At 70.1% G+C, this 57,671-nt stretch carries 50 protein-coding genes (2 of these 50 cut by a window edge); 12 read left to right on the forward strand and 38 right to left on the reverse strand.

From position 1 onward, the window contains the following. From mltG (H4W81_RS18175) to H4W81_RS18215, 9 genes are all read right to left on the reverse strand, one after another. Positions 1-958, reverse strand: partial view of an endolytic transglycosylase MltG gene (gene mltG, locus H4W81_RS18175; RefSeq protein ID WP_192775910.1) — the 5' portion only. 197 nt of this gene lie to the left of the window's left edge; the window shows 958 of its 1,155 coding nt (coding positions 1-958); the start codon lies at positions 956-958; its stop codon lies beyond the left edge, outside the window. Between the two features lie 214 nt (positions 959-1,172). After that, a complete protein-coding gene (gene mltG, locus H4W81_RS18180; RefSeq protein WP_318781797.1) occupies positions 1,173-2,477 on the reverse strand; it encodes an endolytic transglycosylase MltG in 1,305 nt (434 codons plus the stop codon). Positions 2,478-3,265: 788 nt separating this feature from the next. After that, on the reverse strand, positions 3,266-3,748 hold the full coding sequence (gene ruvX / locus H4W81_RS18185; RefSeq protein ID WP_192775912.1) for a Holliday junction resolvase RuvX: 483 nt from the start codon (positions 3,746-3,748) through the stop codon (positions 3,266-3,268). 1 nt (position 3,749) lies between these two features. Continuing rightward, complete coding sequence (gene alaS / locus H4W81_RS18190) at positions 3,750-6,422, reverse strand: alanine--tRNA ligase (RefSeq protein ID WP_192775913.1); 2,673 nt, start codon at positions 6,420-6,422, stop codon at positions 3,750-3,752. A gap of 20 nt (positions 6,423-6,442) precedes the next feature. Then, positions 6,443-6,673: a hypothetical protein gene (locus tag H4W81_RS18195; protein WP_192775914.1), complete on the reverse strand. Its 231-nt coding sequence runs from the start codon at positions 6,671-6,673 to the stop codon at positions 6,443-6,445. Then, positions 6,670-7,044, reverse strand: coding sequence for a DUF948 domain-containing protein (locus H4W81_RS18200; protein WP_192775915.1), 375 nt, complete (start codon positions 7,042-7,044; stop codon positions 6,670-6,672). Before H4W81_RS18200 ends, H4W81_RS18195 begins: the two co-directional genes overlap by 4 nt. A gap of 72 nt (positions 7,045-7,116) precedes the next feature. Continuing rightward, on the reverse strand, positions 7,117-7,485 hold the full coding sequence (locus H4W81_RS18205; protein ID WP_318781798.1) for a VOC family protein: 369 nt from the start codon (positions 7,483-7,485) through the stop codon (positions 7,117-7,119). Between the two features lie 11 nt (positions 7,486-7,496). Further along, positions 7,497-8,741 carry a replication-associated recombination protein A gene (locus H4W81_RS18210; protein WP_225959836.1) on the reverse strand — a complete coding sequence of 415 codons (1,245 nt, stop codon included), beginning with the start codon at positions 8,739-8,741 and terminating at the stop codon, positions 7,497-7,499. Between the two features lie 69 nt (positions 8,742-8,810). Further along, positions 8,811-9,266: a DUF2231 domain-containing protein gene (locus H4W81_RS18215; RefSeq protein ID WP_192775918.1), complete on the reverse strand. Its 456-nt coding sequence runs from the start codon at positions 9,264-9,266 to the stop codon at positions 8,811-8,813. A 190-nt stretch (positions 9,267-9,456) separates the two neighbouring features. Here H4W81_RS18215 and H4W81_RS18220 point away from each other — a divergent pair, with 190 nt between their 5' ends. Both H4W81_RS18220 and H4W81_RS18225 read left to right on the forward strand, forming a co-directional pair. After that, complete coding sequence (locus H4W81_RS18220; protein WP_192775919.1) at positions 9,457-10,356, forward strand: peptidylprolyl isomerase; 900 nt, start codon at positions 9,457-9,459, stop codon at positions 10,354-10,356. Between the two features lie 54 nt (positions 10,357-10,410). Beyond that, positions 10,411-11,604 (forward strand): cytochrome P450 family protein, encoded by a 1,194-nt coding sequence (locus tag H4W81_RS18225; protein WP_318781799.1) that lies wholly within the window; start codon positions 10,411-10,413, stop codon positions 11,602-11,604. Positions 11,605-12,049: 445 nt separating this feature from the next. Here H4W81_RS18225 and aspS read toward each other — a convergent pair whose 3' ends face one another. The 3 genes from aspS to H4W81_RS18240 are packed head-to-tail and all read right to left on the reverse strand — an operon-like array spanning position 12,050 to position 15,737. Continuing rightward, entirely contained in the window at positions 12,050-13,801 is a 1,752-nt protein-coding gene (gene aspS / locus H4W81_RS18230) for an aspartate--tRNA ligase (RefSeq protein ID WP_192775921.1), read from the reverse strand. After that, a complete protein-coding gene (hisS, locus tag H4W81_RS18235) occupies positions 13,798-15,057 on the reverse strand; it encodes a histidine--tRNA ligase (RefSeq protein WP_225958682.1) in 1,260 nt (419 codons plus the stop codon). Before hisS ends, aspS begins: the two co-directional genes overlap by 4 nt. Then, positions 15,057-15,737, reverse strand: coding sequence for an MBL fold metallo-hydrolase (locus H4W81_RS18240; RefSeq protein ID WP_192775922.1), 681 nt, complete (start codon positions 15,735-15,737; stop codon positions 15,057-15,059). Before H4W81_RS18240 ends, hisS begins: the two co-directional genes overlap by 1 nt. Positions 15,738-15,876: 139 nt before the next feature. Between H4W81_RS18240 and H4W81_RS18245 the strand changes: the two genes are divergently transcribed. Together H4W81_RS18245 and H4W81_RS18250 are read left to right on the forward strand one after the other, a co-directional pair. Continuing rightward, positions 15,877-16,731 carry a peptidylprolyl isomerase gene (locus H4W81_RS18245; RefSeq protein ID WP_318781800.1) on the forward strand — a complete coding sequence of 285 codons (855 nt, stop codon included), beginning with the start codon at positions 15,877-15,879 and terminating at the stop codon, positions 16,729-16,731. 38 nt (positions 16,732-16,769) lie between these two features. After that, positions 16,770-18,020, forward strand: coding sequence for a DUF349 domain-containing protein (locus tag H4W81_RS18250; protein WP_192775923.1), 1,251 nt, complete (start codon positions 16,770-16,772; stop codon positions 18,018-18,020). Positions 18,021-18,320: 300 nt separating this feature from the next. On the opposite strand, the gene H4W81_RS18255 is transcribed toward H4W81_RS18250, so the two are convergent. The 21 genes from H4W81_RS18255 to pgsA form a co-directional block, all read right to left on the reverse strand. Further along, positions 18,321-20,621 (reverse strand): RelA/SpoT family protein, encoded by a 2,301-nt coding sequence (locus tag H4W81_RS18255; RefSeq protein ID WP_397128549.1) that lies wholly within the window; start codon positions 20,619-20,621, stop codon positions 18,321-18,323. 76 nt (positions 20,622-20,697) lie between these two features. Then, the gene (locus tag H4W81_RS18260; protein WP_192775925.1) at positions 20,698-21,219 is read right to left on the reverse strand and encodes an adenine phosphoribosyltransferase; all 522 of its coding nucleotides are present in this window, start codon (positions 21,217-21,219) and stop codon (positions 20,698-20,700) included. 574 nt (positions 21,220-21,793) lie between these two features. Further along, the gene (gene secF / locus H4W81_RS18265; RefSeq protein ID WP_192775926.1) at positions 21,794-22,798 is read right to left on the reverse strand and encodes a protein translocase subunit SecF; all 1,005 of its coding nucleotides are present in this window, start codon (positions 22,796-22,798) and stop codon (positions 21,794-21,796) included. Position 22,799: 1 nt separating this feature from the next. Then, entirely contained in the window at positions 22,800-24,638 is a 1,839-nt protein-coding gene (gene secD / locus H4W81_RS18270; protein WP_318781801.1) for a protein translocase subunit SecD, read from the reverse strand. Positions 24,639-24,680: 42 nt separating this feature from the next. Further along, positions 24,681-25,046, reverse strand: coding sequence for a preprotein translocase subunit YajC (gene yajC / locus H4W81_RS18275; RefSeq protein WP_318781802.1), 366 nt, complete (start codon positions 25,044-25,046; stop codon positions 24,681-24,683). A gap of 281 nt (positions 25,047-25,327) precedes the next feature. Then, entirely contained in the window at positions 25,328-26,392 is a 1,065-nt protein-coding gene (gene ruvB, locus H4W81_RS18280) for a Holliday junction branch migration DNA helicase RuvB (RefSeq protein WP_192775927.1), read from the reverse strand. Then, complete coding sequence (gene ruvA / locus H4W81_RS18285; RefSeq protein ID WP_192775928.1) at positions 26,389-27,009, reverse strand: Holliday junction branch migration protein RuvA; 621 nt, start codon at positions 27,007-27,009, stop codon at positions 26,389-26,391. The genes ruvB and ruvA overlap by 4 nt, the downstream gene beginning before the upstream one ends. Next, positions 27,006-27,533: a crossover junction endodeoxyribonuclease RuvC gene (gene ruvC, locus H4W81_RS18290; protein WP_192775929.1), complete on the reverse strand. Its 528-nt coding sequence runs from the start codon at positions 27,531-27,533 to the stop codon at positions 27,006-27,008. The genes ruvA and ruvC overlap by 4 nt, the downstream gene beginning before the upstream one ends. 81 nt (positions 27,534-27,614) lie before the next feature. Continuing rightward, positions 27,615-30,275: an NPCBM/NEW2 domain-containing protein gene (locus H4W81_RS18295; RefSeq protein ID WP_192775930.1), complete on the reverse strand. Its 2,661-nt coding sequence runs from the start codon at positions 30,273-30,275 to the stop codon at positions 27,615-27,617. A 9-nt stretch (positions 30,276-30,284) separates the two neighbouring features. Then, positions 30,285-32,897 (reverse strand): NPCBM/NEW2 domain-containing protein, encoded by a 2,613-nt coding sequence (locus tag H4W81_RS18300; protein ID WP_192775931.1) that lies wholly within the window; start codon positions 32,895-32,897, stop codon positions 30,285-30,287. Between the two features lie 215 nt (positions 32,898-33,112). Then, positions 33,113-34,258, reverse strand: coding sequence for a GNAT family N-acetyltransferase (locus H4W81_RS18305; protein WP_192775932.1), 1,146 nt, complete (start codon positions 34,256-34,258; stop codon positions 33,113-33,115). Between the two features lie 117 nt (positions 34,259-34,375). Then, positions 34,376-35,128 (reverse strand): YebC/PmpR family DNA-binding transcriptional regulator, encoded by a 753-nt coding sequence (locus H4W81_RS18310; RefSeq protein ID WP_192775933.1) that lies wholly within the window; start codon positions 35,126-35,128, stop codon positions 34,376-34,378. Positions 35,129-35,131: 3 nt separating this feature from the next. Then, positions 35,132-35,656: a pyridoxal 5'-phosphate synthase glutaminase subunit PdxT gene (gene pdxT / locus H4W81_RS18315; protein WP_225959844.1), complete on the reverse strand. Its 525-nt coding sequence runs from the start codon at positions 35,654-35,656 to the stop codon at positions 35,132-35,134. Between the two features lie 118 nt (positions 35,657-35,774). Then, positions 35,775-36,527, reverse strand: coding sequence for an endonuclease/exonuclease/phosphatase family protein (locus H4W81_RS18320; protein ID WP_192775935.1), 753 nt, complete (start codon positions 36,525-36,527; stop codon positions 35,775-35,777). A gap of 256 nt (positions 36,528-36,783) precedes the next feature. After that, positions 36,784-38,481, reverse strand: a complete 1,698-nt coding sequence (locus H4W81_RS18325; protein WP_192775936.1) for an alkaline phosphatase D family protein — start codon at positions 38,479-38,481, stop codon at positions 36,784-36,786. A 349-nt stretch (positions 38,482-38,830) separates the two neighbouring features. Next, entirely contained in the window at positions 38,831-39,766 is a 936-nt protein-coding gene (gene pdxS, locus H4W81_RS18330; RefSeq protein ID WP_192775937.1) for a pyridoxal 5'-phosphate synthase lyase subunit PdxS, read from the reverse strand. A gap of 66 nt (positions 39,767-39,832) precedes the next feature. Next, positions 39,833-40,840: a DUF3048 domain-containing protein gene (locus H4W81_RS18335; protein ID WP_318781804.1), complete on the reverse strand. Its 1,008-nt coding sequence runs from the start codon at positions 40,838-40,840 to the stop codon at positions 39,833-39,835. A 63-nt stretch (positions 40,841-40,903) separates the two neighbouring features. Continuing rightward, positions 40,904-41,446, reverse strand: coding sequence for a hypothetical protein (locus H4W81_RS18340; protein ID WP_192775938.1), 543 nt, complete (start codon positions 41,444-41,446; stop codon positions 40,904-40,906). Next, the gene (locus H4W81_RS18345; protein ID WP_192775939.1) at positions 41,443-42,549 is read right to left on the reverse strand and encodes a glycosyltransferase family 4 protein; all 1,107 of its coding nucleotides are present in this window, start codon (positions 42,547-42,549) and stop codon (positions 41,443-41,445) included. The genes H4W81_RS18340 and H4W81_RS18345 overlap by 4 nt, the downstream gene beginning before the upstream one ends. Next, complete coding sequence (locus H4W81_RS18350; RefSeq protein ID WP_192775940.1) at positions 42,546-43,442, reverse strand: phosphatidylinositol mannoside acyltransferase; 897 nt, start codon at positions 43,440-43,442, stop codon at positions 42,546-42,548. The genes H4W81_RS18345 and H4W81_RS18350 overlap by 4 nt, the downstream gene beginning before the upstream one ends. After that, positions 43,439-44,062, reverse strand: a complete 624-nt coding sequence (gene pgsA / locus H4W81_RS18355) for a phosphatidylinositol phosphate synthase (RefSeq protein ID WP_225958683.1) — start codon at positions 44,060-44,062, stop codon at positions 43,439-43,441. Before pgsA ends, H4W81_RS18350 begins: the two co-directional genes overlap by 4 nt. Before the next feature lie 167 nt (positions 44,063-44,229). Between pgsA and H4W81_RS18360 the strand changes: the two genes are divergently transcribed. From H4W81_RS18360 to H4W81_RS18380, 6 genes are all read left to right on the forward strand, one after another. After that, positions 44,230-46,368 carry an elongation factor G-like protein EF-G2 gene (locus H4W81_RS18360; protein ID WP_318781805.1) on the forward strand — a complete coding sequence of 713 codons (2,139 nt, stop codon included), beginning with the start codon at positions 44,230-44,232 and terminating at the stop codon, positions 46,366-46,368. Positions 46,369-46,479: 111 nt separating this feature from the next. Next, a complete protein-coding gene (locus tag H4W81_RS18365; protein WP_192775942.1) occupies positions 46,480-48,039 on the forward strand; it encodes a glycoside hydrolase family 10-like protein in 1,560 nt (519 codons plus the stop codon). A 52-nt stretch (positions 48,040-48,091) separates the two neighbouring features. Continuing rightward, the gene (locus tag H4W81_RS18370; RefSeq protein ID WP_192775943.1) at positions 48,092-48,388 is read left to right on the forward strand and encodes a hypothetical protein; all 297 of its coding nucleotides are present in this window, start codon (positions 48,092-48,094) and stop codon (positions 48,386-48,388) included. Positions 48,389-48,398: 10 nt separating this feature from the next. Continuing rightward, entirely contained in the window at positions 48,399-48,704 is a 306-nt protein-coding gene (locus H4W81_RS47330) for a hypothetical protein (protein ID WP_225960921.1), read from the forward strand. After that, positions 48,629-48,856, forward strand: a complete 228-nt coding sequence (locus tag H4W81_RS47335) for a GNAT family N-acetyltransferase (RefSeq protein ID WP_264083172.1) — start codon at positions 48,629-48,631, stop codon at positions 48,854-48,856. Before H4W81_RS47330 ends, H4W81_RS47335 begins: the two co-directional genes overlap by 76 nt. Before the next feature lie 57 nt (positions 48,857-48,913). After that, on the forward strand, positions 48,914-50,962 hold the full coding sequence (locus tag H4W81_RS18380) for a hypothetical protein (RefSeq protein ID WP_318781806.1): 2,049 nt from the start codon (positions 48,914-48,916) through the stop codon (positions 50,960-50,962). 79 nt (positions 50,963-51,041) lie between these two features. Here H4W81_RS18380 and H4W81_RS18385 read toward each other — a convergent pair whose 3' ends face one another. Beyond that, positions 51,042-51,593 carry an HIT family protein gene (locus H4W81_RS18385; protein ID WP_192775945.1) on the reverse strand — a complete coding sequence of 184 codons (552 nt, stop codon included), beginning with the start codon at positions 51,591-51,593 and terminating at the stop codon, positions 51,042-51,044. A 426-nt stretch (positions 51,594-52,019) separates the two neighbouring features. On the opposite strand from H4W81_RS18385, the gene H4W81_RS49370 reads away from it, so the two are divergent. Both H4W81_RS49370 and H4W81_RS18395 read left to right on the forward strand, forming a co-directional pair. After that, on the forward strand, positions 52,020-52,409 hold the full coding sequence (locus tag H4W81_RS49370; protein ID WP_192775946.1) for an Asp23/Gls24 family envelope stress response protein: 390 nt from the start codon (positions 52,020-52,022) through the stop codon (positions 52,407-52,409). A 98-nt stretch (positions 52,410-52,507) separates the two neighbouring features. Continuing rightward, positions 52,508-53,230, forward strand: a complete 723-nt coding sequence (locus H4W81_RS18395; protein ID WP_192775947.1) for a PIG-L deacetylase family protein — start codon at positions 52,508-52,510, stop codon at positions 53,228-53,230. A 398-nt stretch (positions 53,231-53,628) separates the two neighbouring features. On the opposite strand, the gene thrS is transcribed toward H4W81_RS18395, so the two are convergent. The 4 genes in view from thrS to H4W81_RS18415 are tightly spaced (at most 42 nt apart) and all read right to left on the reverse strand, a layout consistent with a single transcriptional unit that may run on beyond the window. Next, entirely contained in the window at positions 53,629-55,599 is a 1,971-nt protein-coding gene (gene thrS, locus H4W81_RS18400; protein WP_397128537.1) for a threonine--tRNA ligase, read from the reverse strand. 42 nt (positions 55,600-55,641) lie between these two features. Then, the gene (locus H4W81_RS18405) at positions 55,642-56,247 is read right to left on the reverse strand and encodes a glycoside hydrolase family 25 protein (protein WP_192775948.1); all 606 of its coding nucleotides are present in this window, start codon (positions 56,245-56,247) and stop codon (positions 55,642-55,644) included. A gap of 11 nt (positions 56,248-56,258) precedes the next feature. Beyond that, complete coding sequence (locus H4W81_RS18410; RefSeq protein ID WP_192775949.1) at positions 56,259-57,419, reverse strand: glycosyltransferase family 4 protein; 1,161 nt, start codon at positions 57,417-57,419, stop codon at positions 56,259-56,261. After that, positions 57,416-57,671: the final stretch of a sulfotransferase family protein gene (locus H4W81_RS18415; RefSeq protein WP_192775950.1), read on the reverse strand. The gene runs 575 nt beyond the window's last position; 256 of the gene's 831 nt are visible here — the last part of the coding sequence; the start codon falls outside the window, past its right edge; it ends in the stop codon at positions 57,416-57,418. Before H4W81_RS18415 ends, H4W81_RS18410 begins: the two co-directional genes overlap by 4 nt.

A 57,671-nucleotide genomic window follows, 5' to 3' on the forward strand; every position in this document is an offset into this window, starting at 1 on the left:
TGTTGTACTTCGACTTACTCGCCAGGTCGGCGTGGGTGGCCGAGATGCCGTACTTTCTGAGCCCGTACATGACCGTGCTGTCCATCCGCAGGTGCATCGGCGGCTTGAGGGCGAGCCTGTTGTAGATCACTTCCGCGATCTTCGGCATGTCCTCGTACGTGCCCGCCTCGGCCTGCACGATGCTCGCGATCGTCATGATCTCCGCGGGCGTGTGCCCGAGCTGCTTGGCCGCCTCTTCCAGGTTCGTCTTGCCCGCCGCCTGGGTGTAGCGGTCGACCATCTGCGTGAGGATCTGGGTCGGCGAGGCGTTCGGCTCGAACTGGTAGGTGGCGGGGAAGGCGTAGCCCTCGAGCCCTCTGGCGTAGGGGGGAAGGCCGATGGCCTCCTTGTCCTTGGCCGCTTCGGCGAACTCCTTCGCCGGCTTCTTGGTCTGCTTGGCGAGGATCTCGAAGACCTCGCTGAGCCTGATGCCCTCCTTGATGAGCACCGTGTTCTGCAGCTTCTCGCCCGAGACGAGCACCTCGACGGCCGTCGCGGCCGGCATGCCCTTTTTGAGGGTGTACTGGCCGGGCTGCAGCGCCGAACTCTTGCCCGCGCTGGCGATCGCGTTGGTGAAGGCGCGCTCGCTGGCCACGACGCCCTGGGCCTGCAGGGTCTTGGCGACGTCGGAGGCGTTCTGGCCGTCCTTGACCTCGATCACCACCTCGCCGGTGCCCGGGCCCTTGAAGTCGTCGGGCACCAGCGCGTCGCTGAGCCAGAGGTACCCGTAGTAGCCGCCGCCGCCGATGATGCCGACCAGGACGATCATGGCGAGCAGGGGGGCGAGGAATCTGCCTCGGTTGCGGCGCCTGCGCCGGCGGCGACCGCGGCCGGTCTTGGCGGAATCACGAGAGCGGCCCCGGGTTCGACCTTCGTCGTCCTCGGCGCCGAGCAGGAAGTCCATGTCGAGATCGTTCATAGGTGCGCTGGCCAATCTCCCGGTAGGAACGGCCTGGCGTCAAGGGGTTGTGCCAAACCGGTGGGGGTTACCGAGCCGAACGGGGGTGTCCGCCAGCCTTGGGGCGATGACCAGCGGAGATCACTGTGCGTAGCCATGCTAGGGGATACGGGGAGCGCGAGCGCCCCGACCCTGGGCCGGGGCCTCGGTGGGACGGGGGGTGTCCCGATGAGCATCAATGCGTCCCGAGGTAATCGTTCAACTCTTCCCGGTATCTCACGAACTCACTCTCTTTGTCGGTGAATTTCGTGATTCTATGCTCCGGGTCCGTCGTCACAAACCAGTACCAGTCACCTTCCGCGGGGTACAGCGCCGCCATCAGCGCCTTCTCTCCCGGATTGGCGATCGGTCCTGGAGGCAGTCCCTTGTGCCGATAGGTGTTGTACGGCGAGCGGACCTTGGTGTCCTCCACCGACACCTTCAGCGTCCTCCTGCCCAGTGCGTACGTGACGGTGGCGTCGAGCTGGAGCGGGGTTCCGCCCTTGAGCCTGTTGTAGATCACCCTAGCGATCTTCGGGTAGTCGCTGTCCCTTCCGCCCTCCGCCTGCACGAGGCTCGCCACCGTGACGGCCTCCAGCGGCGTGAGGTGGACCTCGGCGGCGCGCGTTTCGAGCTCGATCGCCTGCGCCGCCTGCTTGTACCTGCTCACCATGCGCCTGAGCAGGTCGGCCGCCGTGGTGCCCGGCTCGACCTCGTAGGTCGCCGGGTAGAGGAAGCCCTCAGCGCCGCGCGCGTAGCCGGGCAGTCCCAGGGTGGTGTCCTTGACCGCCTGGAAGTCCTTGAGCGGGATACCGGCCTGCTTGGCCAGGTGCGGGAGCGCCTCGGTCTGCCGCATCCCCTCGGGCAGCGTGACCCGCCTGACGATGCGCGAGCGCGGGGACAGGAGCAGGTCGAGCGCGGCTGACGCGGCCATCCCCTTGCGCAGGCGGTAGTGCCCGGGGTGCAGGCTGCCGGCTTTGGAACGTTCCTCCGTGACGTTCACGAACGACCTGGCGCTCGCGACGACACCCGCGTCGGCCAGCACCTCGCCGACGTCTCCGGCGCTGGCGCCCGGCACGATACGCACCGTCACCGCGCCCGTTCCCGCTCCTTCGAAGTCGTCGGGGCTGATGTACGGCTTGAGCACCACGAACGCGGCGACTCCGAGGGCCAGCACGGAGGCGGCGGCGCCGGCGGCCAGCAGCCCGGCCCTGCGCAGCGACCTGCTCCTGCTGTGGGCCTGGTCATCGTCCGAGGAGGACTTGCCGGGGGCACCGGCCTCCGTATCGGCGTCCTCCGCCGCCTGCTCCTCCTCGTCCGACGGACGATCGAAGGGGATCACGTCGGCCGCCTCGTCCTCGCCCCCCGCCTCGTCCTCGCCCCCCGCCTCGTCCTCACCTTCGGACCCGGCCGCGCTCTCGCCGTCAGCCTCCGGCGCGCCTTCAGACCCTGGCGGCCCTTCGTCGCCGGTCTCCGCCGCGCTGTAGCCTTCCGGCCGCACCGCTCTCCCGTCACGGGTCTCCGCGGCGCCGGCGTCCGCTGATGCCGATTCCCCTTCGCCGTCGGGCTCCGGAGGGGGCGGCATGTCGTTCTCGGGATCAGCCGCTCGCTCGGGCGACGCCTCTGTCTCACGACCAGACGCTGTCTCACGACCAGACGCTGCCTTACGACCAGACGCGCCCTCAGGCGACCTCTCTCGCCCGGGCGCGAGAGGGGGCTCGGGTGAGGGGTCGTCCTCGGCGCGGCCAGCCGAGTTCCTGGGGGCTGCGTCCGAAGGTCTCTCGGGTTCGCCCGTCGCCAGGAGCCTGTCATCGGGCGTGAAGGGCGCCGTGTCCTCCAGGGAGCCGCCCTCCACCGCCCCCGAGCCGCCACCCGCTGGAACAGAACCCCGGCCCGAGGAAGCGGAACCGCCTCCCGATGGAACAGCATCACCGCGCGAAGAAGCCGAGCCATCGTCCGAGGAAGCCGAGCCACTACCCGACGAAACAGAACCATCACCCGACGAAGCCGAGCCACCACCGGACGAAACGGAACCACCGCGTGAAGAGACCCAGCCGTCGTCCGAGGAAGCCGGATCCTCACCCGATGGCCCCGTGCCGTCGCTCGATGGAGCGGCGTCGTCGCTCGGTGGGAGCGAGGCGCCGTCCGGGGAGCCGCCGTCCCGCTCCAAGGGGCCGGTGCCGGGTCTGCGGGCCACGGCGTCCGGCGGAGCGGCGCCATCCGGCGTGGCGGCGGCTTCCGGCGTGGAGGTATCGTCCCGCCGAGGCGGGTTGTTGTCGTGGGGCCCGCTCACGGGGCGGACCCGTCGTCCGCCGCAGGGGGCGGATCGACGGGTCTGCCTGGCGGTCTGTTGGTGCCGCGTTCGGAGTCGAGCGCGTCCTGCAGCAGCACGACGGCCGCCGCCTGGTCCACGACCGACCGCTGCTTCTTGGCCTTCACCCCGCTGGCCCGCAGCCCCTGCTGCGCCGCCACCGTGGTCAGCCGCTCGTCGAACAACCGCACGGGCACCCCGCCCAGCCGTACGGCCAGAGCGGAGGCGAAGGAGCGGGCCAGCTCGGCCGCCTGCCCCTCGCGTCCGGACAGGGAGGTGGGCAGCCCGACGATCACCTCGATCGCCTCGTGCTCGGCCACCAGCTGGGCGATGCGGTCGAGGTCGCCTGCCCCGCGCCTGACGGTCTCCACCGGCGTGGCCAGCATCCCCGAGGGGTCGCTGCGGGCCACGCCGATGCGGACAGAACCGACGTCGACGGCGAGTCGTGCGCCGAACCTCATGTCAGGCGAGCTGCCCCGCGATGGTCTCAGCGACCATGCGCAACGCCTCGTCGATCGCCTCAGGACGGGTGCCTCCGCCCTGCGCGACGTCGTCCTTGCCGCCACCGCCACCCCCAAGAGCCTTGGCGGCGACGCCGACCAGTCTCCCGGCCTTGAGCCCACGCTCGCGTCCCGCCTCGTTGACCGCGGCAACCACCACAGGCCGGTCGGAGGGGACGCCGGCGAGCACGACGACCGCCGGACGGTCGCCAGGGAACCTACCGCGCACGTCAAGCGCGAGCTTACGCAGATCGTCCGGGCCGGTTCCATCAGGCGCGCGGTGCGTGACGACGGAGACTCCGTGCAGGTCATGGGCCTGCGAGGCCAGCTCTCCGGCGATCTGGAGCACCTGCGCCGAACGCAGCTTCTCCAGGTCCTTCTCGGCGGTGCGCAGCCTGGTGACGATGCCCTCGATGCGCTCGGGCAGCTCCTCGCGGCGCACCTTGAGCTGCTCGGTCACCTGGGCGACCAGGAGCGACTCGCGGGCCAGGAAGCGGAAGGCGTCGATGCCGACCAGCGCCTCGACGCGGCGCACGCCCGCGCCGACCGACTGCTCGCCGAGCACCTTGACCAGGCCGAGCTGGCCGGAGGAGTGGACGTGGGTGCCGCCGCACAGCTCGCGGGAGTAGTCGCCGATCTCCACGACGCGGACCTCGTCGCCGTACTTCTCGCCGAACATGGCCAGCGCGCCCATCGCCCTGGCCTCGGCCTGGGAGGTGTAGAAGGCGTTGACCTTGAGGTCGTTGATGAGGACCGCGTTGACCTCGTCCTCGACGTCGCGCAGGACGCTGGGCGACACGGCGCCCGCCGCGGTGAAGTCGAAGCGGAAGCGGCCGGGCGAGTTCTCCGAACCGGCCTGCGCCGCCGACTCGCCGAGGGCGTTCTTGAAGCCGCGGTGCACGAGGTGGGTGGCGCTGTGGCTGCGCGAGATCGCCTTGCGGCGCTCGACGTCGACCTCGGCCTGGACCTCGTCGCCCACGCGGAGCTCGCCGGCGCGGACCTTGCCCCTGTGCACGACCAGGCCCTTGATCGGCGACTGGACGTCGAGGACGTCGACCTCCGCGCCCGAGGTGCGCAGCACGCCCTGGTCGGCGAGCTGACCGCCGCCCTCGGCGTAGAAGGGGGTACGGCCCAGCACGACCTCGACCGTCGAGCCCGCGCCCGCCACCGGCACCGAGGCGCCGTCGACGATGATGCCGACCACGCTGGACTCGGCGCTGGTCTCGTCGTAGCCGAGGAACTCGACCTTGCCCGCGTTCTCGAGCAGCTGGCCGAAGACGGAGATGTCGGCGTTGCCGGTCTTCTTGGCGGCCGCGTCGGCCTTGGCCCGCTGGCGCTGCTCCTTCATCAACCGGCGGAAGCCCTCTTCGTCGACCTTGAGCCCCTGCTCGGAGGCCATCTCGAGGGTGAGGTCGATCGGGAAGCCGTAGGTGTCGTGCAGCTGGAAGGCCTGCTCGCCCGAGAGCGTGGTGCCCGACTTGCGCTTGGTCTCCTCGACCGCGACGTCGAAGATCGCAGTGCCGGTGCGGAGCGTGCCGAGGAAGGAGGCCTCCTCGGCGTCGATGACCGCGTGGATCTGCGGCGCGTCGACCTTGAGCTCGGGGTAGGTGTCGCCCATCGCGTTGATGGTGACCTCGGTGAGCTCGTGCATGTAGCGCTCGTCGCCCGAGCCGAGCAGGCGCAGGTTGCGGATGGAGCGGCGCAGGATGCGGCGCAGGACGTAGCCGCGACCCTCGTTGCTGGGCATGACGCCGTCGGCGACCAGCATGGTGCCGGTGCGCACGTGGTCGGCGATGACCCGCAGGCTGACGTCGGCGCGCGGGTCGCGGCCGTAGCGGGTCTTGGTGAGCTCGGCGGCGCTGTCGAGGATCTTGTACGTGGTGTCGATCTCGTAGAGGTTGTCGACGCCCTGCAGGATCGTCGCCATGCGCTCGAGGCCCATGCCGGTGTCGATGTTCTTGGCCGGCAGCTCGCCCGCCACGTCGAAGTCGACCTTGCTGCGTACCGCGCTGAGCTGGTACTGCATGAAGACGTTGTTCCAGACCTCGAGGTAGCGGTCCTCGTCGGCGACCGGGCCGCCGTCCTTGCCGTACTCGGGGCCGCGGTCGTAGTAGATCTCCGAGCAGGGGCCGCCGGGACCCGGCACGCCCATGTGCCAGTAGTTGTCCTCGAGGCCGCGGCGCTGGATGCGCTCCATCGGCACGCCGACCTTGTTGTGCCAGATGTCGATCGCCTCGTCGTCGTCGAGGTAGACCGTCACCCAGAGCTTCTCCTCGGGGAAGCCGAAGCCGCCGTCGGACTCGGACCGCGTCAGGAGCTCCCAGGCGAAGGGGATCGCCTGCTCCTTGAAGTAGTCGCCGAAGGAGAAGTTGCCGAGCATCTGGAAGAACGTGGCGTGGCGGGTGGTCTTGCCCACCTCTTCGATGTCAGGGGTGCGCACGCACTTCTGCACACTGGCCAGCCGGGCCGCCGGAGGCTTGCGCTGCCCCAGGAAGTACGGCTTGAAGGGCACCATGCCCGCGGGCACCAGGAGCAGCGTCGGATCCTCAGCGATCAGGCTGGCCGAGGGCACGACCTTGTGCCCACGCTCCTCGAAGAAGCGCAGGAAGCGGCGGGCGATCTCTGCCGACTCCATATCAGCGGCCATCCTTTGCGTTAGTGGGTGTTGTCAGGGTTGTCGAGCCCGAAGCGGGAGCGCAACTCCATTTCGCGGTCGGCGGCCTCGCCGAGCGCGTCCGAGGTAAAGTCTCTCACTTGCAGCAACATGCCGCTGGCGCTGTCGGCCGCCCTGCGGGCGACGTGGTCGGGTTTGAGCGCCTGCAGCTTGCGCATCACCCAGACGGCGCCGAACGCGCCGAGCGCCATGTAGAACAACCTTCTGATCATCGCCGCCGCCTGCTGCGCGGCTGCTTGCGGGCCTCGATGGCCCTGCGCACGCCGTGGCTCAGCGCCGAGACCCTGATCAGCGGCCCGGTGAAGATGGTCTGGGTGACCGCGCTCAGCTTGGCGGCGTGGCCACTGACCTGCTTGACGTCTCTGGTGATGGCCTCGACGGAGACGAGCTGCCTGTTGGCCTCGTTGACCGTCATGCTCATGTCCTCCAGCAGCGGCACGACCCTGTCGTTCAGGTCGGAGACCAGCTTGGTGGTCTCTCTGAGCAGCCGCGCGAGCTTGACGAGCACCATCGCGAGAAAGCAGACGAGGATCGCCCAGCCCATGGCGACGATCAGCCCGGCCAGTTCTCCTGCGGTCAGCATCAGCGGATCCGTCCCCGTTGGCGTTCTGGAATGGAGACGACCCTATCGCGTCCCCGGGCGGGCTTCCCCGCACTACGCCTGGACGCCCCGGACCAGTTCGACCTCGAAGCCCTGCTCGTTCTCGAGGTAGGCGGCGTAGTGGCCGGGACCGCCCGCGTGCGGGTGGCGGTCGGCGAACATCAGCCGCCAGCCGTGCGCGCCCGCCTCCGCCACCATGGCGTCGACGTCGTCGGCGTGGAAGGCCAGGTGGTTGAGGCCCGGGCGCATCCTGTCGTACGGCACGCGCGTCGCCGCGGGCGACTCCTCGATCACGATGTAGGTCGGCCCGCACCGCCAGGACCGCCCGTGCTCCCACTCCTGGAACGGCGTGTAGCCCAGCCTGCCGAACAGCCAGGTGAAGCCGGGCAGCGCCGTCTCCAGTGACTCGACCCACAGCTCCACGTGGTGGAGCGTCACGAGACGCCCCGGAGGAAGTCGCGGATCTTCGACCACCGCTCGGAGTAGCCGAGCTCCCCGCCGTGCCTGGTCGGCTCGTAGTAGCGGCGCTCGCGTGTCTCCTCGGGCGCGTAGTGCTGGCGGACCAGACCGTGCTCGAAGTCGTGCGGGTACTTGTAGCCCTTGCCGTGGCCGAGTTTGGCGGCGCCCGGGTAGTGGGCGTCGCGCAGGTGGCCGGGCACCTGGCCGATGAGGCCGCGCCGCACGTCTTCGCTCGCCGCGCCGATGGCCTTCACCACCGCGTTGGACTTGGGTGCCAGCGCGCAGTGGATGACGGCGTGGGCCAGGTTGATGCCGGCCTCCGGCAGCCCGATGAGCTGCACGGCCTGGGCGGCGGCCACCGCGGTCTGCAGACAGGTGTTGTCGGCCATGCCGACGTCTTCGGAGGCGAAGATGACGAGCCTGCGGGCGATGAACCTGGGGTCCTCCCCCGCCTCGATCATGCGGGCCAGGTAGTGGAGCGCGGCGTCGGCGTCGGAGCCCCGCATCGACTTGATGAAGGCGCTGATGACGTCGTAGTGCTGGTCGCCCTGCCGGTCGTAGCGGACGGCCGCCTTGTCGACGGCCTTCTCCACGACCTCGACGGTGATGTCGTCGGCCAGCAGGGCGGCCGCCTCGAGGTAGGTCAGGGAGCGGCGGGCGTCGCCGCCGGCCAGCCGTACGAGATGGTCGAGGGCCTCGGGCGCGAGCGTGTTGCGGCCGTCCAGGCCGCGCTCGTCGGTGACGGCCCGCCGCAGGACCGCGCGGATGTCGTCGTCGGACAGCGACTCGAGCGTCAGCAGGAGCGAGCGGGACAGCAGCGGCGAGATGACGGAGAAGAAGGGGTTCTCCGTGGTGGCGCCGATGAAGGTGACCCACCTGTTCTCGACGGCGGGCAGCAGGGCGTCCTGCTGGGCCTTGTTGAAACGATGCACCTCGTCGACGAACAGGACGGTCTGCCTGCCGGTCATGCCGAGCTCGCGGCGGGCGTTGTCGATGGCGGCGCGCACGTCCTTCACGCCCGCCGACACCGCGGAGATCTCCACGAAACGACGCTTGGTCACCCCTGCCACGACGTAGGCGAGCGTCGTCTTGCCGGTGCCGGGAGGACCCCACAGGAAGAGCGACATCGGCGCCTCGCTCTCGACGAGCCTGCGCAGCGGGGTGCCCTGGCCGAGGAGGTGGCGCTGGCCGAGCACCTCGTCGAGGGTGCGAGGGCGCATCCGCACCGCCAGGGGCTGGGGGGTGGCCTCCTCAGCGGCCGAATCGAACAGACTCTCCACAAACCGAGCCTACAGTCCCCACACCGCCCTGGCGCCGGAATCCCCTGCTCGGAAGACGTAGTAGCCGGCCACCACAGCCAGCACCACACTCACCGCCGACAGCGTCCACGCGGGCACCCGCAGCTTGGCCCGCCACAAGTAGACCATCAGCAGGGAGGCGGCGCCGAGCCCGATCGTGCTGAACAGCAGGGGCGTGGCGAAGCTCTCGTGACCGGCGATGCGCTGGCCCAGCTCTCCCCCGACCTCGGCGAAGCGCGCCTGCTTCAGCGCGGCGCCGCTCTGCCGCGCGGCGAAGACCGCCGCGGGAGCGGCCAGCGAGAGCAGCACCACCGCCCACGCCAGGTACGGCTGGAAGCGGGGCACCAGGGCGTAGGCGACGGCGGCGGCGACCAGCAACGGCGTGAGCACCACGGCGAAGTGGACGATCAGCGGGTGCGCGGGCAGGCCCATGATCTCGTCGAACATGTCATGACTCCGTTCTCATATCGACTACGGATCTCACCACGCCGCGGTTCGCTGAGACGGGTTTCTCATGTACTTCTCAGGACCTCCACATCACCGGCCCCTTTCGCCACTTACGTCCAGCACATTCCCAACCCCGGTAGCATGCGCGGAGCAGTTTGGTCATGTGTCGGCAAACGTGGAGGAAATACCGGTGAGCGGTGACGACCGCCAGAGCCAGTTGGCTCGGGAGCACAAGGAGCGGCAGGCGCAGCGTGCGGCCGAGCAGGCCGCGAAGGCCAAGCGGAACACCTTCATCGGCGCGGGCGTGGCGGTGGCGCTCGTGGCCGGCGGCATCATCGCGGCCACCACGATGCTCGGCCGGAGTGACGCGACCCCCATGGCCGCGGAGGAGACTCCGTCCGCCTCGCCCTCGGCCAGCACCTCGGTGCCCGCGGTGCCCTCGGCCTCGCCTTCGGTCTCGGCGGGCCCCGTCTCCTGCACCTACAAGAAGGAGACCAACGCCGGCGTCCCCACCAAGTACGTCGGCATGCCGGGCAAGAAGCCGAACAAGAAGCTCAAGCAGATGACCATCCTGACCAACCACGGCAAGATCGTCATCGATCTGATGACCGATCAGGCGCCGTGCTCGGTCAACGCCATGGACTTCTTGGCCAAGAAGAACTTCTTCGACAACACCAAGTGCCAGCGTCTGGTGACGCCCGACGTGTCCGGCCTGCACCTGCTGCAGTGCGGCGACCCGCTGGCCAAGGCCGACGGCGTCAACCCCACGGACGGCCAGGGCTCGGCCGGCTTCACCTACGGCGACGAGAACATCGGCATGCCGTACAGCCAGGGCGTGGTGTTCATCACCCAGCCGTCGGGGTCGGCGGGGCAGAACGGCAGTCAGTTCGCCATCTCCCTGTCGAACGACAACACCCAGCTGCCCGCGGAGTACAGCGTGCTCGGCGTCGTCAGCGAGGGCATGGAGATGATGCTGGGGATCGCCAAGGACGAGAAGGACCTGATCGTCAACCCCAACGACGTCACGGGCGACGGCGGCACGACCGCGCCGAAGAAGCCCGTCATCATCAAGGACGTCCGCCTGTCGTAGTGATTCAGCTCACACCACCGCCTGCGCTTGCCGCCGCGGGGGCACTCTGGAGCTGTGAGCGACAAGCTGCCGTTTGAGTTCTTCTTCTCCCCGGAGTTCGGCGCCGACCCCTACGCGGCCTACGCCGGACTCCGGGCCGAGGGACCCGTCCACGCCATCGACTTCCCCCCTGGAGCCTCCGGGTTCGTGGTCGTCGACTACGAGCACGCCAGGCCCGCGCTGAGCGATCCGCGCCTGTCCAAGAACCTCGCCAGCGGACCCGAGTGGTTTCGCGAGGCGGTCTCGCAGCAGAATCCCGTGCTCTCCGACAACATGCTGATGTCGGATCCGCCTGACCACACCCGGCTGAGGAAGGTGGTGTCGAAGGCGTTCACGCCGCGCAGGATCGAGCAGCTGCGCCCGCGCGTCCAGGCGATCACCGACGAGCTGATCGACGCCTTCGAGGGTGACACCGTCGAGCTGATCGACGCCTTCGCCTTTCCCTTGCCGATCATCGTCATCTGCGAGCTGCTCGGCGTTCCCGACCGCGACAGGGCCGACTTCCGCAGGTGGTCGGCGGCGCTGGTCCAGCCCGCCCTCGACGACGAGCAGGTCAGAGCCAGGCGGGAGCAGAGCGACGAGCTGCGCGCCTACTTCACCCGCCTGATCGCCGAACGGCGCGCCGCGCCCTCCGACGACCTGGTGAGCGTGCTGGTCACCAGCGAGGAGCTGAGCGAGCGCGAGGTGCTTTCCACGCTGGCGCTGCTGCTGATCGCCGGCCACGAGACGACCGTCAACCTCATCGGGAACGGCATGCTGGCCCTGCTGCGCAACCCCGACCAGCTCGACCTGCTGCGCGCCAAGCCCGAACTGCTGCCCAGCGCGGTGGAGGAGTTCCTGCGCTACGACGCCCCCGTCGAGCGAGGGACCTTCCGCATCGCGGTGGAGGACATGGAGATCGCCGGCACGCCGATCCCGAAGGGCAGCTTCGTGCACATCTCCATCGGCGCGGCGGGTCGCGACCCGATGGCCTTCGAGCGGGCCGAGAGCCTCGACATCGCCCGTGAGGACAACAGGCACGTCAGCTTCGGCCACGGCATCCACTTCTGCCTCGGCGCACCGCTGGCGCGCATGGAGGGACAGATCGCCTTCGGCACGTTGCTGGCGCGGCTCGGCGACATCAGGCTGGCCTGCCCGGAGGAGCAGCTCAGGTGGCGCTTCAGCGGCTCCATCATCAGATCGCTCGCCGCGCTGCCGATAACGATCTAGGGTGGCTCGGATGCCGGAGAAGCTACCTTTCGAGTTCCTTTTCACCCCTGAGTTCAGCAGGGACCGCCCGGCCTGGCGCTGGGCTGTGCGGAGGAGGAGCTGAGCCGGCGGCTGACCGGTTCGGTGGTGCGCGGCCTGTCCGCACTGCCGATCCGCTTCTGACCCCCGATGAGCTGGTACGGCCCGCCGCCCCGGCTCATCGGACCCGCACCCCCGCCGAACCGGCGACCGGGCGCCCGCCACCACCGAGGAACGCCCACCCCACGACCACGGAGAGGTCCCCGAAGGAACCCCGCCGAAGTCCAGGCGCGAGCGATCCCCAGGGAAACCCAGCCGAAGTCCGGCGCGAGCGATCCTCACCCATCAAAGAACGCCCGCCCCGTGACCGCGGCGAGGTCCCCAGGGGAACCTCGCCGAAGTCGCCGGGCGGGCGTTCGAGGGTCGGTTACGCCTCGGTCTTGGGCTTGGCGTCGACGCCCGCCTCCTTGCGCTGCTCCCCGGTGATGGGCGTGGGCGCGCCCGTCAGCGGGTCGAAGCCCGAGGCGGTCTTCGGGAAGGCGATGACGTCGCGGATCGAGTCGCCGCCCGACAGCAGCATGCAGATCCGGTCCCAGCCGTAGGCGATGCCGCCGTGCGGGGGCGGGCCGTACTTGAACGCCTCGAGCAGGAAGCCGAACTTCGACTCGGCCTCCTCCTTGGAGATGCCGAGCACGTCGAAGACGCGCTGCTGCATCTCGGCCCGGTGGATACGGATCGAGCCGCCGCCGATCTCCATGCCGTTGCAGACCATGTCGTAGGCGTAGGCCAGCGCCTCGCCCGGGCGGTCCTGGAAGGTGTCGGCCCACTCGGGCTTGGGGCCGGTGAACGGGTGGTGCACGGCCGTCCAGCCGATCTCGCGGCCGACGTCGTCGTGCACGGGCTCGAACATGGGCGCGTCGACCACCCACAGGAACGACCACTGCGACTCGTCGATCAGGCCGCAGCGGCGGCCGATCTCGAGCCTGGCCGCGCCGAGCAGGTCGCGGGAGGAGTGCCGGGCGCCGGCGGCGAAGAAGATCGCGTCGCCCGGCTTGGCGCCCACCTTGCCCGGCAGGTCCGCCACCTCCACCTCGGAGAGGTTCTTGGCGACCGGGCCACCGAGCGTGCCGTCCGGCTGCACCAGCACGTAGGCCAGGCCGCGGGCGCCGCGGGACTTGGCCCACTCCTGCCAGCCGTCGAGCTCCTTGCGGGTCTGCGAGGCCCCGCCCGGCATGACGACCGCGCCGACGTACTCGTCCTGGAAGACCCGGAAGGTGGTGTCCTTGAAGAACTCCGTCAGGTCGACGAGCTCCTGGCCGAAGCGCAGGTCGGGCTTGTCGGAGCCGTAGCGGGCCATCGCGTCGGCGTAGGTCATGCGGGGCAGCGGCGTGGCGAGCTCGTAGCCGAGGATCTCCTTCCAGATCCTGCCGATGAGTGCCTCGCCGACGGCGATCACGTCCTCCTGATCGGCGAAGGACATCTCGACGTCGATCTGGGTGAACTCGGGCTGCCGGTCGGCGCGCAGGTCCTCGTCGCGGTAGCACTTGGCCAGCTGGTAGTAGCGCTCGAGACCGCCCACCTGCAGCAGCTGCTTGAACAGCTGGGGCGACTGCGGCAGCGCGTACCAGTTGCCCGGCTGCAGGCGCACCGGCACCAGGAAGTCGCGGGCGCCCTCGGGGGTGGAGCGGGTGAGCGTCGGCGTCTCGACGTAGACGAAGCCGAGCTCGTTCATCACCTCGTTGGCCAGGTAGGTGGCCTTGGAGCGGATGCGCATGGCGTTGGCCACCGAGGCACGGCGGATGTCGAGGTAGCGATAGCGCAGCCGCGCCTCCTCCGACACCTCGGTGTGGCCCTCGATCGGGAACGGCAGCGGGGCCGCCTCGCTCAGCACCTCGACGGTGGTGGCGACGACCTCGATCTCGCCGGTCGGCAGGTCGGGGTTGGCGTTGCCCTCGGGCCGGATCCTGACCTCGCCGACCACCTTGACGCAGTACTCGCCGCGCAGGCCGTGCGCGTCGTCCTCCTCGCGGAAGACCACCTGCGCCGAGCCGGAGGCGTCGCGCAGGTCGATGAAGACGACCCCGCCGTGGTCACGGCGGCGGGCCACCCAGCCCGCGAGCGTCACCTGCTGCCCGGCGTGCTCTTTGCGGAGCTCACCGGCCTTGTGCGTGCGAATCACTGCAGCTTTCCCTTCAAAACGTCGGCGACCTGGGCCAGCGGCACCTCGGTCTGCTCTGCGGTGGTCAGGTCCTTCACTTGTACGGCCTGCGCGGCGAGGTCGCGCTCGCCCAGGATCAGCGCGAACCTGGCGCCCGAGCGGTCGGCGCCCTTCATCGCGCCCTTGAGCCCCTTGCCGCCGAAGGCCATGTCGGCGGAGAGACCCGCCGTGCGCAGCTCCTCGACGAGCAGGAACATCCGGCGGCGCGCCTCCTCGCCCAGCGGGACACCGTACACCTCGACGCGGGCGGCCGGGGCCGCGTCGAGCAGACCCTCGGCCTCCATGGCCAGGTAGGTACGGTCGACGCCGAGCGCCCATCCCACACTGGGCAGCGCGGGGCCGCCGAGCATCTCGCTGAGCCCGTCGTAGCGCCCGCCGCCGCCGACGGCCGACTGCGAGCCGAGCCCGCCGTGGACGAATTCGAAGGTGGTGCGGGTGTAGTAGTCGAGACCGCGCACCAGCTTCGGCTCGTCGGTGAACGGCACGCCGAGAGCCGTCAGCAGGCTACGGACCTCCTCGTGGTAGGCCTTGCAGGCCGCGCACAGGTGGTCGGCGACCAGCGGCGCGCCCTCGAGCTGCGCCTGCACCTCGGGGCGCTTGTCGTCGAGCACGCGCAGCGGGTTGATCTCGATGCGCGCGCGGGTGGCCTCGTCGAGGTCGAGCGCGCGCAGGAAGTCTTGCAGCGCGGCCCGGTAGACGGGGCGGCACACCTGGTCGCCGAGGGAGTTGAGGAGCAGCGTGACGCCCTCCAGCCCCAGGCTCGCGAAGCCGCGCCAGGCCAGCAGGACCAGCTCGGCGTCGAGCGCGGGGTCCTCGGCGCCGAGCGCCTCGGCGCCGACCTGCCAGAAGTGGCGGTAGCGGCCCTTCTGCGCGCGCTCGTAGCGGTACTGGCTGCCGGAGTACCAGAGCTTCACCGGCAGCTGGCCGTTGTGCAGGTTGTGCTGCAGGACGGCCCGCACGACCGACGCGGTGCCCTCGGGGCGGAGGGTGAGCGAGCGGCCGCCCTTGTCGTCGAAGGTGTACATCTCCTTCGACACGACGTCGGTCGACTCGCCGACGCCGCGCTTGAACAGCTCGGTGTCCTCGAAGGTGGGCGTCTCGATGTAGCCGTAGCCCGCCTGCCGTACCGGGGCCGCGAGGGCCTCGCGGACCTCGAGGACGCGTTCGGAGACGGGTGGCAGCAGGTCGTAGGTGCCCTTGGGTGATTGGAAAGTCATCAGATCCCTCGCGTGGGACCGGCGTGCGGCGCGGCCTCTTTAAGGAAAGGATTCGTCGCGCGCTCGCGGCCGATCGTGGTCTGCGGTCCGTGGCCCGGCAGGACGACCGTCGTGTCCGGCAGCGGCAGGCACTTGGCCGCCAGACTGCGCAGGATCGTCGGGTAGTCGCCGCCCGGCAGGTCAGAGCGGCCGATGGAGCCGGCGAACAGCAGGTCGCCCGAGAACATGATCTCCTCTGGCGGCAGCCTGAAACTCACCGACCCCCTGGTATGCCCAGGAGTGTGGTCGACCACGAACTCCATGCCGGCCAGCTCGAGGACCGCGCCGTCGGACAGCTCGCGCACGTCGTCGGGCTCGCTCAGCGTGATGCCGCCGAACAGCTGGCCCGAGGTCGCCGACCAGCCGGCCGAGGGATCGCTCAGCAGGTGACGGTCGTCCGGGTGGATCCAGGCAGGGACGTCGCGCGCGCCGCAGACGGGGGCCACCGACCAGACGTGGTCGAGGTGACCGTGGGTGAGAAGGACCGCGACGGGCTTCAGCCTGTGCTCGCGCAGCAGGTCATCGATGCCGTCGACCGCGTCCTGACCGGGGTCGACGATCACGCACTCCTCGCCGGCGGCGGGCGCCACGAGGTAGCAGTTGGTCTGGAACGCCCCTGCGGGGAAGCCTGCGATGAGCATCTGCCTCGGCTGAGTCTCGTCAAGAAAGCGGATGAGAATGTAACCGAAGCGTACCGGTGCTGGCCGCCGGGCTGCGAACCATTACCGGTTGGCCGATACGATTCGCCCACCTCAGTTGATTCGATAGGGAGGCAAAGCAGTGTCCACGGGCAAGGATCGCCAGCGGCAGCTGGCACGTGAGCACTTCGAGCGGCAGATGCAGCGTCGCGCCGAACGCGAGGCCAAGGCGAAGCGCACCGCCGTCATCGGATCGACCGTGGGCGTTCTCGTGGTCGTGGGCGGTGTCATCGCCGCGACCACTCTGCTGGGCGGCAACGACGGCTCCTCGGCCTCCGAGTCGCCGTCGGCCGCTCCATCCACCTCCACCTCCGCCGTCGCGGGGCCCAAGCCGTTCGACCCAGCCACGGGCGAGTGCGGCTATCTCCCCGACACCAGCGGCGCGGTCAAGGACGTCGGGCTTCCGCCGGCCAAGGCCGAGGCCAAGGACGCGGTCATGACGTTCAAGACCAACCAGGGCGACATCGTCGTGGAGCTCAACGGCGTCAAGGCCCCCTGCACGGTCAACTCGCTCAAGCACCTGGCCGCCAAGAAGTACTACAACGGCAGCAAGTGCCACCGCCTGGGCAGCGCGCAGTTCCCGATGCTGCAGTGCGGCGACCCGACCGCCAAGGCGAACGGCAAGTCGCAGACCGACGGCCAGGGCGGTCCCGGCTACCGGCTGGCCGAGGAGAACCTCGAGGGCGCCACCTACAAGCGCGGCGTCGTGGCGATGGCCAAGACGAGCGAGCCCGGCACCACCGGCAGCCAGTTCTTCCTGGTGTACGGCGACATCGGGCTGACCCCCGACTACACGCCTGTCGGTACCATCACCAAGGGACTCGACATTCTCGACAAGGTCAACAAGGCGGGTGTCATCACTCCTGGTCCTGACGGCACCGGGGCACCCAAGGAGACGGTCGAAATCAAAGACGTGACAATCTCTGCCAAGAGCTGACGTAATACAACTAGGGGCAGTAGTCCCCGAAGGGTCTGATGAGAGTGCGGGAGGACACGGTGAGCACCGACCCGTGGGGCCGGGTAGACGACGACGGCACCGTCTACGTGCGTACGGCCGAGGGAGAGCGGGCCGTCGGGTCCTGGCAGGCCGGTGAGCCCGAAGAGGCGCTGGCCTACTTCCACCGCAAGTTCGACGAGCTGGCGGGCCAGGTCCAGCTGCTCGAGCAGCGTGTCAAGGGCACCGATCTGGCGCCCGCGCAGGCCGAGGCCACGATCGTCAAGCTGCGCGAGGCCGTGGCCGACGCGCACGCCGTCGGCGACCTCGAGGCGCTGGTCCAGCGGCTCGACGCGCTGACCGGGCTCGTGGCCAAGCGCCGCGAGGAGGTCAAGGCCGCCCGCGACATGGCGAGGGCCGAGGCGAAGGGCATCAAGGAGCGCATCGTCGCCGAGGCCGAGCGCATCGCCGAGGAGACCACTCACTGGAAGTCGGGTGGCGAGCGCCTGCGCCAGCTGGTCGAGGAGTGGAAGGCGGCCGAGCGCATCGACCGCGTCACCGAGGCCGCGCTGTGGAAGCGGCTGTCGGCCGCCCGTACCGCCTTCGCCAAGCGACGCAAGGCGTACTTCGCCGGGCTCGACGAGCAGCGCGAGGGCATCCGTTCCCAGAAGGAGCGCATCGTCGCCGAGGCCGAGGCGCTGGCGGACTCCACCGACTGGGGGCAGACGGCCGCGATCTACCGCGAGCTCATGCAGCAGTGGAAGTCGGCGGGCAGGGCCTCGCGCGAGGCCGAGGACGAGCTGTGGGGCCGCTTCAAGGCCGCCCAGGACCAGTTCTTCCAGGCCCGGTCGGCGGTCTTCGCCGAGCGTGACGCCTCGCTGGCGGCCAACGCCGAGGCCAAGGAGGTGCTGCTGGCCGAGGCGGAGAAGATCCTTCCGGTCACCGACGCCAGGGCCGCGCGGGCGGCGCTGCGCTCCCTGCTGGAGCGCTGGGAGGCCGTCGGTCCGGTGCCGCGCGAGCAGCGCGACCGCCTGGAGGGCGGCCTGCGCCGCATCGACGACGCGGTGCGCAAGGCCGAGGAGGCGGAGTGGAAGCGCTCCAACCCCGAGGCGAGGGCCCGTGCCCAGAGCGCGGTCGACCAGCTGCGCGCCTCGATCGAGCAGCTGGAGAAGAAGCTCGACAAGGCCCAGGCCGCCGGGCGCGCCAAGGACGTCAAGGACGCCGAGGAGGCGCTGGCGGCCCGCCGTTCGTGGCTTGAGGAGGCCGAGCGCACGCTGGCCGAGTTCAGCTGAGAACGAGAGAAGCCCCGTCACGCACCGTGACGGGGCTTCTTCTTTTCGGGGGATCGGCCGCCCAGCGGGCCTCAGCCGGTTGACGCCTCCCGAACAGACGCTGCGCGCCGGCGGAGGTGAACAGGAGCAGGTCGTAACCCCTCGCTCCTCGACGCCGGCGCTGGTCAAGCGGGAGCACGGTCTCGCAGGTGTGGAGGTCGAGGACGTGGTCGCGGCCGCCCTTCAGGCTGCGCGGCGTGGAGTAGCCGACCTCACCTCCAGGACGCAAGGCAGGCGTGCGGCCCCGAGCGTGTCGGGGGGTCAGCCGCCCGCGGCTCCGCTGACCCGGTAGACGTCGTAGACGCCCTGGATGCTGCGCACGGCCTTCAGCACGTGGCCCAGGTGCTTGGGATCGCCCATCTCGAAGGTGAACTTGCTGACCGCCACGCGGTCCCGAGAGGTGGTCACCGACGCCGACAGGATGTTGACGTGCTGGTCCGACAGCGTGCGGGTGACGTCGGACAGCAGCCTCGGCCGGTCGAGCGCCTCCACCTGGATCGCCACCAGGAACACGGAGTCCTCGTTCGGCGCCCACGTCACCTCGACGAGGCGGTCGGGCTGCTCCTTCAGCTGCTGCACGTTCGAGCAGTCGGAGCGGTGCACCGAGACGCCGTGGCCGCGCGTGACGAACCCGACGATGTCGTCGCCCGGCACGGGCGTGCAACAGCGCGAGAGCCGTACCCACACGTCGGAGTCGCCGGCCACCACGACGCCCGCGCCGCCGCCGCTCTTGGGGCGGCGGCTGAGCCTGGTCGGCAGCGAGGCCTCGGCGATGTCCTCCTCGGCGCTGTCGACGCCGCCGATGGAGGCCACGAGCTTCTGCACGACCGACTGCGCGGCGGTGTGCCCCTCGCCGACGGCCGCGTAGAGGGCCGACACGTCGGGGTAGCGCAGGTCGCGGGCCAGCGCCAGCAGCGCCTCGCCGGACATCAGCCGCTGCAGCGGCAGGCCCTGCTTGCGCATGGCCCGGCCGATGGCCTCCTTGCCCGCCTCGATCGCGGTCTCGCGGCGCTCCTTGGAGAACCACTGCCTGATCTTGTTGCGGGCGCGGCCCGACTTGACGAACTTCAGCCAGTCGCGCGAAGGGCCCGCGTCGGGCGACTTGGAGGTGAAGATCTCGACGGTGTCGCCGTTGCCGAGGCGCGACTCCAGCGGCACCAGGCGTCCGTTGACCCGCGCGCCGATGCACCGGTGACCGACCTCGGTGTGGACGGCGTAGGCGAAGTCGACCGGCGTCGCGCCCTCGGGCAGCGCCACCACCTGGCCGCGCGGCGTGAAGACGTAGACCTCCGAGACCGACAGGTCGAAGCGCAGCGACTCGAGGAACTCGCCGGGGTCGGAGGTCTCCTTCTGCCAGTCGAGCAGCTGGCGCAGCCAGGCCATGTCGCCACCCGGCTGCTTGACCTTGCCGGCGGGGCCGGGCGTGCCGGCCTCCTCCTTGTACTTCCAGTGCGCGGCCACGCCGTACTCGGCCCTGTGGTGCATCGCGTGTGTGCGGATCTGCAGCTCGACCGGCTTGCCCTCGGGACCGATCACCGTGGTGTGCAGCGACTGGTACATGTTGAACTTGGGCATCGCGATGTAGTCCTTGAACCGGCCGGGCACCGGGTTCCACCTCGCGTGGATCGTTCCGAGCGCCGCATAACAGTCGCGGACCGAGTCGACCAGGACCCTGATGCCCACCAGGTCGTAGATGTCGTCGAAGGCCACGTCGCGGGCGATCATCTTCTGGTAGACCGAGTAGTAGTGCTTCGGCCTGCCCTTCACCACCGCGCGGATCTTGGCGTCGCGCAGGTCGGCGGAGACCTTCTCGATGACCTCCTGCAGGAACAGGTCTCTGCGGGGGGCCCGCTCGGAGACCATGCGGGCGATCTCGTCGTAGCGCTTGGGATAGAGCATCGCGAACGCGAGGTCCTCGAGCTCCCACTTGATCGTGTTCATGCCCAGGCGGTGGGCCAGCGGCGCGAAGATCTCCAGCGTCTCGCGGGACTTCTGCTGCCGCTTGTGCTCGGGCAGGTAGCGCATCGTGCGCATGTTGTGGAGGCGGTCGGCCAGCTTGATGACCAGCACCCTGATGTCGCGCGACATCGCCACGACCATCTTGCGCACGGTCTCGGCCTGCGCGGCGTCGCCGAACTTGACCTTGTCGAGCTTGGTGACGCCGTCGACCAGCAGCGCGATCTTGTCGCCGAAGTCGGCGCGCAGTTCGTCGAGGCTGTAGGCGGTGTCCTCGACGGTGTCGTGCAGCAGCGCGGCGCACAGTGTCTCGTCGTCGGTGCCCAGCTCGGCCAGGATCGTCGCGACGGCCAGCGGATGGGTGATGTACGGGTCGCCGCTCTTCCGCTTCTGGTCGCGGTGATGGTAGGCGGCCACGTCGTAGGCGCGCTCGATCACACGCAAGTCAGCCTTTGGATGGGTGGCGCGGACCGTCCTGAAAAGCGGCTCCAGCACCGGATTCATGGCCCCACCCCCAAACCGTCGACGACGCACCGCTGGAACGCCGGAACCCCCATCGGAATTTCCGGCTTCGGTTACGTCGGGCACGACCACATCACGGGGCACACAGACTCCTCGCGTCCGAGTCCAGATCCCCTCAGTGTATCCAGGTGGCAAACCCGCGCGTCGGCCGGTGCGCCAATCACACGATCACGAGCGCGTGGAGGTCGACTCCCGCGAGCCGCTCGCGCCCCTTCAGGAAGGCCAGTTCCATGAGGACGGCCAGGCCGACGACCTCTGCTCCCGCCCTCTTCACCAGCTCCACCGTGGCCTCCGCCGTACCACCGGTGGCCAGCACGTCGTCGACGATCAGCACGCGGTCGCCGGGGCTGAAGGCGTCCTGGTGGACCTCGATGACGGCCGAGCCGTACTCCAGCTCATACGAGGTCTCGAGGGTCGCGGAGGGCAGCTTGCCCTTCTTGCGCACCGGCACGAACCCGGCCCCGGCCCGGTAGGCGGCGGGGGCGGCGAGGATGAAGCCGCGCGCCTCGATGCCCACGATCTTGTCGATGCCGGGGTAGAGGCCGGCCAGCTCGTCGATCACGGCGGCGAAGCCCTGGGCGTCGGCAAGGAGCGGGGTGATGTCCTTGAACACGACGCCCGGCTTGGGGTAGTCGTTGACGTCCCTGATCCTGTCGAGGATCAGCTGGCTCAGCTCGCTCACGTCGTGTTGTCTCCCTCGTCCGCGGGTGGCCGGTTACCGACGACCCACCTTCCCATAACCGGGGACCGGCGACGACATCGGCCTCGAACCTCTCGCCCGGGCCGCCCTCTCCGGGCCGCCGACGATGGCATTCCCGTGAGACGGGGGCGGGCTTCTCCAGGAGCGCTCCCCACAGAGGCCGGTACAGCCCGCCAGGAAGACAGATCACGGCTTCCGCGGCGACGGGCCTGGGCCTCCTGGGAGACCCGCACGGCTTCCCTGAGAAACCCGCAGGGGCATCTCGGTGAAACCGGCTTCCCTCCGAAGACCGGCTTCCCTCCGAAGACCGGCTTCCCTCCGAAGACCGGCTTTCCTCCGGAGGCTGGCGCCGCTGTCCTGAGAGACCGGTGGTCCGGCTCCCTGGGAGATGGGGCGGGGCTTCCCTGGGAGGTCCGCACGACATCGCCCCGCGGGGCCGGCCTTCGAAGCCTACGAGCGGTCTCCTGGGCGGCTGGCTGGTGGTTCCCTCTGGGTGCGGGGAAAGGCGACGCCTCCGCGCCCCTGGGTCGGGGTGCGGAGGCGTCGGCGGGTGGTGCTAGTTCTTCGCGACCGCGGCGCGCTTGGTGCCGCCCTTGCCGCCGCCCGTCGAGGCGAGCCTGCGGGCGATCGCCTGGTACTTCGGCTCCCGCTCCTTCAGCGTCACCAGCAGCGGCGTCGCCACGCACAGCGAGGAGTACGTGCCGACCAGCATGCCGACGAACAGCGCCAGCGACAGGTCCTTCAGCGTGCCGGCGCCCAGCACCGTCGTGCCGATGAACAGGATCGCGGCCACCGGGAGGATGGCGACGAGCGAGGTGTTCAGCGACCTGATCAGCGTGTGGTTGAGCGCGTCGTTGGCGGCCATCGTGTACGTCTTCTTGGAGGTCGTGCCGAGCTTGGCGGTGACCTCCTTGATCATGTCGAAGACGACGACCGCGTCGTACAGCGAGTAGCCGAGGATGGTGAGGAAGCCCAGCAGCGTCGCGGGGGTGACCTCGAAGCCCGACCACGCGTAGATGCCGGCGGTGATCACCAGGTCGTGGACCAGCGCGACGATGGCCGCCAGGGCCATCTTCGGCTCGAAGGCCATGCTCAGGTACAGAATGATCGCGAGCATGAACACGCCGAGGCCGATCCAGGCCTTGTTGGCCACCTCACCGCCCCACGAGGCCCCGATCGAGGTGATCGAGATCTGCTTGGGGTCGACGGAGAGCTCCGTGGCGACCGACTCCTGCACCTTGGTGAGGTTGGCCTCGTCAAGGGTCTCGGTGGTGACCCGCCAGCCGCTGCCCGCCTGCTGGACGATCGGCTGGTGCACGCCCGCGTCGGTCATGGTCTCGCGGACCTGCTCGATGGTGGCCTGCGGCGCGGCGAAGGTGAACACCGAGCCGCCCTTGAACTCCACGCCCAGGTTGAGCGGGCTGCCGTTGGTGGCGGCGCTGAAGACCAGACCGGCGATGGAGAACAGGAGCAGGAAGGCTGAGAGGCTGTACCACAGCTTCCGGCGGCCGACGAAGTCGACATCGATCTCGCCACGGTAGAGGCGACGCCCGAGTCCCATGTCAGGCCTCCTGCGGGGTGGTCGTACGGACAGTCTCGGGCCCCATGCGCTCGGAGTCGAGACCGGAGAGCTTGTGCCCCTTGGCGAAGAACTTCAGCCTCGCCAGCAGCGCGATGAACGGCTTGGTGAACATGAACACCACCAGCACGTCGATCAGCGTAGTGAGGCCCATCGCGAAGGCGAAGCCCGCCACACCGCCGACGGCCAGGAAGTAGAGCACGATCGCGGCGATGAACATGACCGCGTCGGCGATCAGGATCGTCCGCCTGGCGCGCACCCAGGCCACCTCGACGGCGGCGCGCAGCGTGCGCCTGCCCTCCTTCATCTCGTCTCTGATGCGTTCGAAGTAGACGATGAAGGAGTCGGCCGTGATGCCGATCGACACCACCAGGCCGATGATGTGCGGCAGCGAGAGGCCGAAGCCCGCGTACGTGCCGAGCAGCACGACCGCCTCGTAGGTGATGATCGAGGCGACCACGAGGCTCAGCACCGCGACGAGGCCGAGACCCCTGTAGTAGAGCAGGGAGTACAGGACCACCAGGCCGAGACCGATGGCGCCGGCGATGAGACCGCCCATGAGCTGGTCGTTGCCGAGCGTCGAGGAGATCGTGTCGATGGAGCTGCGCACGAACTTCAGCGGGAGCGCGCCGTACTTCAGCTGGTCGGCGAGCTTGGTGGCGCTCTCCTGAGTGAAGCTGCCGCTGATCTCGGCCCGGCCGCCGGGGATCGGCTCGTTGATGTTCGGCGCGGTGATGACGACGCCGTCGAGGACGACGGCGACCATGTTGCGCGGCGCCTGCGCCTGGTAGGCCTTGGTGGTCAGGGCCGACCACGCCGAGGCGCCCGCGCTCTTGAAGTCGAGCTGGACGACCCACTGGCCGGTGGTCTGCTGCACGCCGGCGCTGGCGGTGTCGATGTCGGAGCCGACGACCTCGGCCTTGTCGAGGATGTACTTGACGGTGCCGTCCTGGTCACAGGTGACGTACGGCTTGGCCGGGTCGTCCTGGACGCCGAGGCCGCTGTTCTTGGCGCAGTCGAGCTCGTTGTACTGCTTGATCAGCGCGGGGTCGATGCCGGCGAGGCTCGGGTCCTGAGCCGGGTCGGCGCTGGGCGTCGCGGAGGGCGTGGCCTTGGGGTCGTTCCCCTTGGCGTTGTTCGCCTTCCCGTCGTTCGCCTTGGCGTCGTTCGCCTTGGCGTCGTTCGCCTTGGCGTCGTTCGCCTTGGCGTCGTTGGCCTTGGCGTCGTTGGCCCTGGCCGGCGCGGTCGCCGACGGGGAGGGGTTCGGCGAGGTCAGCGCGGACGACAGGGCCTTGCCCGTCGGGGAGGCGCTGGGCTTGGGAGCGTTGGCCGACGGCTGGACGCTCGGTGTGGTGGACGCGGAGCCCGACGGCTGACCGCTCGGCGCGGCCGAGGAGGAGGGAGTGGGCGCCTGCGTGGGCATGGTGCTCGGCTGCGGCTGGGCCGCGTCGGCGGCCAGGACCTGGCGGAAGCGTAGCTCCGCCGTGGTGCCGACCAGCTTGATGACCTCGTCCTTGTCGGCGCCTGGCACGGAGATGACGATGTTGTCGCCGGACTTGGCGACCTCAGCGTCGGAGATTCCGGTGCCGTTCACCCGCTCACGGATGATGTTGACGGCGAGGTTGAGGCTCTCCTCGGAGGGGGGAGTGCCATTCGGGGTGTTCGGCGACAGCGTCGCCGTCGTACCGCCTGCGAGGTCGAGTCCGAGCTTCGGCGTGAACGCCGGCTGCAGGAACATCGCCCCGCCCATGGCGAGAATGAGCGCCAGGAGCACCAGGAGCGTGCGCCCCGGCTTGCTCTGGCCACTGGTCGGTCGGGCCACTGGTCGTCTGTTCTTTCAGATAGGAGTTTGTCGCAAGCCTAGTCAGGACTTGTTGGAATTCGTGTCCTGATCGTCGTTGCGGTCCGCCGTCGTGTCGGCTTCGTCCTTCGTCTCCTGGGGCTCCGTCGCGGCGATCTTGTCGTCGACGGGGGTGAGGACGCGGCCGACGGCGGCCTTCACCCAGCGCGTCTCGATCCCCGGGGCGACCTCCAGGATGACATCCTCGTTGTCGACGGCCACAACGGTGGCGAACAGGCCGGTGGTGGTCATGACGCGGGCGCCGGGGGCGAGAGAGTTCTGCATCTGGATCGCCTCCTGCTGCCGCTTGCGCTGCGGCCTGATGAGCAGGAAGTAGAACACCACCACCAGCAAAATGAGCGGCAGGATGTTCATGAGCGTTGAGTTCACGAGGGCGACCTTCCATCTTCTATACAAGATGATGACACCGGCTATGTGCCGGAAATTCCATGCGTTGCGTCGAGGGCCGCGCCGCTCAGCCCGTCAGCTTACACAGCCAGCCAAGCCACGGAGTGTAGGCGGTTGTTGCGAAACCCGGCAACGAGGCAGCGTTTCGGCGCGCGGGGAAGTTCCCAATTTGCAATGCTTGCAACCGTTCTGTGACCGCGCCCTTCGAGGGGCGTGGGCGGGCGGGCCGTGACGGCGGGTCAGCGGTGAGTTGCCGTACGGGATCAGAACGGGGCGTCGGGCGGCGGCGTGAGGCCCAGGTGGAGCCAGGCCGCCGAGGTCGCCACGCGCCCGCGCGGAGTGCGGGCGAGCAGGCCCTGGCGGACAAGGAACGGCTCGGCCACCACCTCGACGGTCTCGGGCTCCTCCCCCACGGCGACGGCCAGCGTCGACAGGCCCACGGGGCCACCGCCGAACTTGCGCAGCAGCACCCCGAGCACCGCCCGGTCGAGCCGGTCGAGCCCCTCGGCGTCGACCTCGTAGAGGTTGAGCGCCGCCGAGGCGATGTCGCGGGTGATGACGCCGTCGGAGCGGACGTCGGAGAAGTCGCGCACCCGGCGCAGCAGCCTGTTGGCGATGCGGGGTGTGCCGCGCGAGCGCCTGGCGATCTCGTGCGCGCCCTCGTCGGGCAGCGAGACGCCGAGCAGCCTGGACGAGCGCCGCAGCACCTGCTCGAGCTCGGCGACGTCGTAGAAGTCCATGTGCGCGGTGAAGCCGAACCTGTCGCGCAGCGGCGCGGGCAGCAGGCCCGCCCGCGTCGTCGCCCCGACGAGCGTGAAGGGTGCGATCTCCAGCGGGATCGCGGTCGCGCCAGGGCCCTTGCCGACGATGATGTCGACCCTGAAGTCCTCCATCGCGAGGTAGAGCATCTCCTCGGCGGGGCGGGCCATCCGGTGGATCTCGTCGATGAACAGCACCTCGCCCTCGGTGAGCGTCGACAGGATGGCCGCGAGGTCGCCGGCCCGCTCGAGCGCGGGCCCCGAGGTGATGCGCAGCGGGGCGCCGAGCTCGGCTGCGATGATCATGGCGAGCGTGGTCTTGCCCAGCCCCGGCGAGCCGCTCATCAGCACGTGGTCGGGCGGCCTGTTGCGCCTGAGCGCGCTCTCCAGGACCAGCGAGAGCTGCTCGCGCACCCTGCCCTGCCCGATGAAGTCGGCCATGCGCCTGGGCCGAAGGGCCGCCTCGATCTGCAGCTCGTCACCCTCGGCGTCCGGCGACACCAGATCCCGCTCGATGCTCACGCCCTCACTCTCTTCCTGCCCGGCGTCGCCGGGAAGACCGAAGCTCATCGAATGCTCAGCACCCGCAGCGCGGCCTTGAGCAGCACCGCCACCTGCGGCTCCCTGCCCGCCGCCACCTCGACGTCGGCCTGCGGCTCCACCAGCGCGATCGCCTCGTCGGCGTCCCTGGTGGAGTAGCCGAGCCCGACCAGGCCCGTGTGCACCTGGTCGCGCCAGAGCGGCCGGGCCGCGGGGCCGTTGAGCGCCGCGTTGACCGCCTGCTCGGACGTGCCGAGTTTGTCCTTCAGCTCCAGCACGATGCGCTGCGCGCCCTTCTGGCCGATGCCGGGGATCCTGGTCAGCGCCTTCAGGTCGGCGGAGGCGACGGCGACCCGCAGCGAGTTGGGGGTGTGCACGGCCAGCATGGCCAGCGCCAGCTTCGGACCCACCCCGCTGGCCGTCTGGACCAGCTCGAAGACCGTGCGCTCGTCGTCGGTCGCGAAGCCGTACAGGGTCAGCGACTCCTCCCTGACGACGAGAGAGGTCGCCAGCCTGCCGGGCTCGCCGGGGCGCAGGGTGGCCAGCGTGCCGGGCGTGCAGTGGACCAGGACGCCCACGCCGCCGACCTCGATCACGGCCGAGTCGGGCGCGACGGCCGCGACGACCCCGGAAACCGACGCGATCACAGCGCACGTCCTCTCGATGCCTTGGCCAGCGCCTCGGCCAGCCGGTTCTGGCTGCCGCCCCGCCAGACATGGCAGATGGCGAGCGCCAGCGCGTCGGCCGCGTCGGCGGGCTTGGGCATCTCCGCCAGCCGCAGCAGCCTGGTGACCATGGTGCCGATCTGCTTCTTGTCGGCGGTGCCGCTGCCGGTGATGGCCGCCTTGACCTCCGACGGGGTGTGCAGCGCGACGGGCAGCCCGCGGCGGGCGGCGCAGAGCACGGCGATGCCCGCCGCCTGGGCGGTGCCCATCACGGTGCGGACGTTGTGCTGGGCGAAGACCCGCTCGACGGCGACCGCGTCGGGCCGCACCTCGTCGAGCCACTGCTCGATGCCCCGCTCGATGCCGACCAGCCTGGCGCCGAGCTCGTCGTCGGCCGAGGTGCGGACCACACCCACCATGACGAGCTTGAGCGGAGCGCCCGGACGGCCCTCGACGGCTCCGATGCCGCACCTGGTCAGCCCGGGGTCGACACCCAACACCCGCACGGCCCGCCCTCCCGTTCGCCGAACATCTGTTCGGCAGGGAACTCTACCCTGGTTGGGCGGGCCGCGCACGGCGAACACGCCTCAGGAGGCGAGCATGACGCGGTCCAGGTCGGGCCCGAAGGCGGTGTCGTTGAAGAAGCGGATCTCGTTGACCCCCGCGCGCAGCGCGACCTTGACGGTGGTGGTGGCGGGCACGGCGAACGAGGTCCCGCTCACCCGCACCTCGGCGGCGGGCCCGCCGTTGACCGAGACGAACACCGAGCGAGTGCCACTGACCAGGTAGTCGAGGATCAGCCGGTACTCCCCTTCGTCCGCCACGGTGAGAGCGCCGAGCGTGAGGTGGTTGGCGGCGCCGTTGCCGAGGTTGCCCACCTTCTTCCCGCCCGAGCAGGCGCCGCAGTTCGACACCCGGGCCGCGCCGCCGAGCGTGCCCGACTCCGCCTCCTTGACCGCGACCACGCCCGCCGGCCGTACCAGGACCTTCACCGTGGCCGAGTCGCTCGGCGTGGAGCCGTCCTGGGCGCGGTAGGTGGCGGCGACCGGCAGCTCGACCGCGCCTGGATCGGCACCGGCGGGCACGGTGACCTGCCACGAGCCGGCGAGCGTGCCGCCCGGCTCCAGGCGTTCGGCCTGCGCCGCCTGGCCCGACACCGTCCAGCCCGCGGGCGCGGACGGCGCCAGCCTGACGTCGGTGATCGGCTCGGTCCCGTCGGCGACGAGCCGCCCGCTCACCTCGAACGTGCCGCCCGCGCCGATCTCCACCTCCGTGGGCGTCGCCGTGACGGTGGTGGACGGCCCCGCGCAGGCGATCCTGGCCGCGCCCCACACCGAGTGGTCGTTGTTGTTGTTGTCGGGGCCGATCCCGGTCACGAGCGTCAGCGCCAGCACGCCGGAGACGTCCACGTCGAGCGAGGTGGCGCGCTCGCCGCCCTTGATCACTCCGGTGGCCGCCAGCTCCTCGCGGCCGTCGCCGAGCACGTGGAAGGTGACCGTGCCCCTGTTGCGGGAGCCGTCGTCCACCCCGACGTCGGCGCTGAAGCGGGTGCAGCCGCGGCCGAGGTAGTAGGTCACCTCGGAGGCCGCGTGCGGGGCCAGGCCTTTGCCGTACGGCACGCCCGCGATCCTGATCGGGTTGCCGCCGATGTTGCGATCGCGCCCCATGGTGCCGAATCCCACGTCGGCGGTGACGGGGTCGAGGTCGCTGAGCCACTGCGACCCCCTGGGCGCCTCCGCGACGATCACGCTGCCGTAGCCGGGCTCCTCCCGCTCGGCGCCGTCCCCTGCCACCGTCTTGTACGTCGCGCGGGCGGGCAGTTCGAACACGCCCTTGCGCACGTCGCCTGGGACCTTCACCGCGAAACGTGCCTCGAAGGGACGGCCGGGCACCACGACGGGCGTGCCGGTGCGGCCCTCCGGCCGTATGGTCCAGCCCTCGGGCGCGGTGAGAGCGACCTCGGCCGCGAGCACCGCGGGCAGCCCGTCGACGGCGAAGGAGACGGTGGCGGCGAAGGTCTGGCCCGGCTTGACGAACCCCTCGGTGTCGGTGCGCACCGCGGTCGCGACGGCGGGCACCGGCTTGGCAGGCACGCCGCGCCTGACGACGTACATCCTGGAGCCGTGGGACGGGATGGAGGCGCGGACCTTCCCGAGCGTCACCGTCTCCTGTCCCGACCACAGGTCGCGCACCTCGTAGGCGGGCGCGGCGGGCAGGCCGAGCTCGGCGGCGCTGGTGGCGACCTCCGCGCCGACGGCGCCGCGGTTGAACAGCACCACGGCCGCGCCGCCGTCCGACAGCGGCTTGGCCCACACCTCCAGGTCGCCGGAGTCGGAGATCTTGTGGCCCTGCACACCCGCCCAGTCCTGGTTGACCGCGATGACCTCGCGGTTGGTGAGCATCTCGCGCACCTCCTCGCTCATCGAACGCAGGTCGTTTCCGGCGATGAGCGGCGCGTTGAGCAGGGCCCACAGGCTGAGGTGCGAACGGTACTCCGTCATGGTCATGCCGCCGTTGCCGACCTCGAGCATGTCGGGGTCGTTCCACCGGCCGGGGCCCGAGTACTTCTCGAGGCCTACCTGCTGGTCGAGGATGGCCACCATGCTGCCCCACCGGTCGGCGATGTCGCCGGTGGTGCGCCACATGTGGCCGAGCTCGCCCGCCCAGTTCCACGGCTGGTTGGCGCCCCACTCGCAGACCGACAGCAGGATCGGCCTGCCGGTGGCACGCAGGGCCTCGGCCATGGCGGTGAAGCGCTCGATCGCGGGGATGCCGCCGTCGTGGCAGTTGTCGTACTTGAGCAGGTCCACCTCCCACTCGGCGAACTTCCTGGCGTCCGCCCGCTCGTGCCCGAGGCTGGCGGGCCGGCCCTGACAGGTCGCGGTGCCCGCGGAGGAGTAGATGCCGAGCTTGAGCCCCTTGGCGTGGACGTAGTCGGCCAGCGCCTTGATGCCGCTGGGAAAGCGCACCGGGTCGGCCTGGAGGTCGCCCGCGGCGTCGCGCTGGGTGGCCATCCAGCAGTCGTCGATGTTGACGTACTCGTAGCCGGCGTCCTTCATGCCGGAGGAGACGAGGGCGTTGGCGGTCTGCCTGATGAGGTTCTCGTCGATGTTGCAGCGGAACTTGTTCCAGCTGTTCCAGCCCATGGGCGGGGTGGGGGCGAGCGGGGGCTTGTCCACCGTGGCGGCCTGCGCGGGGAGGGGCACCAGCACGGCCAGGATCAGCATGAGCGTCGTCAACCAGCGCATCTCGTGCTCCTATTCGGCGATCGTGGCCAGGCGCGCGTTCGCCCAGTCGGCGTGGTCGCTGTTGTTGCCGTCTCCGGCGTCGAGGACCTGCAGCAGCAGCCGCGAGCGACCGGCCACGTCCACGACGACCTCGCGGGGCGCGGTGTACGGCTGCGAGGTCATCGCGCCGCTGTCGTAGAGGAGTTCGCCGTCGGCGACGACCCTGAAGGCGACGGAGGCCGCCGAGACCTTCTTGGCGTCGTCGATGCCGACCACCGCGCGGAAGAGCGCGTCGCCCGGCTCGAGGTCGTAGACGATCTCGGAGACGGCGTGCGTGCCCAGGCCCTTGGCGTAGGAGGCGCCGTTGAGCCGGAGCGCGCCGCCGCCGACGGCCCTGTCCTTGGCGACGCTCCCCCAGCCGCTGGTGGCCGAGACCCACGACCGGTCCGACAGGTGCGTCTCCTGGCCGAGGGCGCGCTCGCGGGTCACCGGCCCGGCGGGGCCCGCGCCGAGCGCGTTCACCGCGACGACCTGGTAGTCGTACGGCCCGCCGCCCGCCTGGTCGTCGACGAAGCCGGTGCCGGTGAGACCCTCGGCGATGCTCTCGCTCCCCCTCCTGACCGTGTAGGTCTCGGCGCCCTGCGCGGCGGGCCAGCTCACGAGCACCGAGTCGGCCGACAGCCGGTAGGCGGAGGTGGCCGAGGGCGCGGCCGGCGGCTCGGTGACGGCGGTGGTGAAGGTGAGGGGCGCACCGCTGATCGTGAAGGCACCGGCCTCGTTGCGCGCCTCGACCTTCCAGTAGTGGCGGGTGCCCTGGGCCAGCCCTCGCACCATCGCGGCGACGCCCTTGGTGGTCCGCTCGGCGACCACGGTCGTGAAGGCCGCGTCGGTGGCCACCGTCAGGTGGTAGCTGTCGGCGTTGCGCGACGGCAGCCACGCGAAGGCGACCGCCTCCTTGCTCGGTTCGGTGGCACCGGGCCTGGGCAGCAGCGCGTCGAACATCATCGGGCGGGCCGTGTCGGCCGGACCGACGCCGGTGCCGTGCGGCACGATGCTGTAGGCGGTGCCGGGAGGCAGGCTGAGCGTAAGCCTCCCACCGGCCACGAGCCGGTTCCCGGCCACCTGGGTCAGCCCGTCGGGGCCGACGCGGTAGATGTCGACCAGCGGCACGCGCGTCCAGTCGGCGGGCAGCTTCCAGGTCCTGGTCGCGTAGCCGTCGCGGCTGTAGGCGACGATCTCCTTGTGCTGCTGCCACAGCGCGGGCACGAACAGGTCGTTCCTGTCGCGCAGCACGACCTCGCCCTGCTCGACGCGGACACCGCCCTCGACGTTCCTGCTCGTCACTCCCCCGGAGAAGGTGACGACGCCGCCGGTGTCCGACAGCCGGTCGAGGCGGTTGAGGTATTGCCAGGTGAGCGTGGTGGTGGCGAAGTCGTCGAGGAAGCCCTTGAGCGTGGCGGGGTCGGCCTTGATGCGGCTCTCGCCCTGCATGCTGGTGCCGAACCTGGCGTCGCCGCCCGCGCCGCCGACGTGCAGGCTCGCGGGGATCTTCATGGGATCGACGTTGCGCAGGTGCCAGGCCATGGGCTGCAGGCCGAGCAGTGGGTCCTTGCGGTAGTTGAAGGTGAACTCCGAGGTGACGTCGACGCCCTTGTCGCGGAAGTACCTGATGATCTTCTTCTGGGTCTCGATCTCCTGGTCGGTGCCGACCCCGTGGTACGGGCTGATCAGGTCGTTGCCGTAGCCGGGGATGTACTGGTGGAATGCGTCCACGTGCACCGTGCCGATCGCGGCAAGGTCGACGAGGTCGAAGAGCCGGTCGATGCGCCTGGTGGTGAGGCCCGCCGTCCATTCGCGGGTGTAGCTGATCGGGTAGCCCCACACGTACGTGCGCAGCGAGCCGTCGGCGTTGCGGGCGATGAGGTCCTTGTCCAGGTACTCCTGCCACAGCGGGCTCGACGCGCTCGCGTCCAGGAGGTTGATGTGGAAGCTGACGGTCGTGTGGTGCTTCCTGGCCTCGGCGACGAGCCACCTGAGGCTCTCGGCGGCCGTGGCGTCCTGGGCCCTCTTGAGCTTGGGGTTGACCACGTCGAAGGCGGGATAGCCGGTGTCGTGGCCGTCGTACTGCCAGCCGACCAGGTAGAAGATCTTGGGGATGCCGCGCGTGAGGTTGTCGATCTTCCTGATGACCTCCAGGCCCTGCTCGAAGGTCAGCGACACCTTGCCCTTGTTGTCGGCCATGAACATCTTCATGGTCAGTGTCTTGCTGTAGTCGTGGACGTACGGCCTGGCGGGCTTGGGCAGCACCGTCACCGTCAGGTCGTCGTGGAGGGTCGTGCCGTCGAGCGTGACGGCGGCGGTCAGCGTGACCTGGCCCGCGCCCTTGGTGCCCGCCCTGAGCGTGCCGGTGTGGCCGGCCATCGAGGGGACGGCCATGCCGCGGTCGGCGCTGGTGACGGTGATCTCGGCGCCGCTCAGATCGGCGGGGGCGCCGTCGGCGCGCCTGCCCTCCACTGTGAGCGAGGTTGCCCCGTCGAGCGGCAGCTCGGCGTCGCCGGCCACGAGGGTCACGCCGGTGAGCGGGGGAACGTCGGCGACGGCGGGCACGGACGGGGTCACGATGGCCAGGACCACGACCGCCACTCCGCCTAAGAACCGGCGAAGTCGAACACGTTGGAACACAACTCCTCCTGTGGGGGCAGGCGATTGCCCACATTTCAACCAGGTAACCAACACATGTCAACGATTCTGCACAAAGATCCTGGAAACTTGCGGTGGATTCTTGCAACCCGAGACATGCGTCGGCCCCCGCCGCCAGATGGCGAACGGGGGCCGAGAGTCGTGCCGGATCGGCGGGGTCAGAAGTAGTCGATCATGTGGGCCGGACCGGCGAACGCCGCGCCCAGCGCCTCGTCGAACCCGTCGGGCCCGGTGAGCAGGCCGGACAGGCGCAGGGTCGAGACCGGGATCCCGGCGTACAGCGCCGACAGCCCGTTGACGGTGAAGCGCGGGCCCACGCCCTCGGCGGCGCTCGCCGTACCGGAGCCACCGGAGATCTCCAGCCGCCATGCGCCGGTGTTGGCGGGCCGCTCGGAGTCCTCCACCACGATCAGCGCGTCGGCCGTGACCGCCGAGGGGAAGCCCCGCCTGGCGACGGCCTCGGTCACGTCCACGATCCGGAACATCCATCGGACCTGCTTGAGCTCCTCCTTCGCGCGCTCGCGCAGCAGCCACAGCACGGGGTCGTCGGGGGCGACGACGGCCGAGACCTTCGTGGCGATGGAGGAGGAGGTGCCGACCAGCGACCACAGGGCGCGTGCGGTCGCCTCGGAGCCCGCGACCAGGTTGTCGACGGAGATGTCGCCGTCCTCCCAGCTGTAGGCGACGAAGCCGTCGTCGGCCAGGTAGAGGAAGTCGTCCTCGTCGGCGAGGAAGCGCCGCCACGAGGCCTCGTCCCAGCAGATCGGGCCGCTGGCGCGGTTGGCCGCGTGGACGCGGCCCAGGATCTCGATCACCTCGGCGGCGTCGTCAGGGCCCATCCGGCGGATCTTGACCGGCTCGGTGGGCCTGATGGTGCGCAGCGCCTCGGGCGACAGCGTGACGGAGTTCTCGGCGCCGGCGTGCTCCCAGCCGAGCGAGCGGTAGATCTGCGTGGTGGCGGGGTACAGCGCCGAGACGGCCTCGCCCAGTTCCGCCGCCCTGGCCAGGACGGCGCGCATGAGCTGCCTGCCGACGCCCCGCCCCCTGTCCTCGGGGTTGACGACGACGCCCGCCACGCCCGCCATGGGCTGCGGCCTGCCGTGCCACCACTGGGTGAAACCGGGCAGCCGCGCGGCGGCCGCGAGCCTGGACCCGTCAAAGGCGCCGAGGAAGCGACCCTGTTCCAGAGTCGCCCTCGCGACGGCGAACCAGCCCTCGGTGTCGGCCCCGAGCGGGCCGAAGGAGCGCTTGCGGGTGTCGAGGACGGCGTCGAGGTCGTCGGCCGTCAGATCACGAATCTCCACAACGCGACAACCTACCCTTTTCTCCCGCCATCGCCGCCGTCGATGATCCTCGGCTGGACCACACACGCGAAAACCGGCCCGCACGGTGGCGGGCCGGTTTTCGCGGAGCGGGTGGACTCAGGCCTCGAGCTTCTCCATGATCTCGTCGGAGACGTCGAAGTTGGCGAAGACGTTCTGCACGTCGTCGCTGTCCTCGAGCGCGTCGATGAGCCTGAAGACCTTGCGCGCGCCGTCCTCGTCGAGCGGGACGTTCATCGTCGGCAGGAAGCTCGACTCGGCCGAGTCGTAGTCGATGCCGGCCTCCTGCAGGGCCTTGCGGACCGGCACCAGGTCACCGGCCTCGGAGACGACCTCGAACGAATCGCCCAGGTCGTTGACCTCCTCGGCGCCCGCCTCGAGCACCGCGACCAGGACGTCGTCCTCGGACAGGCCGTTCTTCGGGACGATCACGACGCCCTTGCGGTTGAACATGTACGACACCGAGCCGGGGTCGGCCAGCGAGCCGCCGTTGCGCGTCAGCGCGACGCGCACCTCGGAGGCGGCGCGGTTGCGGTTGTCGGTGAGGCACTCGATGAGCACCGCGACGCCGCCGGGCGCGTAGCCCTCGTACATGATGGTCTGCCAGTCGGCGCCGCCGGCCTCGAGGCCGCCGCCGCGCTTGCGGGCCCGCTCGATGTTGTCGTTGGGCACGGAGTTCTTCTTCGCCTTGAAGATGGCGTCGAAGAGGGTGGGGTTGGCATCCGGATCAGGGCCACCGGTCCTGGCCGCCACCTCGATGTTCTTGATGAGCTTCGCGAACAGCTTGCCGCGCTTGGCGTCGAGTGCGGCCTTCTTATGCTTCGTCGTCGCCCATTTGGAGTGGCCGGACATTACCTAGAGCTCCCTCACCATGTTTACGAAGTATTCGTGCACGCGAGTGTCCCCGGTCAGCTCGGGGTGGAACGATGTCGCGAGCAGCGGCCCCTGGCGGACCGCGACGATCCTATCGCCAGGCGGCGCGGTGGCCAGAACCTCGACCTCGGAACCCACCGATTCCACCCATGGCGCGCGGATGAAGACGGCGTGCACAGGGGCGCCGGCGAAGGACAGATCGGACTCGAAGGAGTCGACCTGACGGCCGAAGGCGTTGCGCCGCACGACCATGTCGATGCCGCCGATCGTCTGCTGGCCGTCGATCCCGTCCTGGATCCGGTCGGCCAGCATGATCATGCCCGCGCAGGAGCCGTAGGCGGGCATGCCCTCCTTGATCCGGATGCGCAGCGGCTCGAGCATCTCGAAGATCTCGGCGAGCTTCCACATCGTGGTGGACTCCCCGCCGGGGATGACCAGCCCGTCCACGGCCTCGAGTTCGGCGGGCCTGCGCACTGCCGTCGCCTTCGCGCCCGCCTCCTCCAGCATGTGGACGTGCTCACGCACGTCTCCCTGGAGCGCGAGTACACCGATCTTGGGCACGGTCGTCCTTCCTTAGTGGTCCGGGTTTCGCCTAGATTCAACACCAGTGCGGCCCGTCCTCTTCCTATCGGGCCACCCTGACGGCCATCGGCAGGTGGTCGGAGCCCTTGGCTCCCTTGTCGACCCAGCACCGCAGCACGCGACCCTTCGGCGCGAAAAGATAGTCGATCTTGCGCTTCTTCACGTAGGTCCAGCGCATCCGCGGATCGCACTCGTCGTAGGACTTGTAGGCGGCGACCCTGCCGGGCGTGAGGTTCAGGTCGCCGCCGAAGACGCTGATGTAACCGGCCTTCGGCGCGGCCGCCATCAACTGCCTCACCTGCCGGTGCCGGTACGGCGCGCCGCGCTGCGCGTCGTCGTTGGCCATCCCGGACGACAGGTGGGTGCCGCAGGCGCGCACCTTCACGGCGGGGATCGTCGCGCACAGCGCCGCGCGCCTGGCGAACCAGGGCGGGGAGGTCAGCGGCACGGTCTCGAAGGCGGCCGCGTGGTCGGCGACCGCCACCGTGACGCTCTGCGCGCCGCGCGGGCGGCCGTTCCTGTCGGGATGGCAGTCGTACGGCCTGCCCTCCGCCGTCTGCAGGCCCCATGATCTGACGGTCCAGCTCCGGCCCGTGCGCCATTCGAGCCACTGCTCGAGCGTGCCCGTCGCGCCGGTGCAGAACTCCTGAAGGAAGATCACGTCGGGGTTGCCGAGGAGGTGGTCGGTGATGTGCCACGCCAGCTCCTGATCGCTCTTGCGGTACAGCTCGCAGGCCGCGTTGGTGCCCGTGCACACGTTCCAGGTCATCACCGTGATGACGGCTTGGTCCAGCATGATCCGTTATGCAACCACCTCCTGGAAGGTGTCGTCCACGTCCACGCGCGCGATGGCACGAAGATGGTGGCGCCTGCCGTACAGGGGGTGGAGGCGGCGCTCTCCCAAGAGAACGCCGCTTTCCCCCTGTCGACGGCTGGGGTTCTTTGTGGAGGAGGGGGGCGGAGCTCTCCCGAGAGAGCGGCACTTCCCGCCCGCCGGTGGCAGGGGAACGGGGCGGCGTCTCCCGGGAGAGCGCCGCCCACCTCGCCGGGTGTTACGGGCGTTCGGTTTCCAGACGGACGGTGTCCTCGACGGTGATGTCGGGGACGGCCATGATCGACGGGTCGAGGGGCCTCAGGTAGGTCTGCTGGACGCCCGGCACCCTGTCCTCCACGACGAAGGTGGCCTTGGTGTGCACCGCGGCGCCCGGGGTCTGCACCTGCGGCACCACCCTGAAGTCGGCCGTCATCAACTCCTTCTCGATCTTCGTCAGCACGTAACCCCGCTGGTTGTTGTAGAACTTCAGATGCGGGTTGATCTTCAGGAACGGGTGCTTGGCCGGGTCGGAGTCCGCACCGTTCCCGCCGGTGCTGATGGAGGTGGCCACCAGCTCCGAGCCGACCGACGGCCCCGTCGGGTCGTCGTAGTTCAGCTTCAGGTCGCTGGCCCAGTGCGCGTGCACGTCGCCGGTCAGCACGACGGGGTTGCGGACGCCCGCGTCGACCCAGCCCTGGGTGATGCGCTGGCGGGAGGCGACGTAGCCGTCCCACGCGTCCTGGCTGGTGATCTTCGCAGGGCCCGCGTTGTTGTCGCGCTGGGCGAAGAAGACCTGCTGGCCGATGATGTCCCACTGCGCGCGCGAGTGGCGGAAGCCGTCCAGCAGCCACGCCTCCTGCTCGGCGCCGGTGATCGAGCGCGCCGGGTCCACCGCGGCGGGACAGTCCCTGTACCCGTCGCCGCAGCCCTGGTCGTCGCGGTACTGCCGGGTGTCGAGCATGTGGAAGGTGGCCATGCGGCCCCACCGGATCCGCCGGTAGAGCTGCATGTCGATTCCCCGCGGGATGGAGGTACGGCGCAGCGGCATGTTCTCGTAGTAGGCGCGGAAGGCGGCCTCGCGGCGCTGGAGGAAGTTCGGCTGCGGGATCTCCGGCTTCTCCGGCACCTCGTCGGCCCAGTTGTTGTCGATCTCGTGGTCGTCCCACACCACCAGCCAGGGAGCGGCGGCGTGCGCGGCCTGCAGGTCGGGGTCGGCCTTGTACTGCGCGTGGCGCTGGCGGTAGTTGGCCAGCGTCTCGGTCTCGGGGCCGTCGTGGTGGCGGACGTTGCCGCCGGGGATGGTGTAGGTGTTCTTGGTGTACTCGTACTGGTAGTCGCCCAGGTGCAGGATCAGGTCGGGGTGCTCCTCGGCCAGGCGGCGGTAGCTGGTGAAGTAGCCGTGCTCGTACTGCGCGCACGAGACGAACGCCATCGCCAGCGCCCCGCCGTACGCCAGGGGGTGCGGGGCGGTGCGGGCGCGGCCCACCGGGGAGACGTAGGGGCCGACGCGGAAGCGGTACCAGTACTCCCTGTCGGAGGAGAGGTTCTCGACTTCGACGTGCACGCTGTGCCCCCATTCGGGAGCGGCCGTCGCCACGCCGGCGCGGACCACCCTGCGGCAGCTTTCGTCCGCGTACACCTGCCACAGGACGGGGAAGGGGCGCTGCGGCATGCCGCCCATGCCGTCCTCGGCCAGAGGCTGCTGGGCCAGGCGGGTCCAGAGCACGAAGCCGCCGTGGTCGGGGTCGCCCGAGGCCACGCCGAGGGTGAACGGGTCGGAGCGCAGTCCGCGAGAGGCCAGCGTGGCCGCGCTCTCGGCGGAGGGGTCGGCGGCGGGGTCGGTCAGCGGGTCGGCGGCGGCGACGGCGGGCAGCGCGGCGGTGGCCCCCGCGGCTAACCCGGTGACGAGGAAGGAGCGGCGGTTGAGCTTGGACACGGGTGCTCCCAAGGCGATCAAGGGCGGGACGCCCGTAGCCTTGCCCAAGATCGTGACTCGCCGGTTAACACCACCTGTCACACAAATGGCGGTTTTTACCAACCGCCCCGCTATTCACGGAAATTTCCTCCGCGTACCACTCCGGCCCGCGTCACCACCCAGAAGAACCGCTCGATATCACCCGGCGCCGCTCCGCGAGAGCGCTTGCTCATGGAGAAGCCGCTCTCCACGAGAGGGAGCGCTCGCGGAGAAGCCGCTCTCCGCGAGAGGGCGTGTTCTGCGGGAGGAGGTGACGAGGGCACGAAAAAGCGGCACCCCCTCAGGGATGCCGCCATCTCGCGAAGAAGGCCTACCAGCCGCGCTCGGCCAGGCGGTGCGGCTGCGGGATCTCGTCGACGTTGATGCCGACCATGGCCTCGCCCAGACCACGCGAGACCTTGGCGACGACGTCGGGGTCGTCGTGGAAGGTGGTCGCCTTCACGATCGCCGCCGCGCGCTTGGCCGGGTCGCCCGACTTGAAGATGCCGGAGCCGACGAACACGCCCTCGGCGCCGAGCTGCATCATCATCGCGGCGTCGGCCGGGGTGGCGATGCCGCCGGCGGTGAACAGCACGACGGGCAGCTTGCCGGTCTTGGCGACCTCGGCGACCAGCTCGTACGGCGCCTGCAGCTCCTTGGCCGCGACGTAGAGCTCGTCCTCGGGCAGCGAGGCGAGCCGCTTGAGCTCGGCCCTGATCGTGCGCATGTGGGTCACGGCGTTGGAGACGTCGCCGGTGCCGGCCTCACCCTTGGAGCGGATCATCGCCGCGCCCTCGGTGATGCGGCGCAGCGCCTCGCCCAGGTTCGTCGCACCGCACACGAACGGCACGGTGAACTGGAACTTGTCGATGTGGTTGGCGTAGTCGGCGGGCGTGAGGACCTCCGACTCGTCGATGTAGTCGACGCCGAGCGACTGCAGCACCTGCGCCTCGACGAAGTGGCCGATGCGGGCCTTGGCCATGACCGGGATGGAGACGGCGCTGATGATGCCGTCGATCATGTCAGGGTCGCTCATCCGGGAGACGCCACCCTGCGCGCGGATGTCGGCGGGCACACGCTCCAGGGCCATGACGGCGACCGCCCCGGCGTCCTCGGCGATCTTCGCCTGCTCGGCGTTGACGACGTCCATGATGACGCCGCCCTTGAGCATCTCGGCCATGCCGCGCTTGACGCGCGCGGTTCCGGTGACGGGGCTGGTAGACACGGTCTTCCTCACAACGGCAGGTCGGTAAGTTCTCAAGCCCATCGTAGGTCCTTAACACCCCGTTTCCCGACACACCACCATGTCAGGGTCGAGCACGGGTTTTGTACGTTAAGGAATGACGGGCTTACGGCTGGCGAGGGCGACCCAGACCTGACCCGGGGCGAAGTTCATCGGCTCGCCGCTCGCAGTGGTGAACGTCGTGCCCTTCTCTTCGGATTCCCTCGACCACTTGGCCTTGTAGGCCATGCCGTCGCGCAGCACGATCGCCGAGCCCTTGCCCACCGTGTGGACCAGGGGCGTGTAGCTCTGGTTCTTGTCATGGAACTCCGAGCGCTCGGTCTTGGTGTACTGGATGACGATCGTCGGCGCGCCCAGCTGCCCGCCCTCGGCGGCCAGGTTCTTCTTGCCGTCCTGCCAGATCAGCCACTGCTTCTTCGTCTCCGACCAGCCGAAGGTGAAGGTGGCGGCCGGCCACTTGACGGTCCACGTCTTCTTCCGCACGCCGCCCTCGGCGGGGGCCTCACCGAAGGTGAAGCCGATGTCCCTGGCCTTGCTCGCCTTGGGCGCCTTGGCCAGCAGCTGCTTGGTGTTGGCGAACAGGTTGTAGGGGGCGAAGCGGCCGGGCTGGCGGAAGAACGCGCCGGGGTTGCGGGTGTCGCCGACGTCGAACAGCGAGGCCTCGGCCACGAACGGCAGCATCTTGGTCTGCACGCCGGAGTAGGCGAAGGCGGGCTTGCCGAACTGCGGCGTGATGTGCAGGTCGGAGATGCGGGCGCTGCGCACGGGGCCGACCTTGGCGGGGAGCTTGGAGGAGAAGACCGCCATCAGGCGGGTCAGCCCCGCCTCGACCTGTTCGACGTAGACGATGTCCGCGCTCTTGAGCCCGAGCTGCGGCTTGCCCGCCGCGGTGTTCTCGATCTTCACCGCCAGCACGGGCTTGAGCTCCTCGTACGGCAGGCCCGTGAACGGGTGCCCCTTCTCCTGCGGTGTCGGGGAGGCGCTGACCGTGGCCGCCTGCGGAGCCTTCGAGGGCGTCGCCGCGCCGCCACCGCTTGAGCAGGCTGCGACAGGGCCGAGCACCGCCAGCGTCACCGCGATCATCCGAGGTATGCGCACCCTGCCAACTCCTCCGTTTGACCAAGAAAACGGAAGGAAGCTTACCGGTCTCCCCAAATCGGGTCATTCGGTTGCCATGGTCTCCGGCGGATTGTCATCAATCTCAAAGAATTGCGGGAACTCGGTGCGTCCGGCCAGGCGGAGGGTGCGGGCCAGCCAGCGGCGCTGGGCGGTGCGGGTGGCGCCGACCGCGTTGTTGAAGAAACTACGGGCGTAGACGACCTTGGCGACGGCGGCGTCGAGCTCCTCGAGCAGGGCCCGGCCGCCCGGCGACTCGCCGAGCTTCTCCCTGAAGCGCTCCTGGTCGACGGCCGCGCGCAACGCCCTGGACAGGTCGCTCTCGGCGTGCTCGCGTTCGTCGGGGCCCGCCGTACGGGCCTCGTGGGCGGCGGCGGCCAGGACCAGCGAGGTGGCCGGGTCGAGCAGGCGCGAGCCGGCGAGCTCGAGGACCACCGCCGACCGCCGGACGAGGGCGACGTCGAGGGCTTCGCGGGCCAGCTCGAGCCTGATGTGCAGGCGGTCGAGACGGCCGGCCCGCCAGGAGACGTAGACGGCGGCGAGCACCACGAGGATGCCCACGATGAGAACGATGACGGTGGTGCTCATGCGAGGGAGTCTTCCTCCACCCGGCCGGCGCTGGCCGTGACGGTCTCGTAGACGCGTACGACGTCGCGGGCCACCGTCGACCAGTCGTACTTGCGGACGGCCACCCGCGCCTCGTCCGACAGCTTGGCCCTGCGTTCGGGATCGTCGAGCAGGCCGCGGGCCTCGCGGGCGAGCGCGGCGGCGTCGCCGTTGGCGAACAGCGCGCCGGCCTGGCCCTCGCCGAGCACCCTGCGGAAGGCGGGGATGTCGCTGGCCAGGACGGTCGCCCCGGCCGACATCGCCTCGGCCAGCACGATGCCGAAGCTCTCGCCGCCGGTGTTGGGCGCGACGAAGACGTCGACGGAGTGGTAGGCGCGGATCTTGTCCGCTTCGCTGACCATGCCGAGCAGCGTGACCCTGTCGCGGATCGACTTGGGGATCTTGACCTCGCCCGGGCCGGCGATCAGCAGCCTGGCCCCGGGGATCAGCTCCATCGCCTCGAGCAGCACGGGCAGCCCCTTGCGCGGCTCGTCCATACGGCCGAGGAAGCCGAGTGTCCGGCCGTCGGGGCCGAAGCCCTCCAGCGGCTCGGCCTCGGTGTAGCGGCTGACCGTCACCCCGTTGGGGATCAGCACGGTGTCGCCGCCGAACTGCTCGACCAGGCTCTTGCGCGCGGCGTCGGAGACGGCGATGCGCCCGCTCAGCTTCTCCAGCGCGCTGCGCAGCATCGGCTCGGCGATCGCGATCGCCCGTGAGCGGTTGAAGGAGGCGTGGAAGGTCGCCACGATCGGCCCCCTGGCCGCCCAGCAGGCCAGCACGCCCAGGCTGGGCACCAGCGGCTCGTGGATGTGGAGCACGTCGAAGCCGCCCTCGCGGATCCAGCGCCGCACCCGCGCGGCCGAGATGAACCCGAACGACATCCTGGCCACCGACCCGTTGTACGGCACCGGCACCGCCCGGCCCGCCCCCGTCACGTAGGGCGGCAGCTCGGCGTCGTCGCCGGCGGGGGCGATGACCGACACCTGGTGACCCTGCGCGATGAGCGCCTGCGCCAGGTCGTCGATGTGCTGCTTCACCCCGCCGGGCACGTCCCACGAGTAGGGACAGACGATGCCGACGTTCACTTCGGGTCCTCCAGCCACAGCCGCTGCAGCATGTGCCAGTCTTCGGGGTGCTCGGCGATGCCCTTCTCGAAGACCGTCACCAGGCTCTGCGCCACCGCGGCGGTGCGCTGCTGGATCGTGCCCTCGGCCGGGACCTGGACCTCCTCGTGGATGTGCAGCCCCCAGTCGTCGCCCTCGAACCAGAGGATCGCCGGCAGCAGCGCCGCGCCCGTCTTGACCGCCAGCAGCGCGGGACCGACGGGCACCTTGGTGGTGGCGCCGAAGAACTCCACCTCGACGCCGTTCTTGGTCAGGTCGCGCTCGGCGGGCAGGCAGACGATGCCGCCCTTGCGCACGCGCTGGGCCAGGGTGCCGAAGTTGTGCCCGTCGCCGCCGGTCAGCGGCAGGACCTCCATGCCCAGGCTCTCGCGGAAGGCGACGTAGCGGCGGTAGAGCGACTCGGGCTTGAGCCGTTCGGCCACCGTGGTGAAGCTGTGGCCGCTGCCCGTCAGCCACGCGCCCGACTGGTCCCAGTTGCCCATGTGCGGCAGCGCCAGCACGACGCCCCTGCCGGCCGCCACCGTGTCGAAGATGTGCTCGGCGCCCGTCACGTGCGTGCGCCTGACGACCTCCGCGCGGTCCATCTTCGGCAGCAGGAAGATCTCGTGGAAGTAGCGCAGGTAGGAGCGCATGCCGGCGCGGCTGAGCGCGCGCAGTTCGGCGCTGTCCTCGGCCAGGCCGGTGACCCTGGCCAGGTTGTGCTCGAGACGGCGCACGCTCCTGCCCCGCCTGCGCCACGCCCGGTCGGCCACGGCGCGGAACGCGGCCGCGGTGAGCTTCTTCGGCAGGTACGGCAGCAGCGTCCAGCCGGCCGCGAACCCGGCGGCCACGGCGCGGTCCTGAAGGGAGGTCATCGCGCTCCAATCTGGCGATGGACATGTACTACCCGCTGGACGACCGTGATCGCGCTGGCGGCGGCGAGCAACCACAGCCCGAAGGGCAGGATGTACGGCACGCCGAGCCCCGACAGCCCCGCCGCCACCAGGCCCACCACCAGCCGCTCCGGCCGTTCGGCGAGGCCGACGTCGCAGCTGAGGCCGAGCCCCTCGGCCCTGGCCTTGACGTAGGACACCAGCGCCCCCGCCACCAGGCAGAACAGGGTGACGGCGGCCATGAGCAGGTCGCGCTGGACGAAGAAGTAGATGATGAGCCCGGAGAAGATCGCCGCGTCGGCCAGCCGGTCGAACGTGGAGTCGAGGAAGGCGCCCCAGGTGCTGCCGCCGCCCCCGCCCATGCGGGCCACGACCCCGTCGAGGAGGTCGAACAGGACGAACACGGTGATCGCCAGGGAGCCCCACCACAGCTGGCCCGACGGGTAGAACACCAGGGCGCACACGACCGTGCCGAGCGTGCCGATCGCGGTGACCGCGTTGGGGCCGATCCCGCGCTGGACGAGTGCCCTGCCCAGCGGGGTGAGTATCCGGGTCATGGCCGGGCGCAGGAGTTTGAGCATCGCGCTCTGATCGTAAGCCATCCGAGCCCCGTGCACTTCTTTGCCTCACCCCCCTTGTGATATTCGCCACACGGGTATTTGGTGAACTAACCGCGTCCTTGCGGTGACTCCGCTGGATGCGCAGAACAACGAACAGGACGGCGCGCGCCGTACCCCTGCGAGCTCCGTCCCATAGAAGCGGAGGCGATGTGGCTGAGAAGCACCACGGCACGGCCATAGGAGCCGCGGGCAGGGCACCAACGGCCGACAGGGCGGACGCGATACGCAACGTCGTACTGGTCGGCCACTCGGGAGCGGGCAAGACCACCCTTGTCGAGCAACTGCTCGTGGCCACCGGCACCATCCAGCGCATGGGACGCGTGGAGGACGGCACCACGGTCAGTGACTTCGACGAGGTCGAGATCCGCCAGCAGCGCTCGGTGAACCTGTCGGTCGCGCCCATGATCTACAACGGAATCAAGATCAACCTACTTGACACCCCCGGCTACGCCGACTTCGTCGGTGACCTGCGGGCCGGGCTGCGCGCCGCCGACGCCGCCCTGTTCGTGGTCTCGGCCACCGACGGCGTGGACGGGCTGACCCAGATGCTGTGGGAGGAGTGCAGCCAGGTCGGCATGCCCAGGGCGGTGGTCATCACCAAGATCGACCACCAGCGGGCCGACTTCGACCAGGTGCTGGCCGAGTGCCAGGAGGTGTTCGGCGACGGCGTCGCGCCGCTCTACCTGCCCGTGGTCACCAACGGGCACGTTGCCGGGCTGATCGGGCTGCTGTCGCAGAAGTTCTACAACTACGCGACGGGCACCCGTACCGAACGGGAGCCGGGCGCCGAGTACGAGGACAGGATCGAGGAGTACCGCGGCACCCTCATCGAGGGCATCATCCAGGAGAGCGAAGACGAGTCGCTCATGGACCGCTACCTGTCGGGCGAGGCGATCGACACCAAGGTGCTGATCGACGACCTGGAGAAGGCGGTCGCGCGCGGCAACTTCTACCCCGTGCTGGCCAGCGGCATGGGCGTGGGCGCGCAGGAGCTGCTCGAGGGCATCACCCAGGGCTTCCCCTCCCCGCTGGAGCACCCGCTGCCCGAGATCACCACCCTCGACGGCAAGCCGGTGGACATCAAGGCGTGCGACCCCGACGGGCCGCTGGTGGCCGAGGTGGTCAAGACGACCAGTGATCCGTACGTGGGCAGGATCAGCCTGGTCCGCGTGTTCTCGGGAACGCTGCGCCCCGACATGACCGTGCACGTGTCAGGGCACGGCCTGGCCGACCGCGGCCACGAGGACCACGACGTCGACGAGCGCATCGGCACACTCACCTGCCCGCTGGGCAAGCTGCAGCGCAGCATCGCCAAGGGCGCGCCCGGCGACATCGTGGCGGTGGCGAAGCTGTCCAGGGCCGAGACGGGCGACACGCTGTCGGAACCGGACCGCCCCCTGCTCATGACCGCGTGGAGCATGCCCGACCCGCTGCTGCCCGTGGCGATCAGGGCCAAGTCGAAGGCCGACGAGGACAAGCTGTCACAGGGCCTGTCGCGCCTGGTGGCCGAGGACCCGACGCTGCGGCTCGAGAACAACGCCGAGACACGGCAGCTGGTGCTGTGGTGCATGGGCGAGGCGCACGCCGACGTCCTGCTCGACCGGCTGGCCAAGCGCCATGGCGTGGAGGTGGAGCGGGTCCCCCTGCGGGTGCCGCTGCGCGAGACCTTCGGCGGCAGGTGCAAGGCGATGGGCCGCAACGTCAAGCAGACGGGCGGCCACGGCCAGTACGCCATCTGCCACCTGGAAGTGGAGCCCCTGCCGTCCGGCGGGGGTTTCGAGTTCGTGGACAAGATCGTCGGTGGCGTGGTGCCCAGGCAGTTCATCCCCTCGGTGGAGAAGGGTGTGCGCACCCAGATGGATCGGGGCGTGCTGGCCGGATACCCGATGGTGGACGTGCGGGTCACGCTCTACGACGGCAAGGCCCACTCCGTCGACTCCTCCGACATGGCCTTCCAGATCGCGGGCGCGCTCGCGCTCAAGGAGGCCGCCGCCAAGGTGCCGACGCTGCTGCTCGAACCGGTCGACGAGATCGCGGTGCTGGTGGCCGACGAGCACGTCGGCGCGGTGATGTCCGATCTGTCCAGCAGGCGGGGCAGGGTGCTCGGCACCGAGCCCGTCGGAACCGGCAGGACACTCGTGAAGGCCGAGGTGCCGCAGCTGGAGATCACCCGCTACGCCATCGATCTCCGGTCGATGTCTCACGGCACCGGGACGTTCCAGCGGACGTTCCTCCGTTACGAACCACTGCCTTCGCACCTGGCCGACAAGGTGACAGCAGAGGACTGACGCCCCTCGACAGGGGGAGGGTAACGCCCTCCCCCTGAGTCACACTAGGATCACAAATTCATTTCGTTTTTTGGTCGAAGCACCTCAGAGGCGATGCCACACTGGGGGACTATGCGTAACGGACGACCTCTGCTTGCCGCCTCCGCCGTCGCGATCGCCGCCACCGCCGCCGCCTACTCCTTCGGTGGCCCCGGAGCCGAAGCCGACGCCCCAAAGGGCAGGGTGGCCGCCCCCGTCAAGGCCGTGGAGAACTGCGTGGCCGACGCCCGCTACCCCAAGCGCCAGCTGCGCGGGGTCTGGATCGCCACGGTGAAGAACATCGACTGGCCCTCGGCCACCGGGCTGAACGTGGCCAAGCAGCGGGCCGAGTACGTCCGCATTCTCGACAACGCGGTGCGGCGCAACCTCAACGCCGTCTTCGTCCAGATCAGGCCCGCCTCCGACGCGCTGTACAAGTCGCCGTACGAGCCGTGGTCGCAGTACCTCACCGGCACGCCGGGCAAGGACCCCGGCTGGGACCCGCTGCCGTTCCTCACGGCCGAGGCGCACAAGCGCGGCCTGGAGTTCCACGCCTGGTTCAACCCCTACCGGGCGGCCTACGACACCAACACCGCCAGGCTGCCCGCCTCGCACCCCGCGCGGCAGCATCCTGACTGGCTGGTGAAGTACGGCAGCCTGCTCTACTACAACCCCGGCCTGCCGCAGGTGCGCGAGCACGTGGTGAAGGTCGTCACCGACGTGGTCAAGCGCTACGACATCGACGGCGTGCACTTCGACGACTACTTCTACCCCTACCCGGGCAGCGGCGGCGCCTTCAACGACACCGCCGCCTTCAGGAAGTACGGCAAGGGCGTCAAGCTGGCCGACTGGCGCAGGGCCAACGTCAACAAGCTCGTCGCCCAGGTGCACAAGGCCGTCCACGACACCAAGCGCGACGTGAAGTTCGGCATCAGCCCGTTCGGCATCTGGCGCAACAAGGCCCAGGACCCGACGGGTTCGGCCACCGCCGGAATGTCGGCCTACGACTCGGTCTACGCCGACGCGAGGGCCTGGATCAAGGCGGGCACCGTCGACTACGTGATGCCGCAGCTCTACTGGCCGCGCGGCTTCAAGGCGGCCGACTACAAGGCGCTGGTCCCGTGGTGGGCCAACGAGGTCAAGGGCACCGGCGTGCGGCTCTACATCGGCCAGGCGCTCTACCGGGTCGGCGCCACGGACACGCCCGCCTGGACGAAGGCCGGTGAGCTGCCCGCGCACCTCAAGCTCAACCGCTCCTACAAGCAGGTCGACGGCGACGTCTACTTCAGCGCCAAGCAGATCGGCACCAACCCGATGAAGGTGATGGATCGCCTGGTCAAGGAGCACTACGCGCGCCCCGCGCTGCTGCCCCTGCCCAAGGGCCAGAAGGGCGAGGCCCCCGCCAAGCCGTCGGGCCTGCAGGCCGCGGGCTCGGTCCTGAAGTGGAACGCCACGCCAGGCGCCCGCTCCTACGCCGTCTACCAGGTGCCCGCCTCGGGCGAGACCTGCTCGGCGACCGACGCGCGCAACCTGGTCGCCGTCGTCTCCGGCACCTCCTTCGCCACCAAGACGCCGGGGCGGTACCTGGTCACCTCGCTCGACCCGCTCACCCGCGAGAGCGCGCCCGCCCAGGCGACCGTCTTCCCCGTCTGATCTTTCCGGTACGGCAGGCAGCCCCGCGTGCCCTCGTGGTGGTGCTGGAGGCATGCCTGCCGAACCCGAACGTCTGACGTGGGCCGTCGACACGCTCGCCGTCACGCCGGACGACCGCCTGCTGGAGATCGGCTGCGGGCCGGGGGTGGCCCGCGACCCCGGCCCCGAGCTCGCGCTCATCACCTCGCTGCTGGCCGCCCGCGGGAAGCACTTCCTGTTCTACGAACCGCCGGTCGCCGAGCGCGCCGCCGCCCTCGCCGCCGACCTCACCCGGACGCTCTCCTCGCACGGCCTCACCCCCTCGGTCGTGCGCGGGGGCGAGCGGCTGGTGTGCGTGCGCGCCTCGTAGGCTGACCGGCGTGAACGTCGAGAGTGTCGAGTGGGACGACCCCGCCGCCGAGGCGCTGCGCGAGGCGATGTCGCGGGAGATGGACGAGCGCTACGCGGACATGGCCGGCTTCGACTTCCCCGAGGGGTTCTCGGTCGCGCGAGACAGCGTCGTCTACACCGGCGTGGCGGTCACCGAGGAGGGCGCCGCGGTCGGGCACGTGGCGCTGCGCAGGATCGGCGGGAGCTGGAGATCAAGCGCATGTACGTCGCCCCCGGTCACCGGGGCGGCGGCGTGGCCGTCGCGCTGCTGGAGGCGGCCGAGGACGCCGCGGTGAAGGCGGGCGCCGATCGGGTGGTGCTGCAGACGGGAGACCGGCAGCCCGACGCGGTGCGGCTGTACGAGCGCGAGGGCTACACGCGCATTCCGGTCTATCCGCCCTACCACCTGGTCCCCAACTCTCTCTGCTACCACAAGCGGGTCACCTGACCACGACGCTCCGGTGTAGCGTGCCCTGCGACGATGTCGAGTACGTGGAGGTCGCGGGTGAGGCGGACCCTGGTGGTGCTGGCCGTACTGGTCAGCCAGATGCTGCTGGGCTGGGCCCCCGCGCACGCCGCCGAGAAGGAGCGGATCGCCCTCATCGGCGTTTCGGGCCTGCACTGGAGCGACCTGACCCAGGCCGACACCCCCAACCTGTGGGAGCTGGCGGGCGCCAGCGCCATCGGCTCGATGTCGGTGCGCACGGTCGGCAACATCACCTGCCCCTATGACGGCTGGCTGACGGTCTCGGCCGGCACCCGCTCGGCGGCGGGGTACCGGTGCGGGCCGCCGCCGCTTCCCGAGCAGCAGGACCGCGGCGCGGTCATCCCCGACTACGACTACCTGCACGAGGTGGCCGGCCAGCGCAACGCGGGCCTGCTGGGCGAGACGCTGGCCAAGGCGGGCGAGTGCTCGATCGCCATCGGGCCCGGCGCGGCGCTGGGCCTGGCCGACCGCAAGGGCGCGGTCGCCACCTACTACGCCTCCCCCATCCAGGTGCGCGCCCAGGAGCTCGAACGCTGCCGCGTCGTCGCCATGGACGTCGACGACCTCATCAGGCCCTACTTCACCGCCGAGGGCAAGCTGCCCACGGTGCCCGACAAGCTGTCGGCCCAGGAGCGCAGGGCCGCGCTGCGGCTGGCGGACGCGAAGGCGGGCGCGCTGCTCGCCGTCCTGCCGGAGAACACCACGGTCCTGCTGGCGGGCATGTCCGACCACGGCTCGGTGCCGCACCTGCGGGTCGCCGCGCTGCGCGAGCCGGGGGCGAGCGGGCGCGAGTTGGGCGCGGCCTCCACCCGCCGCGACGACATCTCGATCCTGCCCGACCTCACCACGACCGTGCTGACCAGGCTCGGCGTGCCGGTGCCCGACGCGATGGTCGGCCAGCCGCTCGTCATCGGCGATCCCGGCGCGACGTTCGAGCGCATGGCCGAGTCCGACGAGACCGCCCAGACGATGCGGTCGGTCAAGGGCGTCTTCTTCATCGTCCTCGCGGTGCTGCAGGTGCTGTTCTACGTCGTCGCCTTCCTGCTGCTGCGCCGCCGTAAGGGGCTGCCCGCCGTACGGCTGGCCGCCGTGGCGCTGGCGGCGCTGCCCATCACCTCGATCCTGGTGAACCTGCTGCCGTGGTCGAGCGCGGCCGAACTGTTCGGCGGCATGGCGGCCTGGCTGGTCGTCCTCACCGCCCTCGCCTTCGCCGGCCCGTGGCGGCGCAGCCCGCTCGGACCCCTCGTGGTCGTGGCCGGCGTGAGCGCCGCCACACTCGCCGCCGACCTGCTGACCGGCACCACACTGCAGCTCAACAGCTTCATGGGCTTCAGCGCCGAGCAGGGCGCCCGCTACTACGGGCTGGGCAACATCCCGTTCGCGCTGCTGGCCACCGGCACGCTGCTGAGCTCCACGGTGATCGCGCACCGGCTGTCACGGCCGTGGGGCGCCGCGGTGGTGGCCGTGCTCGGCACGTTCGCGATGGTGCTGGGCGGCTCCGGAATGGGCAGCGACTTCGGCGGGGTGATCGCGTTCGTGCCCGGCATCGCGGTGACGGCGCTGCTGATCCTCGGCAAGCGGATCTCGCTGGTGCGGCTGGCCCTGTTCTGCGTGGCCGGCGGCGTGGCCGTCACCGGCTTCGCCGTCGCCAACTACCTCAGGCCCGCCGCCGAGCAGTCGCACCTGGGCAGGTTCGTCGGGCAGGTGCTCAGTGGCGAGGCCGTCGACGTGATCGTGCGCAAGCTGGTGGCGATGCTCAGCACGTTGCTCAGCCCCACCCTGATGCCCGTGGTGATCGCGGCGATCGCCTTCCTCGTTTACGCGATCATGCGCCCGGACCAGGCCACCGCCGGGGTGCTCCCCGCCGCCTTCTCCTACTCCCCCGCGCTCCGCGCCGGACTCATCGGCACCCTGGTCAGCGGCGTGGTCGGCACGCTGGTCAACGACTCGGGCGCGGCGGTGCTGTCCATGGCCCTGGCGCTGGCCATTCCGCTGGTGCTCTCGGCGGGCATCGCCGCACTCCCTGGCGCGCCCGCCACGGAGGAACGCCCACTCGCCAAGGTCTGACGGGGGAGCGTCGTCTGATCGCGCGCGAGATCGCCAGGTCGCGGGGCGCGAGGCCGTCAGGTCGTGGTGCGCGCGGCCGTCAGGTCGCGGGCCAGGCGTCGGCGAGCATCGCCCTCGTGTCGCGCAGGAGTTGCGGCAGCACCTTGGTCTGCGCCACGACCGGCATGAAGTTGGTGTCGCCGCCCCATCGGGGCACCACGTGCTGGTGCAGGTGGGCGGCGATGCCCGCGCCCGCCACGTGACCGAGGTTCATGCCGACGTTGAAGCCCTGCGCGCCGCTGGCCTTGCGCAGCGACCGGAGCGACCGCCTGGTGAAGTCGCCGAGCTCGGCCATCTCGGCGTCGTCAAGCTCGTCGTATTCGGAGACGTGCCGATACGGGCAGACCATCAGGTGGCCCGAGTTGTAGGGGTAGAGGTTGAGCACGGCGAACACGGCCGAGCCCCTGGCGACGATCAGACCGTCCTCGTCGCTCATCTTCGGGATCTCGCAGAACGGGCAGCCGTCACCCGCCCCCTCGCCGCTCGGCTTGTTCTCCCCCTTGATGTAGGCCATGCGATGCGGTGTCCACAGGCGCTGGAAGTTGTCCGGCGCCCCCGCCCCAGCCTGCTCCATCGGCTCACTCTCCTGCATGTTCAGCAAGCATAAGACCCCGAGTCACCGGACAAACGTGGAGGACTTCCGGCACAATCCCAAACAGCCACAAAGGAGACGACGATGAGTGAAGCCTTAGCTGAGGAGACCTCGGTCCCCGAGACGACCTCACCCCTGCCGCCGGACCCGGCGTGGCGCGCCACGCCCACCTTGAACTCCACCTGGACCACAACCCCAGGACCGGAAGAGCACCCCACCCCCGACTCGGACCCGGACTCTGACGTGGAATCGACGTTGGGATCGTCCACGGGATCGGAATCGGGCCTGGGTTTGGGCCTGGGCGCCGCCTCCAACGCGGGCTGGCGCTCGGGAGCGACCTCAGGCTCGGGGTCAGGTTCAAGCGGGATCCCAAACTCGGGCGTTGGGACGGCGGGAGCCTCGGCCGATGCCACCACCACGGCCGCCGTGGTGAAGGGGCGCATCAAAGTGGCCGACGAGGTCGTCGAGAAGGTGGCCGCGCTCGCCGCCCTCGAGGTCCCCGGCGTGGCCGACCTGGGCGGCGACCTGGCGCGGGCCGTCGAGTCCCTGCGGGGTCGCGTCGGGATCGGTGCCCGCCGCCGCAACCAGGGCGTCAGCGCGCAGATCCACGAACGCCAGGTCGCGGTCGACGTCACCGTCGTCGTGGAGTACGGGCACGTGGTCATGGAGGTGGCCGCCGCCGTCAAGACCAACGTCGCCATGACCGTCAGCCGGATGCTCGGCATGCGGGTGACGGAGGTGAACGTCACCGTCGACGACGTCCGCCTCCCCGGCGAGGACAACCCGCAGCCCGCACCCCAGGACGAGGACCGATAACCCAGAGAACGACCCGCCTCCTCTGATGACCGTGGGAAGGCGCCGTCGGGGGATCTCGTTACGCTGACCATACGGAATCGAGATCACCGGAGGACACGATGACCGAGCAGCTGGAGCCCATGCCCACGGACTGGCGACGGGCGCTGGCGATCGTCGCGCACCCCGACGACCTGGAGTACGGCTGTGCCTCGGCCGTGGCCAGGTGGACCGCCGAGGGCCGCGAGGTGACGTACGTGATCGTCACGCGCGGTGAGGCGGGCATCGACACGCTCGAACCCGCCAAGGCGGGCCCGCTGCGCGAGCAGGAGCAGCGCGCCTCCGCGAGCGTCGTCGGGGTGTCGGAGGTGGAGTTCCTCGACCACGCGGACGGCGTCATCGAATACGGCACCGCGCTGCGCCGCGACCTGGCCGCCGCGATCCGCAGGCACCGTCCCGAGCTGCTGATCACCCTGCACTTCGGGGACACCTGGGGCGGCGTGCACTGGAACACGCCGGATCACCGCGCGGTCGGCAGGGCGACGGTCGACGCGGCAGGCGACGCGGGCAACCGGTGGATCTTCCCCGACGTGGGTCCCGAGCCCTGGGACGGGGTGCGCTGGGTCGCGGTGGCGGGCGACAACCGGCCTACCCACGCGGTGGACGTCACCGACACGCTGGAGGACGGCGTGCGCTCCCTGCTGGAGCACCGGACCTACATCGAGGCCCTGACCGAGGAGGACCCCGAGGCCTACTGCAGGGACTTCCTCGGGACCATGGCCAGAGGAGCGGCGGAACGCTTCGGCGGCCGTCCAGCCGTCACCTTCCGCGTCTACCCCCGCTGACCTACGGGACTGACACACCCAACGGCGCCGCCATCAGCGATCAGCCGCTCGACACCCTGCCGCTCGACACCCTGCCGCTCGACCTCCCGCCGGTCGATCGACTTTCGCCGCCCGCCCCGCGGACCGACGGGTTCGCGGGACCGCCGCCTCCGGGTCGTCACCCGAGCCGCCGGGGCCGCGCAGGAGCCGTTGCGCGAGTCGCTCAAGAGGACACCCCGCAGCGCCAACGCGACCGGAGGCGGGACCGCACAAGGGCCGACCAGAAGACGCCCGGCCCATGAGGTCCGAAAGAACCTCAGGTCCGACTGGAAGGCCCCACCCGGCGGGGGCCGTCGAGAACCCCCGCCCAGGTGTCCGAAGGGCGCCAGTGCGAAGCGCGATCGGGGACGACCCTGCCGTCAGACCTGGATGCGGCGCTCCACCGCGTTGACGATCTCGGCGATCGCGTCCTCGACCGGAACGCCGTTCTTCTGCTCGCCACTCCGGTAACGGAACGACACCGCGCCGTTGGCGATGTCGTCGTCACCGGCGAGCAGCATGAAGGGCACTTTCGCCTTCTGCGCGTTGCGGATCTTCTTCTGCATGCGGTCGTCGGCCGTGTCGACCTCGACCCTGATGCCCCGCTCGCGCAGCTGCTTGGCGACGTCGTGCAGGTACGGCGCGTGCGCCTCGGCGATCGGGATGCCGACGACCTGCACCGGCGAGAGCCACGGAGGGAACGCGCCCGCGTAGTGCTCGACCAGGACGCCGAGGAAGCGCTCGATCGAGCCGAACAGCGCCCGGTGGATCATGACGGGCGTCTGCCGGGTGCCGTCGGCCGCCTGGTATTCGAGGCCGAAGCGCTTGGGCTGGTTGAAGTCGAGCTGGATGGTGGACAGCTGCCAGGTGCGCCCGATGGCGTCCTTGGCCTGGACGGAGATCTTCGGCCCGTAGAAGGCCGCGCCGCCCGGATCGTCGACCAGGGCCAGGCCCGACTCCTCGGCCGCCTGGCGCAGCGCCGCGGTGGCCTCGTCCCAGTCGGCCTGGTCGCCGATGAACTTGTCGGAGTCGTCGCGGGTGGACAGCTCCAGGTAGAACTCCGACAGGCCGAAGTCGCGCAGCACGCTGAGCACGAAGGCCAGCAGGCTCTTGATCTCCCCGCCCATCTGCTCCTTGGTGCAGTAGATGTGCGAGTCGTCCTGCGTCATGCCGCGCACCCTGGTCAGCCCGTGGACCACGCCGGACTTCTCGTAGCGGTACACCGAGCCGAACTCGCACAGCCGCAGCGGCAGCTCACGGTAGGACCGCCCGCGCGCTCTGAAGATCAGGTTGTGCATCGGGCAGTTCATCGGCTTGACGCGGTACTCGGTGTTGTCGAGCTCGAAGGGCGGGAACATGTCCTCGCCGTACCAGGGCAGGTGGCCGGAGGTCTCGAACAGCTGCGACTTGGTGATGTGCGGGGTGTTGACGAACTCGTAGCCCGACTCCCCCTGGCGCCGGCGCATGTAGTCCTCCATCTCCTTGCGGATGATTCCGCCCTTGGGATGGAAGACCGGCAGCCCGCTGCCCAGCTCCGGCGGGAAGCTGAACAGGTCGAGCTCGGCGCCGAGCTTGCGGTGGTCGCGCTTCTCGGCCTCCTCCAGCAGGTGGAGGTATTCGTCCTGCATGTCGCGGGTTTCCCACGCGGTGCCGTAGATGCGCTGCAGCTGCGGGTTCTTCTCGCTGCCCCGCCAGTAGGCGCCGCCCGTGCGCATGAGCTTGAAGGCGGGGATGGCCCTGGTGGAGGGCAGGTGCGGCCCGCGGCACAGGTCCTTCCAGCACAGCTCGCCGCTCTTGGGGTCGAGGTTGTCGTAGATGGTCAGCTGGCCCTCGCCGACCTCGACGTTCGCGCCGTCGTCGGCGGATGCGCCGCCCTTGAGGCCGACCAGCTCCAGCTTGTACGGCTCGGCGGCGAGCTCCGCGCGCGCCTCGTCGTCGGACACCTCGCGCCGCGAGAACAGCTGCCCCTGCTTGACGATCTCGCGCATGCGCTTCTCGACACGCTTGAGGTCGTCGGGGTGGAAGGCCTGCGCGACGTCGAAGTCGTAGTAGAAGCCGTTGTCGACCGGCGGGCCGATGCCCAGCTTGGCCTCGGGGAACAGCTCCTGGACCGCCTGCGCCATGACGTGCGCGGTGGAGTGGCGCAGGATGGCGCGGCCGTCGGGTGAGGAGATCTCGACCGGCTCGACCACGTCGCCGTCCGCGGCGTGGGAGGCCAGGTCGCGCAGCTCGCCGTTGACGCGGGCGGCGACGACGGTGCGACCGTCGGCCTCCAGCGCCTCGCCGTACGTCGTGCCGGCCGCGACCACACGCTCGGCTCCGGCGAGGGTGATATGCAGCTCGGCTGACACGGTGACTCCTTGGATAGCAGCGTTTCGATGGTGCCAACGATGCTATCGCGGGTCGTAGCCCAGCCTGGTCAGGTCCTGGCGGCTGCCGTGGAAGACGTTGCGGTCGAGCGGGCTGTTGGCGTACTGGTGAATCCTCCAGCCACGCCACGGCGCGGGGACCACGGGCTCGCCGATGGGCTTGCCGGGCGAGGCGATCCACAGCGGGTATTCGCCCAGGCCCGCGCAGTTGCCCTTGCGGGCGAAGGACAGGTACGTGTAGATGAAGGGCCGCACGCCCGTGTGCCTCTCGACCATCCGGCACCAGCGCCTGGCGAAGGCGGCGACCTGGTCGGGCGGCAGCTTGTCGTCGGCCTCGAGGTCGAGCGCGAGCAGGTCGCCCTTGCGCAGCCCGCCCGCCTGCCTGATCGTGCGCAGGAAGTGGCGCGCCTGGTCGGCGGGCTCGCCCTCGGGCCTGGCGAAGTGGTAGGCCCCGCACACGAGCCAGTTCTCGCGCATGCGCTGCCAGTTGCGGTCGAACCACTTGTCGGTGTAGGTGGCGCCCTCGCTCGCCTTGGCGAAGGCGAAGGCGACGCCGTTGTCAGCATGGTCGTCCCAGTTGACCAGTCCTTGCCAGTTGGACACGTCTATGCCGTGCAACACCCGTTTCACCCTGCCGGAGTCTACGAAAGGGGTGTGTGATCGACCCCTCGCCGCGCCGTTTGCAGGTTATTGAACAGCTCCAGCCACTTCGGGGCAACCGTCCGTGTCGAGTACGCCTCGACCGTGCGCACCGCCTGGGCCCCCAGCCTCCTGCGCCTCGGTTCGTCCTCGATCAGCTCGGTGATCGCTCTGGCGAGGGCGTCCACGTCCTGCGGCGGGACCAGCACGCCGTCCACGTCGTGGGTGATCACCTCGCGCGGGCCCGTGGGGCAGTCGAAGGCCACGACGGGCAGGCCGTGCGCCATGGCCTCGATCATCACCATGGGCAGCCCCTCGAACCTGGAGCTGAGCACGTAGAGCGCGGAGGCCGCCAGCTCCCGGTGGAAGGCGTCGGAGCGGCCCATCAGCTCCACCCTGGGCGCGGCGAGCGCGGCCAGCTCGGCCCGCTTGACCCCGGCGCCGAAGATGCGCAGCCGCCAGTCCCGGTGGGCCTCCGTGGCTCGCTGGAAGGCCGGGATGAGCAGGTCGAAGCCCTTCTGCGGGACCAGCCTGCCCGCCGCGACCGCGATGGTGGAGGTGTGGTCGGCGAGCGCCCGCTCCATGGGGTGCACGGCGTTGGGGATGCGCACGATCCTGGCGCCGGGCAGCACCCGCTCGTAGTCGGCCCGGTCGGTCTCGGTGAGCACGGTGACCGCGTCGAACCTGCCGTAGCCGCGCCTGATCGCCCGTTGCACGGCCTGCCGGTGGCTGGCGTAGTTCATGTGCTCCTGCGCGACCATGAGCACGCGGCTCGACGCGTGCCGTACGGCCAGCAGGTTGAGCGCGGGCCTGGTGGTGACGAGCACGCCCTCCGACAGGCCGCGCATCCAGCGGGCGATGGCCGCCTCCACCTCGGGGGTGAAGTAGGCGGCGGCGGGCTCGCCCCTGGGCACCACGTGCCCGCGCAGCCTGCGCAGCACCCGCGAGTGGAGCCGCGGCGCGGCGATCCCGGCGCGCTGGTCGACCAGGGCGCACAACCGCACGCCGTTCGGGATCGGAAAGCCCGGGGTCGTGCGCCGCCTGACCGCGCTGACGACCTCGACCTCGTGCCCCGCCTCCGCCATCCATCCGGCCTGGGTGAGGACGGTGCGGATGGTGCCGCCCGTGCCGTACGCGTGCAGAAGCAGGTAGCGGATCTTCACGTGTAGCCCCACCGGGTGGTGAGCGGCCGCAGCGGGGCCGGCACCTCCTGGATCGGGGGCAGCGGGCGGCCCTTTTGGACCGTTCCCGTGCGGATCTTGTCCTTCCAGTCGCCGAGGCCCTTGACCCAGGGGGCGTCGCCGTAGTCGAGCATGCCGGGCTCGAAGGGGACGTCGAGGAAGGAGCAGATCTCGCGGGCCTTGCCCGCGGGGTCGGCGGTGAAGTCCTCGTAGCGCACGGTCAGCCCGGGCAGC

The sequence above is a fragment of the Nonomuraea africana genome (assembly GCF_014873535.1).
In the GTDB taxonomy this organism is placed as follows: domain Bacteria; phylum Actinomycetota; class Actinomycetes; order Streptosporangiales; family Streptosporangiaceae; genus Nonomuraea; species Nonomuraea africana.

Excerpts from the sequence above, each read along its gene's own strand:
- H4W81_RS18340 (WP_192775938.1), bottom strand. The coding sequence starts at position 41,446 with ATGAGCACCACCGTCATCGTTCTCATCGTGGGCATCCTCGTGGTGCTC.
- pdxT (WP_225959844.1), bottom strand. The coding sequence starts at position 35,656 with ATGCTGGAGGAGGCGGGCGCGAAGGCGACGGCAGTGCGCAGGCCCGCC.
- H4W81_RS18210 (WP_225959836.1), bottom strand. The coding sequence starts at position 8,741 with ATGCGCCCTCGCACCCTCGACGAGGTGCTCGGCCAGCGCCACCTCCTC.
- H4W81_RS18365 (WP_192775942.1), top strand. The coding sequence starts at position 46,480 with ATGCGTAACGGACGACCTCTGCTTGCCGCCTCCGCCGTCGCGATCGCC.
- H4W81_RS18295 (WP_192775930.1), bottom strand. The coding sequence starts at position 30,275 with ATGCGCTGGTTGACGACGCTCATGCTGATCCTGGCCGTGCTGGTGCCC.
- H4W81_RS18215 (WP_192775918.1), bottom strand. The coding sequence starts at position 9,266 with ATGTTCGACGAGATCATGGGCCTGCCCGCGCACCCGCTGATCGTCCAC.
- H4W81_RS18350 (WP_192775940.1), bottom strand. The coding sequence starts at position 43,442 with ATGACCTCCCTTCAGGACCGCGCCGTGGCCGCCGGGTTCGCGGCCGGC.
- pgsA (WP_225958683.1), bottom strand. The coding sequence starts at position 44,062 with ATGGCTTACGATCAGAGCGCGATGCTCAAACTCCTGCGCCCGGCCATG.
- pdxS (WP_192775937.1), bottom strand. The coding sequence starts at position 39,766 with ATGGGCTTGAGAACTTACCGACCTGCCGTTGTGAGGAAGACCGTGTCT.
- H4W81_RS18385 (WP_192775945.1), bottom strand. The coding sequence starts at position 51,593 with ATGCAGGAGAGTGAGCCGATGGAGCAGGCTGGGGCGGGGGCGCCGGAC.
- H4W81_RS18370 (WP_192775943.1), top strand. The coding sequence starts at position 48,092 with ATGCCTGCCGAACCCGAACGTCTGACGTGGGCCGTCGACACGCTCGCC.
- H4W81_RS18395 (WP_192775947.1), top strand. The coding sequence starts at position 52,508 with ATGACCGAGCAGCTGGAGCCCATGCCCACGGACTGGCGACGGGCGCTG.
- alaS (WP_192775913.1), bottom strand. The coding sequence starts at position 6,422 with ATGGAGTCGGCAGAGATCGCCCGCCGCTTCCTGCGCTTCTTCGAGGAG.
- H4W81_RS47335 (WP_264083172.1), top strand. The coding sequence starts at position 48,629 with ATGTACGTCGCCCCCGGTCACCGGGGCGGCGGCGTGGCCGTCGCGCTG.
- H4W81_RS18310 (WP_192775933.1), bottom strand. The coding sequence starts at position 35,128 with ATGTCCGGCCACTCCAAATGGGCGACGACGAAGCATAAGAAGGCCGCA.
- ruvX (WP_192775912.1), bottom strand. The coding sequence starts at position 3,748 with ATGAGGTTCGGCGCACGACTCGCCGTCGACGTCGGTTCTGTCCGCATC.
- H4W81_RS18200 (WP_192775915.1), bottom strand. The coding sequence starts at position 7,044 with ATGCTGACCGCAGGAGAACTGGCCGGGCTGATCGTCGCCATGGGCTGG.
- secF (WP_192775926.1), bottom strand. The coding sequence starts at position 22,798 with ATGGGACTCGGGCGTCGCCTCTACCGTGGCGAGATCGATGTCGACTTC.
- hisS (WP_225958682.1), bottom strand. The coding sequence starts at position 15,057 with ATGACTTTCCAATCACCCAAGGGCACCTACGACCTGCTGCCACCCGTC.
- H4W81_RS18320 (WP_192775935.1), bottom strand. The coding sequence starts at position 36,527 with ATGCTGGACCAAGCCGTCATCACGGTGATGACCTGGAACGTGTGCACG.
- H4W81_RS18195 (WP_192775914.1), bottom strand. The coding sequence starts at position 6,673 with ATGATCAGAAGGTTGTTCTACATGGCGCTCGGCGCGTTCGGCGCCGTC.
- H4W81_RS18250 (WP_192775923.1), top strand. The coding sequence starts at position 16,770 with ATGAGAGTGCGGGAGGACACGGTGAGCACCGACCCGTGGGGCCGGGTA.
- H4W81_RS18240 (WP_192775922.1), bottom strand. The coding sequence starts at position 15,737 with ATGCTCATCGCAGGCTTCCCCGCAGGGGCGTTCCAGACCAACTGCTAC.
- ruvB (WP_192775927.1), bottom strand. The coding sequence starts at position 26,392 with ATGAGCTTCGGTCTTCCCGGCGACGCCGGGCAGGAAGAGAGTGAGGGC.